A 57,671-nucleotide genomic window follows, 5' to 3' on the forward strand; every position below is an offset into this window, starting at 1 on the left:
CCTCCGGCGTCAGCTGAAGCGTGCGCGTGGTCCGCACGATGAGGCGGGTGCCGAGCCGGCCTTCGAGACGGGCGACGATCTTGCTGATGGCGGACGGGGATAGACCGAAACTTCGCGCGGCCGCGGCGAAACTACCGGTCTGTACCACGCGCATGAAGGCTCCCATCTCGCCGGCTCGGTTGTCCATGCTGGTGCCTCATTCTTGAATTCATGGAACGAGTGTCTATACCGCCGGCTGGCTTGTCGCAAGCGGACGTGCGTTTCATATTACTCGTCATCGCCGGCCGGACGCATCGCTCGCGAACATATTCACGATCGTCCGGATCGAATCGACATCGTCCATCATCCCGGAGCATTCCATGAGCATCCGTCAGTACCTCCCCCATGGTCCCCTCGGTTTCGGTACCGCGCCGCTGGGCAACATGTTCCGCGACATCCCCGAGGACGAGGCGCTCGCCACGGTCGAGGCCGCCTGGGACGCCGGCACGCGTTACTTCGACACGGCGCCGCTGTACGGCGCGGGTCTGTCCGAGATCCGCCTGGGCAAGGCGCTGGCGAAGCACAAGCGCGAAGACTACGTGCTGAGCACCAAGGTCGGTCGCGTGATCCTCGACGAGATCGATCCCGACCAGAAGCTGGGTCAGGCGGGTCAGCTCTTCGCCGCCGGCCTGCCGAACAAGGTCGTCAACGACTATTCCGAGAAGGGCACGATGCTGTCGATCGAAGGCAGCCTGAAGCGCCTCGGCGTCGACCACATCGACTTCGTGTGGGTGCACGACGTGGCACAGGACTTCTACCGCGACGAGTGGCTGGCCATGTTCGAGTCCGCCCGCAAGGGCGCGTTCGTGGCACTCGACCGGCTGCGCGACGAAGGCGTCATCAAGGGATGGGGCCTCGGGGTGAACAAGACCGAGCCGGTCGAGATCCTGCTTGGCCTCGACGCGCCACGCCCGGACGCCACGCCGCTCGCTGGCCGCTACACGCTGCTCGACCACGCGCACGCGCTCCAGCGCCTGATGCCCGCTGCCGCGGCACGCGGCGTCGACATCGTCGTCGGTGGTCCGTACAGCTCGGGCATCCTCGCCGGTGGCAAGCATTTCGAATACGCGGAGGCGTCGCCGGAGATCGTCGCACGTGTCGAGAAGATCAAGGCCACGGCCGCGCGCTTCGACGTGCCGATCAAGGCCGCGGCGCTGCAGTTCTCGTTGGCCAATCCGGCCGTCGCCGCGGTCATCCCGGGCGCCAGCAAGCCGGAACGCATCCGTGAGGACCATGCCGCGCTCAATACCGCCATCCCCGCCGATTTCTGGGTCCACATGCGCGAGCAGGGCCTGGTCTCGCCGGATGCCCCGCTGCCCATCGATCGATAGAAATCGCCAATCCCGCGCGTGCCGTCATGGGGAACCCTGTGTCGGCGCGTCGCGCTCCGCCTCCCTTCATCCAAGGAATCCCCATGGCGCATTCCGCGCTCTTTTCACCTATCCGCGTGCGTAACCTCGAACTGGCCAATCGCATCGTCATCGCGCCGATGTGCCAGTACTCGGCCGAGAACGGCCTGATGAACGACTGGCACCATATCCACCTGGGTCAGCTGGCGATGTCCGGCGCGGCCCTGCTCACGATCGAAGCGAGCGCGGTGCTGCCGGAAGGCCGCATCACGTGGGGCGACGTCGGCCTCTACGACGACGCGACCGAGGCCGCGATGGCGTCCACCCTCGAGAGCGTGCGCCGCTGGTCGGATGCCGGCATCGGCGTGCAGCTGTCCCACGCGGGCCGCAAGGCCTCGACCGAGCTGCCGTGGGCCGGCGGGCATCAGATCGCTCCCGACCACGAGCATGGCTGGCAGACGGTGGCGCCGTCGGCCATCCCGTTCACCCACGGCACGCACGCACCGGTCGCGCTCGACCGCGAGGGCATGATCCGTATCCGCGACGCTTTCGCCACCGCGGCGACGCGCGCGGCGCGCATCGGGCTCGATTTCGTGCAGATCCACGCCGCGCACGGATACCTGCTCCATCAGTTCCTCTCGCCGCTGTCGAACCAGCGCACCGATGAATACGGCGGCTCGCTCGAGAACCGCATGCGCTTTCCGCTCGAGGTGTTCGACGCGGTACGCGCGGCGTTTCCGGCCGATCGCAATGTGACGGTGCGCGTGTCGGCCACCGACTGGGTCGACGGCGGCTGGGATATCGAACAGACGGTGGCCTTCGCGAAGGCGCTGGAAGCCCGTGGCTGCGACGCCATCCACGTCTCCACCGGCGGCCTGCACGAAGCGCAGAAGATCGCCGTGGGCCCGAGCTACCAGGTTCCCCACGCGCGGGCGGTGAAGCAGGCGGTGTCCATTCCCGTCGTGGCGGTCGGCCTGATCACGAGCCCCGAGCAGGCCGAGGCCATCGTGGCCACGGGCGATGCGGACATGGTCGCCATCGCGCGCGCGGTGCTCTACAACCCGCGCTGGCCGTGGCACGCCGCGGCGGAACTCGGTGCGACGGTCCGTCCGCCCAAGCAGTACCTGCGCTCGCAGCCGTCGAAGCATCGCCACCTGTTCGGCGTGAACGGACCGGTGGGCGCGACCCCGACCTGGGTGCGCGACGAGGACGGTGCCTATCGTTGATTTTGTTCAATCCATCGGGACCGCCTGCGATTAGTGTGAAGCCTCCCATCAAGGAGGCTTCCGCTCATGGCCGCACCGTTCCCACCTTTCACGCACGAGACCGCCACGCAGAAAGTCCGCCTTGCCGAGGACGGCTGGAACAGCCGCGATCCCGCGAAGGTCTCGCTGGCGTATAGCCCCGACAGCAAATGGCGCAACCGCGCCGAGTTCGCCAACGGCCGCGAGGAGATCGTGGCGTTCCTCACCCGCAAGTGGGCGAAGGAACACGAATACCGTCTGATCAAGGAACTCTGGGCCTTCACCGGCGACCGGATCGCCGTGCGTTTCGCGTACGAATGGCACGACGACAGCGGCAACTGGTTCCGCTCCTACGGCAACGAGAACTGGGCGTTCGACGAGAAGGGCGAGATGCACCATCGCTACGCGTGCATCAACGACCTGCCGATCAAGGAAAGCGACCGCAAGTTCCATTGGCCGCTGGGTCGCCGCCCGGACGACCACCCGGGTCTTTCCGATCTCGGTCTCTGAGGGCGCGCATGCGACGGATGGCGCGCGCCGGCGGGACGCGGGATCATGCTCGGCTCGACCAACGGAAACGCCGGGCATGACGAAGGAACCGAAGCGCTGCGCGTGGGCGGGCAGCGATCCGCTGTACACCGCGTACCACGACACCGAGTGGGGTGTGCCGCTGCATGATTCGCGGATGCTCTGGGAGCAGCTGATGCTCGAGGGCTTCCAGGCCGGCCTGTCGTGGATCACGATCCTGCGCAAGCGCGAGAACTTCCGGAAGGCCTTCAAGGGATTCGATCCGGCGAAGGTCGCCCGCTTCGGCGAAAAGGACATCGTCCGCCTGCTGGACGATGCGGGCATCATCCGGTCGCGCGCGAAGATCGAGGCGACGATCGCCGGAGCGCGCATCTACGAAAGCATGCGCGAGCAGGGCGAATCGTTCGACGCGTATTGCTGGTCGTTCACCGACGGCAAGGTGTTGCGCGGCGACGGGCGCACCGTGCCGGCGCAGACGCCGCTCTCCGTCACGATCTCTAAAGACCTGAAAAAGCGCGGCTTCAAGTTCGTCGGCCCGACGATCACCTACGCCTGGATGCAGGCGGTAGGGATCGTCGACGACCACACGGCGGGATGCTTCCGCCGCTGACGCGCGTCACGCGGCCGCGCGGGCCAGCTTCGACGCCGCGGCCGGCGTGTTGCGGAAGGCGACGCCGAGGCGGTTGAACGCGCTCATGAGGGCGATGGCCACCGAGAGATCCGACAGCTCCTTTTCGTTGAACTCGGCGGACGCCGCGGCGTAGTCCTCGTCCGGCACGCCGGTCTGGGCGACGTTGGCGAGCGACTCGGCCCACGCCAGCGCGGCCTGTTCGCGCGCGGTGAACACGTCGCCGGCTTCGCGCCACGCGGGCGTGAGAATCAGCTTCTCGAAGGGCACGCCGTGCTTCACCAGATCCTGCGAGTGCATGTCGATGCAGTACGCGCAGTTGTTGATCTGGGAGACCCGCAGATAGACCAGGTCCACCAGATTCCCGTCCAGACCGCTCTGGGCGAGGTAGCCATGGACCGCGATAAGGCCCTTGACGCTGTCCGGCGCGGCTTTCATGTAGTTGATGCGCTTGCTCATGCTCGTGACTCCAGAGGGTGGGTGGGGAGGACAGGGGTTATCGTGCGCCCGGCTCGGGACACGGGAAAGAGCCAAGATCGGTCGCCGCGGATGTACCATCCCTCCATGGACGGGTCCTTCGGCATACAGCTCGATCGCGGCGGGCGACAGTCGTTGTCCGGACAGATCGCGGACGGCATCCGGGCCGCGATCCGCGACGGGCGTCTCGCACCGGGTGCGCGGTTGCCCTCGTGGAACGATCTGGCCGCGCAGTTGGGCGTCGCGCGCGGCACGGTGCGCGCGGCCTACGAGCGATTGGCCGATGGCCAGTTCGTGGTGCCTTCCGGTGCCGCGGGTACGCGCGTTGCGCGTCGACCGCCGGCGACCCGACCGGCCACCGAGCCCGTCCGGGGTCAGTCGTCGCTCGGCGCGTTTCCGGCCGGAGCGATCCGGCCGATGCCGTTCCAGGTGGGTGTACCTGCCGCCGATCTGTTTCCCGCGACGCTCTGGTCGCGCATGCTCGCCCACGCGGCGCGATCGATCGGTCCCCTCGGCTATCCCGACGCACGGGGCGAGCCGGAGCTGCGGGCCGAGATCGCCGGTTACCTGGCGGTGGCACGCGGTTTCGCCTGCCATCCCGCGCAGGTCTTCGTCACCCACGGCTATGCGGGAGCGTGCAGCATCGTGCTGCGTGCGCTGAAGCTGCACGGCGCGGCGGCGTGGGTGGAAGACCCGGGCTATCCCTTCGCGCGCACCGCGCTGGGCTGGGCGGGCGTCACGCCGGTGCCCGTGCCCGTCGACGAGGAGGGCCTGGTCGTGGCCGAGGGTATCCGCCGTGCCCCCGACGCCGCGGTCGCGCTCGTGACGGCGGGGCAACAGGCTCCGCTCGGCATGCCCCTGTCGCTCGAACGACGGCATGCGTTGCTCGACTGGGCGCACTCGGGCGACCGCTGGGTGATCGAAGACGATTACCTCGGCGAGCTCCAGCTCGCGCGCCATGCGGCGCCCGCGCTCGCATCGATGGACGCGCGCCGCGTGATCCACATCGGCAGCTTCAGCAAGACGATGGCGCCGGCGTTGCGTGTCGGTTACCTCGTGGTCCCGCACGACCTGATCGGCGCGATCGGCGAAGTCGTGGGCACCCTGGACCCGGCGCCGCCACCGATCCTGCAGCACGCGTTGACGGCGTTCATGCACGACGGCCACTACCTGCGGCACCTGCGCCGGATGAAGCGCGCGTATGCCGAGCGCCGGGCGGCGCTTTCGAACGCGCTGCAACGTCTCGGCGTGCCGCACGACGCGACGGGGTTGTCGGTGATCGCCCGATTGCCCGACGGTGTCGACGACCTCACGGTGGTGCAGGCGGCGCTGGAGGTCGACCTTTCGCCGGTACCGCTGTCGCCCTGGTACAGCGGCGACGTGTCGCGACACGGCCTGATCCTCGGCGTCACGAACGTGCCGGCGGAGCGGGCCGCGGGATACGTCGAACGTCTGTGGGACATCGTCCGCCGCCAGCTGCCGTAGAATCCGCGCTTCGCCCGACCGGACACGACCTTGCCGCCCGACCCGACGCCCTTCGTCCACGATCCCGTGTTCTCCGACGCCGATCGCGCGTGGATGGCGCGCGCGCTGGCGCTGGCCGCCCACGCGCGCGACGCCGAGGGCGAAGTGCCCGTGGGCGCGGTACTGGTGATGGACGGGCAGGTGGTCGGCGAAGGCTGGAACCGCAACATCACGCTCAACGATCCCACCGCGCACGCCGAGATCCAGGCCCTGCGCGCCGCGGGGCAGGCGGTGTCCAACTACCGGTTTCCCGGTGCGACGCTCTACGTGACGCTGGAGCCGTGCGCGATGTGCGCCATGGCGATGGTGCACGCGCGCGTGGGCCGCGTGGTGTTCGGCGCCACGGATCCGAAGACGGGTGCCGCCGGCAGCGTGTTCGACACGCTGATCTCGCCACGACACAACCATCGCGTGGACGTCGTCGGCGGTCTCGACGCCGAAGCGGCCGGCGACATGTTGCGGGCGTTCTTCCGCGCCAGGCGCTAGGCGTCGGCCCAGGGCGCGAGCGCGTCGGCGCAGGAGCGTTCGACCTTCAGCGAGATCAGCGCATCGGCACGCGTGACGCCGAAGTTCACCGAGGCGATCGGCAGTCCGCGCCGCGAGGCTTCGAGCACGAAGCGATACCCCGAGTACACCATCAGCGACGAGCCCACCACGAGCATCGCATCGGCGCGCGCGAGGTGGGCCCACGCGGTGTCGACACGTGCGCGCGGCACGTTCTCGCCGAAGAACACGACGTCGGGCTTGAGGATGCCGCCGCAGATCGTGCAGGGAGGAATATGGAAGGCGGAGAAGTCGACACCGTCGAGGTCGGCGTCGCCATCCGGCGCGATCGTCGCCTGCAGTGCGAGCCACGCCGGGTTGGCGTCCATCAGGCGGCGCTGCATCGCCTCGCGTGTGCTGATGTCGCCGCACTGCATGCAGCGCACCCGATCGAGCCGTCCGTGCAGGTCGACGACGTTGATGCTGCCCGCACGCTCGTGCAGGCCGTCGACGTTCTGCGTCAGCAGGAGCTCGATGCGGCCCGCGCGCTCCATCGCGGCGAGCGCACGGTGCGCGACGTTCGGCGCCACCGCGGCGAAGTGGCGCCAGCCGATCATGCCGCGCGCCCAGTAACGGGCCCGGGCCGGCGGGCCGCTCATGAACATCTGCAGGGTCATGGGTGGGCTGCGCTTCCACGCGCCCTGATCGTCGCGGTAGTCGGGAATGCCCGAATCGGTGCTGATGCCGGCACCCGTCAGCACGAACAGCCGCGGATGCGCGTCGACGAAGTCGCGCAGCGGATCGCCCGGGGTGTCGTGGTTGACGGTAACGGTGCTCACGAAGCGGGACTATAGCCTATCGGTGTGGCGTGCTCGCGAAGCGTTTCCAGCACGTGCGAGGCGTCGCGGGCGAAGCGGCGTATGGCGCGGTCCAGCTGGGCATCGCGACCACGTCGCAGGTCGCGCTCGAGCGCCAGGCCGATGCGTGCCAGTTCGCTGGCTTCGGCCATGCCGAGCGCGCCGGATACGCGATGAAGCCAGGCGCCCAGCGAGGACACGCCGGGTGCGTCCAGCAGGGCGTCGAGGCCGGCCAGGTCGCGACTCAGGGCCTCGTCGAGCGCGGCGATGACCTCGCGCAACGCGGCATCGCCGCCCAGGGTGTCGCGCAGCGACGCGACGTCGATGCGCGGCGCGGGGCGGGGCAGATCGAAGCCGACTTCGACGATGGCGCGGCTGCCGATGTCGCCACCGGACTCCACGTGGATCGTGCCGCCGAACGGGGCGATCGCGGCGGACGCGGCACGAAGGCGCTCGTCGCCGTCGCGCGTGTCCGCCGTGTTCTCGTCGGCGACGGTGAAGTGCACGATCTGCGAGCTCGCGTCGTCGCCCACGACGTCCACGTGCAGCGCGACGCGCCAGGTACGTCGCGTGAGCGAGCGGTCGAGCAGCAGGCGCAGCGCGTCGCCGAGCGGAACGATGGGGCCGGAGAGATCCGGCGCGAGGGCAGGATCGATGTCGAGTTCGAGCCGCATGCCGCGGGCCCGCGCTTCGTGCGCGTAGTGGCGGCCCAGCGTCGCGAGAAGCTGGGGAAGCGTTCCGCATTCGCGCAGGCGTGCGCGGAAGCCGATACCACGGCAAGCGGATAACAGCGATGCGATACGCCGGCGCAGTGGCGTCGCAAGGCGCGATGTGCTCAACTCTGCCCCCCGTCGACGGCGCGACAGACCCGCCCGCCACGGACTGGACAAGCAGGATAAGGATGGATCGAATGGTCTACCGCGTCATTCTGGCGGACGATCACCCCGTCGTATTGAAAGGGCTCAGCCTGGCCCTCGCCAGGGACGGCCTCGCGACGGTGGTCGGCGAAGCGCAGTCGCCCGAGGAGTTGCTGTCCGTGCTGGCCGACACGCCGTGTGACGCGCTCATCACCGATTTCAGCATGCCCGGTGCGGGCCTCGACGGCTTCGCGCTGCTGCGCGAGGTGCGGCAGACGTATCCCGACCTGCCGGTGATGGTGATCACCACGCTGGCCAACCCCGCGTTGTATCGCGAGATCATGGGGACGGGCGTGCGCGGCCTCATCGGCAAATCGGGCGACGCGCGGGAAATCCCCGAGGCGCTCGTGAAGATCGTGTCTGACCATGTTTACCTCGGAGCCTCCGTTCGCGAAGTGATCGGCGCGCCGCAGGGCGAGCCGATGGGTAAATCGGGGACACTGGCCGATCTGTCGCCGCGCGAACTCACCATTCTGCGCCTGTTCGCCGCGGGAAACAGCATCACCGACATCGCCAGGGTCACCGGCCGCGGCATGTCGACCGTCAGCCAGCAGAAGAAAAACGCGATGCGCAAGCTCGGCCTGGAAATGGAGGCCGAGATTTTCGAGTACATCGATCGCCTGCGTCTGTAGTCCCGAACGCTCGACACCGTCACGATAACCGTGCCGGACGCGTCCGGACATGGAAGAAATCGGAAAACGCATCGTATGCTTGGGACTTCCGGATCGCCGGGCGTGGCATGCACGCCCGCTTGACACCCGGGGCCGGACGCCCGGCCTACAATGCCGCGCCCGACGCGCGCGGCGCGACGACCAGTACGAGGAGTAAGCATCGGTGAGTGCCCATATCAGCCCGCTCGCGGGAAAACCGGCGACGGAAGGCAAGCTGGTCGACATCGACGCCCTCGTGGCCGCGTATACCGACCTTCGCCCCGACCCCTCCGTGCCCGAGCAGCGGGTCGCGTTCGGTACCTCGGGGCACCGCGGCGTCTCCTTCGACCGTTCGTTCAACGAATGGCACGTGCTGGCGGTGGTGCAGGCCATCTGCGAATACCGCCGCACGCAGGGCGTGGACGGCCCGGTCTACGTCGGCATCGATACCCATGCGTTGTCGCAGCCGGCGTTCCGCAGCACGCTGGAAGTGCTGGCGGCCAACGAGGTGCCCACGTTCGTGTCGGCGGACGGCGAATTCACCCCCACGCCGGCGGTGTCGCACGCGATCCTCATGCACAACCGCGGGCGCGAGCGCGGCGAAGCCGACGGCATCGTGATCACGCCGTCGCACAATCCGCCCGACAGTGGCGGCATCAAGTACAACCCGCCGCACGGCGGCCCGGCGGACACCGATGCCACCGGCTGGATCGCGAAGCGGGCCAACGAGCTGATCGAAGGCGGCCTGTGCGACGTGCGCCGCATGCCGTTCGATCGCGCGATCAAGGCGGGCACGACGAAGTCCTTCGACTTCCTGCAGCAATACGTCGGAGATCTGGACAACGTGCTGGACCTCGACGTGATCCGCGCCAGCGGCGTGCGCATGGGCGTCGATCCGCTCGGCGGCGCCGGCGTGCATTACTGGGCCGCCATCGGCGAGCGCTACGGCCTGAACCTCACGGTCGTCAGCGAAGTCGTCGACCCCACGTTCTCGTTCATGTCGCTCGACTGGGACGGCAAGGTCCGCATGGATCCCTCGTCCTCGTACGCCATGCAGCGCCTGATCGGCCTGAAGGACCGGTTCGACGTGGCGTTCGCGTGCGACACCGATCACGATCGCCACGGCGTCGTCGCGCCCAGCAAGGGGCTGATGCCGGCCAACCATTATCTCGCGGCCGCCGCGTGGTACCTGTTCCAGAATCGTCCGGGCTGGCGCGCGGATGCCGCCGTCGGCAAGACGGCCGTCAGCACCGGCCTGCTGGACCGCATCGCGCACGACCTCGGTCGTCCGCTGCGCGAGGTGCCGGTGGGCTTCAAGTACTTCGTTTCCGGGCTCTTCGACGGCAGCCTCGGCTTCGGCTGCGAGGAGAGCGCGGGCGCGTCGTTCCTGGCGAAGGACGCGTCGGCGTGGTCCACGGACAAGGATGGCCTCGCCGCCGCGTTGCTCGCCGGCGAGATGACCGCGCGGCTCGGCAGGGATCCGGGCGAGATCTACGCGGGCATCACCGCGAAGCTCGGCGATCCCGCCAATTCGCGCATCGACGCGCCGGCCAGCCACGCGCAGAAGGCGATGCTCTCGAAGCTCGAGCCGCGCCAGGTCACCTCGACGTCGCTCGCGGGCGACCCGATCGTCGGCGTGACGAACGAAGCCGGCGGCCAGCGCATCGGCGGCATCAAGGTGAGTTCGGCGCAGGGCTGGTTCGCGGCACGTCCTTCCGGCACCGAAGACATCTACAAGGTGTACGGCGAAAGCTTCCGCGGCGAGGAACACCTCCAGAAGGTGCTCGCCGAAGCGCAGGCCATGGTCGACGACGCGTTGTCGGGCTGATGTCGCACGATACCGCCCCGATCCGCGTGCTCGTCGGTTCGCGCAACCCGGTGAAGGTCGGCGCGGTGCGTAGCGCGCTCGCGCCCTTGTTCCCGGGCCGCCTCGTCGAGTGCGAAGGCATGCACGCCCCGTCGGGCGTTCCCGACCAGCCCATGACGTCGGCAGAGACTCGCGAGGGCGCGTTGAACCGCATGAACTTCTGCCGCCAGCATGGCGACGCGGACTTCTACGTCGCGCTCGAAGGCGGCGTCGACGTGACGCAGGATGGTCCCGGCACCTTCGGTTACGTGGCCATCGCCCACGGTGCCGACGTGTCGGTGGGCTGCAGCGCGTGGCTGCCCCTGCCGCCGGCCGTGTACGAAGCGCTGCTCGAGGGCGAGGAACTGGGCGACGTCATGGACCGCCTGTTCGGCACCGTGAACATCAAGCAGCAGGGCGGGGCCATCGGGCTGGTCACCAATGGCCACGCGACCCGCGAATCCGCCTACACGCAGGCGATGGTGCTGGCCATGGCGCCGTTCCTGCACCCCGATCTCTACGACCTCGACCCGGAACGCACCGCACGGGAATAACACTTGTGCGTACGGGTTAACGTTTTTTCCGCATTGCAACACTTGAATCGCGCCCGGTGCGCCGCATTGAGGGTCGGTACGGCGGACTACCGCCTCTTCAGCTACCGGACCCTCGCCATGAATGCCCCTTCGATCCCGCTCGAACCCGTCGACACCTTCGATTACGTCATCTTCGGCGCCACCGGCGACCTCACGATGCGCAAGCTGCTGCCGGCGCTCTATCGCCGTTTCGCCGAAGGACAGGTGCCCGCCGATTCGCGCATCGTCGGCACGGCGCGGTCGCCGCTCGACGACGCCTCGTATCGCGAGCGGGCACGCAAGGCGCTGGGCGAGCACGTGCGTGCCGACGAGCTGGTCGACGCGACCGTCGACCGGTTTCTGGCGATGGTCCATTACGTGAGCCTCAACGGCGCGGACCCGACGGGTAACTGGGAGGGCCTGAAGACGCTCCTGGCATCCGGTCCGGCGCCGGACGCGCGCGTCCGTGTGTTCTACCTCGCGACGGCGCCCGACCTCTACGGCGACATCGCGCGCAACGTGGACGAGAAGGGCCTGCGCACGGACACCTCGCGCATCGTGCTCGAAAAGCCGATCGGCACCGATCTGGAAACCGCCCGCAAGGTCAATGAGGGCGTCGGTCGCCATTTCCCCGAGAACAGCATTTTCCGTATCGACCATTACCTCGGCAAGGAAGCCGTGCAGAACATCATCGCGCTGCGTTTCGCCAACCCGATGCTCGAGCGGATGTGGGACCACGAGTCGATCGAGTACGTGCAGATCACCGCGGCGGAAACCGTCGGCCTCGAAGGCCGCGGCGGCTACTACGACGGCTCGGGCGCGCTGCGCGACATGATCCAGAACCACCTCCTGCAGGTGCTCACCGTGGTCGCGATGGAGCGTCCGGCGTCGCTGGAAGCCGATGCGCTGCGCGACGAGAAAGTGCGCGTGCTGACGTCGCTGAAGCCGCTGGATCGCACGAACCTGCGCGCCAACGTGTCGCGCGGCCAGTACGTGGCCGGCACGGCGGGTGGCAGGACCGTTCCCGCCTATCGCGAAGAACTTCCCGGCGAAACGCCGAGCAACACCGAGACCTTCGTCGCGCTCAAGGCGGAAATCGATACGCCGCGCTGGCGCGGCGTGCCGTTCTACCTGCGCTCGGGCAAGCGCATGCCCGAGAAGGTCACGGAGGTCGTGATCCAGTTCCGCGCCGGCGAGCCGGGGCTGTTCGGCGAAGCCCGCCCGGGCAGCCGCCTCGTGATCCGCGTGCAGCCGAACGAGAGCGTCACGCTGCCGCTCTTCGTCAAGCAGCCCGGCAACAGCTTCGGCCTCGACGAAGTCGACGCGCTGTCGCGCCTCGGCGAGCCGGACCGCATCCGCTACCGCGACTCGTACGAGGGCCTGATGCTCGACGCCGTGAAGGGCAGCCCGGCGCTGTTCGTGCGCAAGGACGAGACCGAAGCCGCGTGGCGCTGGGTGACGCCGATCCTGGAAGGCTGGCGCGACGACACCGTTGGTCCCGACACTTACGAGGCGGGCACCTGGGGGCCGGAATCGGCCCGCGAACTGCTTCGTCAGGCGGGTCATGCCTGGGTGGAAGACGACGCCGCCTGAGATCCGTCTCCATTGCATACAAGACGATCGCCCGCATTATGGGGAGAGTGCCGCACAGGGGTGTCGCACCCCCCATAAGGCGTTCGTCTCATGTCCCCTCAGGAGGCCATCATGTCCGAGTATCGCAAGACGCCCGAAGCCCTTTCGCGCCTCACGCCGGAGCAGTTCCGCGTGACGCAGGAGAGCGCGACGGAGCGCCCGTTCCACAACGCGTTCCACGATAGCCACGACGAAGGCATCTACGTGGACATCGTGTCGGGCGAGCCGCTGTTCTCGTCCCTCGACAAGTTCGACAGCGGGTGCGGTTGGCCAAGCTTCACCACCCCGCTGGAAAGCGAGCACGTGCTGGAAAAGACGGACACGACCCACGGCATGGTCCGCACTGAGGTGCGTTCGACGCACGCCGACAGTCACCTGGGCCACGTCTTCCCCGACGGCCCGCGCGACCGGGGCGGCCTGCGTTACTGCATCAATTCCGCGTCGCTGCGTTTCGTGCCTGTCGCCGACCTCGAAAAGGAAGGCTACGGCCAGTACGCCAGCCTGTTCGCCAACACGAAGGGAGGTGCCGCATGACTGGCAAGACCGAGAAAGCGATCCTCGCCGGTGGCTGCTTCTGGGGCATGCAGGACCTGATCCGCAAGCAGCCTGGCGTGATCTCCACGCGCGTGGGTTACACGGGCGGCGACGTGCCGAACGCCACCTACCGCAACCATGGCACGCATGCCGAAGGCATCGAGATCGAGTTCGATCCGGCGAAGCTCAGCTACCGCAAGGTGCTGGAGTTCTTCTTCCAGATCCACGATCCGACGACGAAGGACCGGCAGGGCAACGACATCGGCCTCAGCTACCGTTCGGCGATCTTCTACCTCGACGACGCGCAGAAAGCGGTCGCGGAAGACACGGTGGCCGACGTGAACGCGTCGGGCCTGTGGCCGGGCAGGGTCGTGACCTCGATCGAGCCGGCCGGCGCCTTCTGGGAAGCCGAACCCGAGCACCAGGATTACCTGGAGAAGTACCCCAACGGTTACACCTGCCACTTCATCCGCCCCGACTGGGTGCTGCCGAAGCGCGCCGCCTGACGTACACCCACCTCCCTGCCGGCTCTGGTATAAGGGCCGGCAGGGGATGTGCACCCGGTACGGGGCGCACCGGAACGAGGGGGCTCGTGTCGACATGGATAGCGCGTATTCCGCGGACCGGCGGCGGTCCTTCTGGCGTCGTCGCGGCGCGTTGCTGTGGCTCGTCCTGCTTGTCGCCATCGCCTTCCTGCGCGCGACCAATCGTTATCTGGTCGGTGTCGCCAACGACCACGTCACGCCGTACCTTCCCAAGCTCCTCGAGGAACTGACCGGCTCGTTGAGTTTCGGCGCGTTCCTGCCCCTCCTGTTCTCCGCGCTGCGTCGCGTCCGATGGACGTGGTACGCGCACGTGGGCATCTTCGCCGGCCTCTCGATCGCGCAGGCGAGCCTCATGATCGGGTTGCGCCAGATCGTCTTCCGGGTGGCGAACCTTCCCGATTACGCGTACGCGCCGGACGTGTGGCACTACCTGATGGAAGTGCCGACCCAGCTCTTCTTCTACGTGGTGATCGTCGCCGGTTTCTGGCTCTTCGCGCGGTATCGCGAGGGCAAGGCGCGCGAACTGCGCGCGGTGCAGCTGGAAGCCGCGCTGTCCGAAGCGCGTCTCGAGGCCCTGCGGCTGCAGCTCAATCCCCATTTCCTGTTCAACACGCTCAACGCGGTGTCGGAGCTGATGTACGAGCGTCCGAGGATCGCCGACGAGATGCTTTCGCGCATCGGCGAGCTGCTGCGCGCGACGCTGTCCGCGAAAGCCCAGGAACACTCGCTTTCCGAGGAATGGCGGCTCGTGTCCCTCTACACCGACATCCAGCGTGCGCGCTTCGGCGAGGGGCTGGACGTGGTGCTCGACGACGACCCGTCGCTCCATGAGCTGCGCGTTCCGTTCCTGCTGCTCCAGCCGCTCGTGGAGAACGCGATCGAGCACGGCGGCAGTGGCGACGACCGGAGCGTGCGTATCGATGCCACGCGCCAGGCCGGGCGTCTCACCGTTCGCGTGCGCGATGCCGGGGGTGTCGATACCGTGCGCGCCGGGCATGGCATCGGCCTCGGCAACGTGGGCGCGCGTCTGCGCCACCTCTATGGCGACGACGCCGGCGTCCGGCTCGAACCCGTGGCGGAGGGCGGCAGCGTCGTCACGGTCTGGCTGCCCGCGCGTCGATGGGAGGCCGCGTGAGCCTGCGCGCGATAGTCGTCGACGACGAAGCGCCCGCCCGCGCCAAGCTGCGCCGGCTGCTGGCCGAGAACGACGGCGTGCGCTGGGTCGGCGAGGCCGTCGACGGGCCCTCGGCGGTCGCCCTGATCCATCGCGAGCGGCCCGACGTGGTCTTCCTCGACATCACGATGCCCGGCATGGACGGCTTCGGACTGCTGCAGGTGCTCGGCGATCCGCTGCCCGCGGAGGTCGTGTTCGTCACGGCGCACGACGACGAGGCGGTGCGCGCGTTCGAAGTGCACGCGTTCGATTACCTGCTGAAGCCCGTCGGCCCGGAACGTTTCGCGCGGGCCATCGAGCGACTGTGCGCGAAGGTGAAGCCGGCGCTGGGTATCGAAGGGCGGCTCGACGGCCTCATCGACGGGGCGCCGCGAGCGGCGCATTACCTCGAACGCGTGTTGCTGCCGAGTGGCGACACCGCCGAACTCGTGCCCGTGGAGCGCATCGACCGGTTCGAATCCGACCGTAATTACCTCCACGCCTATGTCGACGGCACGCCGCGCCGTTTGCGCGGCACCCTCGATGCCATGCTGGCGCGCCTGCATCCCGGCCGCTTCGCGCGCGTGAATCGCTCGACGATCGTACGGCTCGACGCCATCCGGCAGGTGCAGCCGTGGCCCGATGGCGAGCGGCGGCTGCTGATGGTCGACGGCGCGCGCGTGACGTGGACGCGTCGTTACCTCGCGGCGCTGCCGGCGTCCATCGCGCTCTAGCGACCCGCGTTCGTCCCTGCGCGGCCGGCCTTCGTCCCCACGGACGATCCGGACGCTCAGGCGCGAAGGCATGCTTCCTCCCCACCACGGAGGATCACACATGACCCGTCATCGCACGCTCGTCGCCGTCGCCATCGCCGCGGTCTGCCTCGGAGGCGCCTGGATCGGCATCCGGACGGCCACCGACGCCCTGCGCGTCGCCGCCGGCGTGGCCGCGCACCACGTCTGCTCCATGACCTTCGTCGGTGGACAGGATCCGTCGCGCACGTACGACGAACTCGTGGTGCCGGTGATCGGTTCGTTCGCCGGAAGTCTGCTCACGCCCCAGGTGTCGCGCGAGGGGCGTCGCGTCGACGTCGATGGCCCCTTCCGCACGCTTGCCCGTGCCGATTTCACCCCGGGACACGGCTGTCGCCTCGCGTTGCCCGGCAACCGGCCGCTGACGCCAGCGACGGATCGGTGGCAGCCCGCCGCCGACGGTCTGGCGCCGGACCATCGCGTGGCCGCCAGCCAGCCCGGTCTCGCCGCCGCCATCGATCGCGTGTTCGCCGAAACGCCGGGCGCACCCGTCAAACGCGTGAAGGCCGTGGTGGTGGTCAGGGACGGACGCGTGATCGCCGAGCGCTACGCCGATGGCGTCGACGAACGCACGCCGTTGCTGAGCTTCTCCGTGGCGAAGTCGTTCACCAACGCGTTCCTCGGAATCCTGGCGGGGAGAGGGCAGGTGCGGGTGGATCGCCCGCTCGACGCTCCCGAGTGGCGCACGCCGGGCGACCCGCGTGCGTCGATCACCATCGAGGACCTGATGCGAATGCGCAGCGGTCTTGCCGCCGAGGAAGCGGAGTCCGCCTTCAGCCCGGTGGCACGCATGCAGTTCCTGCACGCCGACATGGCCGGTTTCGCGGCCGGGTTGCCGGCGAAGGAGCCGCCCGGAAAGACGTTCGAGTACACCTCGGCGGATACCTTGCTCCTCGACCGCCTGATCGCGGACAAGGTCGGCGGTGGCCCCGGTGGCCTGCGCGCCTTCGCTCGCCGCGAGCTGTTCGGTCCGCTCGGCATGGGCGACGTCGTCATGGAATCCGACGGGCAGGGCACGTTCGTCGGGTCGACGTTCGTGTACGCCAGCGCGCGCGACTATGCGCGTCTCGGCATGCTCTACCTGCGCGACGGCGTGGCGCCCGACGGCCATCGCATCCTGCCGGAGGGGTGGGTGGCGTGGTCGCGCCGGTCGACGCTGGGCACGCCATACGGCGCGGGCTTCTGGACGAACGACGGCCCCAGCGAATTCGCGGCGCGCCGCGTGGCGGCGGGCTTTCCCAAGGACGGTTTCTTCGCGAGCGGCACGATGGGCCAGCGGATCTACATCGTGCCGTCGCAGCGGCTCGTCGTGGTGCGGTTCGGCTACTCGGCACCGCCGGACTTCGGCATCGCCGACGACGTGGCCCTCATCGCGGCGGCTATCGCGGGCGCGTGATCCCGAGCAGGTCGGGCATGCGATCGATGAGTGCCACGGCCCCTGCGCTGGCGAGGTCGAGCTCCTTGCGGTAGCCATACGTGACCATGACCAGCGCGGTGCCCGCATCGTGCGCCGCGAGCATGTCGCTTTCCGAATCGCCCACCATCAGCGTATCGGCGACGGCGACGCCGGCCTGGTTCGCCAGCCAGGTCAACGGCACGCCACTGGGCTTGCGTTCGGGCATCGTGTTGCCGCCGACGATGCCGTCGACGTACGGCAGCATGCCGCGCACCTCCAGCAGCGGGCGCACGAATTCTTCGTTCTTGTTCGTGCACACGGCGACCTTCACACCCTGCGCGTGCAGCGCCGCGAGCGTGTCGACCACGCCGTCGTACGCGACCGCGTCGAGCGCGGTCTCCTTGTAATGCACGAGGAAGCCGGGCATCACGTCGTCGATGTCCGCGTCGCTGCCGGCGTCCCTGAAGGCATAGGTGATCAGCCGGCGGGAGCCTTCGCCGATCCAGCGCTCGATGGTGGCCTCGTCCCGCGTCGGCAGTTTCCAGTCGCGCAGCGTGCGGTTAACCGATTCGGCGATGTCCTTCACGCTGTCGACGAGCGTGCCGTCGAGATCGAAGATGACGAGGGAGTAGGGAAAGGCCAAGGGGATGCTCCGGCACAAAGCGGACATTCTACGCCCTGGGCGGTTGCAGGCCTTGCGACAGGAGCGCGACCGCGTGTCGCGCGATGACGCCCGCGTCGATGTGGCGCCGCGCCGGATCGTCGGCCCATTTCCGCAGCGCGGCCATGGGCAGGAACGTGAGGCTCGGTAGCGTCGTCATCAGCAGCGCGGGATCGAGGTCCGGATTGAGCCGGCCTTCCTCCTGCCAGCGGCGGATCGCGGCGAGCAGGGCGGAGAACCGTGTCGGGTCCGTCCGTTCGCGCATGTGCTGCTTGAACAGGTCATTGCCGCTGAGCAGTTCGGTGAAGAGCACCGGGCCGATCCACGGCTGTTCCACGGCCACGTCCACGAAACGCTCGGCCAGCCGCGTGAAGGCGGCGACGGGATCGTCGGCGTGCTCCTGGAAAATGGCGTCGACCCGGGCACGCATCGGCACGATGCGCTCGTCGAAGATGGTTTCGAACAGCTGCTCGCGCGTGCGGAAATAGTAGTGGACCGCGGCCGGCGTCATGCCCGCCTCGCGGGCGATCGCGGCGAGCGTCGTCTCGGCGTAGCCGTTGCGGGCGAACAGCGCGAGCGCGATGCCGATCAGTCGCTCGCGCTGGTCCGGCCCATCGGCCTGGAGCGGCGGCCGGCCCGGTGGTCTGCCCCGACGAGTGGAAGTCCTGGTCATGCGGTGTCCTGTTCGGCGCTGTGAAGGCCCGGCGGAGCCCCTCGATTGACGAAGGTAACGCCCGGGCCTATATTAATGCATCACTTAATTAATTGCAGGCCAGCCCGCGTGACGACCGAACTCGCTCCGCCGCCCGCCGTCGCGCGGGAGGCCATCGCCCCGGCGACCGTCGCGACGGACGCACCGCGGCCGCCGTCGCTGCGCCTGCTCTTCGCCACGCTGATGTTGGTGATGCTGCTGGCCGCTCTCGACCAGACGATCGTGTCGACGGCGCTGCCGACGATCGTCAACGAACTCGGCGGCTTCGATCGCCTTTCCTGGGTCGTGACCTCGTACCTGCTCAGTTCCACGGTGGTCGTGCCGCTGTACGGCAAGTTCGGCGACCTGTTCGGGCGCAAGATCGTGCTGCAGACGGCGATCGTCATCTTCCTCGTCGGTTCGGTGCTCTGCGGCCTGGCACAGGACATGACCCAGCTGATCCTCACCCGCGCGTTGCAGGGGCTCGGCGGTGGCGGTCTGCTCGTGGTCACCATGGCGTCGGTGGGCGACGTGATCCCGCCGGCGGATCGCGGCAAGTACCAGGGCCTGTTCGGCGGCGTGTACGGGCTGGCGACGGTCATCGGGCCGCTGATGGGCGGCTTCATGGTCGATCACCTGTCGTGGCGCTGGATCTTCTTCGTCAACATCCCGCTCGGCGCGCTGTGCGTGGCGGTGATCGCGGCGGTGTTCCACCCGCACGCCCGCCAGGTGCGCCACACCATCGACTACTGGGGCGCGGGCTGGCTCACGCTGGCGCTGACGTGCCTGATCCTGTTCACGACCGAAGGCGGCACGATGCTGCCGTGGGACGCGCCCGAGCTGTGGTTCATCCTGGCCTTCGCCGTGGTCGGCATCGTGGGCTTCGTCTACGAGGAGAGCGTCGCGGCGGAGCCGATCATTCCGTTGCATCTGTTCGGTCACCGAACGTTCCTGTTGTGCAGCCTCGTCGGCTTCTTCGTAGGTGCCGCATTGTTCGGCGCCACCACGTTCCTGCCGCTCTATCTGCAGGTGGTGAAGGGTGTATCGCCGACGGGCGCGGGGCTGCAGCTGCTGCCGCTGATGGGCGGTGTCGTGCTCAGTTCGATCGTCAGTGGCCGTCTGATCAGTCGTTTCGGTCGCTATCGCATGTTTCCGATCGCGGGTTGCTTCATCGCCACCGGTGCCCTGCTGCTGCTCGCCACGGTGGGCGATGGCGACCCGATCTTCCTGATCTATCTGTACGCCGGGTTCCTCGGCCTCGGTCTGGGCATGGTGATGCAGGTGCTGATCCTCGCGACGCAGAACAGCGTGGAGGCGAAGTACCTGGGTGTCGCGACGTCGGGCGTCACGCTGTTCCGTTCCATCGGCGGCTCGATCGGCGTGTCGGCCTTCGGCGCGATCTTCACCAACGGGCTGCGGTCGCGCATGCAGGACCTGTTCGCCGGTCAGGCCGCGACGCCGCGATCCTTCAGCCCCGACGCCGTGCGCGCGATGCCGCCGGCCATCCACGAACGCTACCTGCACGCGTTCGGTGCGTCGTTGCACACCGTGTACCAGGTGGCGGCGGTCGTGATGGCGATCGGTTTCGCGATCGCGTGGGGGTTGCGCGATATTCCGCTGAGGGCGGGGCAGGTGAAGCGCTGACGTTTTCCGGTCGGAGCCGGCCTGCGGGCGATGGGGGTGGTGGCGAGCACCCAAATCGCGGCCAAGGCCGCTCCCACAGGGGGGGGCGTCGCGGCCGAGGCCGCTTCCACCTACCGCTAGCCGAAGGTGAACGAGTACGCCTGCACGCCCGGATCGTCGAAGACGATCTCCACCGTGCGATCCTGGATCGCCTTCTGCTGGCGGACGAGCTGGTACATGCGCGGCACCGTCACGGTGCCGCGGCCGTCCGCATCCAGATCGACGCCGTGGTCGGCGCCGACCGGCTTGCCGTCGACGAGCACGTGGAAACGCACCGGCTTGCCCGCGGCGGAGGGGCCCATCACGAGGTTGACGTCGCGCGCGTGGAACCGGAACACGATGCGTGCGCCGGCGCCGTTCGCCAGCGCGGACTCGTTGCCGACCGTCCAGTCGCCCGCGAGACCCCAGTCGCCATTCGAGAGGTCTTTCGGGGCGGCGTAGGTGTGCTGGCGACCGCGGGACATGCCGCCGGGCGACACGAAACGCTGCGCGCGCGCCGCGCCGACGTAGGTTTCTTCGGTACGCAGGTCGTTCCAGTCGGCCTGCACCTCGACGCCGACCGTGCGCACCGAGGTGAGGGCGGGCGGCAGGTTGGTCTGCCCCGCCTCGGTGAGCAGCTGGCGGATGCTGGCTTCCGTCTCGGCGTATTCGCCCTCGCCGAACACCTTGTGGCGAATGCGGCCTTCGCCGTCGACGATGTAGAGCGCCGGCCAGTATTCGTTGTCGAACGCCTGCCAGACCGCGTGATCGCTGTCGACCGCGACGGGGAAGCCCGGGGCGATGTCAGTCACCGCGCGGCGGACGTTCTCGAGATTCTTCTCGAACGCGAACTCGGGCGAATGCACGCCGATGACCACCAGGCCGTGACCGGCGTAGTGCTGCGCCCAGGCACGCAGGAACGGCACCTGGCGTAGCGAATTGATGCAGGAGTAGGTCCAGAAGTCGACCAGCACCACCTTGCCCCGCAGCGACGCGGCGGTGAGTGCGGGAGAGCCGATCCACGTCGTCGCGCCGTCGAGCGTGGGCAACCGGCCTTCGACCGGCAGCGTGGATTTCGCCTCCACAGGCGGCGCGACCTGTGCGATGGCGGCGCCGGAGGCCATGCCCAGGCCGAGGAGAACAGGGAAGGTGAGCAGGCGTCGGACCATGGTCGGGCACATCGAGTGAAGGGGATGAGGCGCTCATCTGACTACGAAAGGCGCACCGAACGCTTGCACCGCCATGTGGCCCGCTCCGTTGCCAATCGCGGGTTGGAAACGACGGGACAATAAATGTCGTCGCATGAGATTGCGACGTACATCACAGACAGGTACAGTACGCGCCGTTCCGCGTCCGATTCGCGGCGAGCCGTCACGACGGCCGACAACCAAAGCCAGCGTCCGGAACAGGGGCCGGACGCAGATCGCCGCACACCGCGACGATCGATGAGCTTGCGCATGGCGCATCACACCTTGACCTCCCGTACCCGCTCTCGCGGCGTGCGGCGGGCCAGTGCGTGTCTGCCGCCGGCCGACTCACTCCCGCAGAAAGCTTTCCCCGGCGCGCATTTTCCGGAATGCGCGCCGCGGGTTCGTGTTGCCGAACGAAATGCCATGAGGGCACGTGACATGCAGTCCGTAACGTCGTCGATCCGTTCTCCGCGCCGTCGCTTCGCGCGCGCGCTCGCCGCCCTGATGGCGCTGGCGGGCGCCACCCCCGCGTTCGCCGCCGCCGATCTGGTGGTGAACAACAACCCGGTGACCGATCCGGTCGCCGCCGGCGCCATCGCCGAGTTCACCGTCCGCGTCGACAACAATGGAACCACGGGCGCGACGTCGGTGCAGATGATCGACACGATTCCGGCCGGCGCGACGTATGTCGGCTCGCGTGCGCCGACGCCCGGTACCGTGTCGTGCGGCGCCGCAGTGGGGAACAAGGTCACCTGCGCGATGGGCAACATCGCCTCCGGCGGTTCCGCGTCCATCGTCATCCAGATGCGTACGTCGGGCCCCGGCACCCTGACCAATGTGGCGAGCGCCACGTCCAACGAGGGACCGGCCGGTCCGGCCGGCACCGACGTGCCCAAGAACGTGAACGTGCTGCAGGGTGCGGACCTCGCGCTGACGGCGACGCAGACGACCGCGACGCCCCAGGCCGGCAGCACGCTGGGCTACACCTTCACGGCCACCAACAACGGCCCGAACGATGCCACCTCGGTGCGTGTCCAGGCATCGCTGCCGCAGAACTACGCCGTGGTGGCCGGATCGCTTCCGTCCGCCTGCTCGGTCGCCGCACAGACCCTGACCTGCAACGTCCCGGGTACGCTGGCGACCGGTGCATCCGTCAGCTACACGATCAACGGCATCGTCGGCGCGGCCAACGGTTCGACCCTGACCCTCACGGGCAGCGTCATCGTCACGTCCACGTCGGCGGCGCAGGATCCCGACAGCTCGAACAACGGGGTCACGCTCAACGCGAGCGTGCAGCCGGGCACGGACCTGAAGCTGGTGAAGACGGCGAGCCGCGCCTCGCCCCTCATCCAGGGCGATACGTTCAACTACGTGCTGGCCACGTCGTATTCCGGCGACGCGCCGGTCGCACTGAAGGTCACGGACACGGTGCCCGCCGAGTTCAGGGTGAACGGCACGCCCACCGGCACGGGCTGGAGCTGCTCGGCGGCCGGGCAGGTCGTGACGTGTTCGCGGACCGCCGCGACCGTCGCTGGCGCCAACGTGGCGCTTCCGAACATCACGGTGCCGGTGCTCGCGCAGACGGTCGCATCCGGCGTCGCCAACACGGCCACCGCGTCGAGCGACACGCCGGAAATCAATCCGGCCAACAACAGCGGCTCGGTGATCCTGACCACGCTCGCCCCGTCGTCGGACCTGCAGGCGTTCAAGACCGGCCCGAACCCGGCGCTGGCGACCGTGGGCTCCAGCTTCGACTGGGCGATCTCGCTGAAGAACAACGGACCGTCGAAGCTGACCGGCACCGCGCGCATGGTGGACACGCTCCCCGTCGGCATCACCGTCACGGCCTACGTGGGCAATGGGTGGACCTGCGCCCCGGCGCTGCCGTTCACCACGACGGCCGGCGATCGCACGATGACCTGCACGCGCGACTACACCGCGGCCGCGCCGCTGGCGGTGAACGGCACGAGCCAGGCCGTGACGTACACGGTCGCGTCCAACGTCAACGGGCCGCTGACCAACGGCATGTGCGTGTCCGCGGTGCCGTCGTCGACGGATACGCCGGCCCCCGATGCCAACGCCTCGAACGATTGCGTGTCGTCGGGCGTCGGCGTGTCGGACGGTGCGGACTCCGCCGATCTGCGCGTCGTCAAGACCGCCGACAAGGCGAGCCTGCCGGCCGGCGACGTGCTGACGTACACGATGGAGGTGATCAACGATGGCCAGAGCACGTCGAAGGCCGTCGTGCTCACGGACCTGCTCGACACGCTCATCAACGCGAACACCGCCGCGACGGGCGCGGGCTTCATCAGCGCCACCGTGACCAACCCCGGTGCGACCGCGGGCACATGCTCGGCGAGCGGCGTCACATCGACCAGCATCAACCTGTCGTGCAACGTCGGCGACGTGCTGAAGTGCACGGCCGGCGCGTGCCCGACCGTCACGGTGAAGGTCCGCCCGGGCGGCGATGGCGGCGCGCGCACGAACAGCGCGTTCGTCGTATCCAACATCACCGCCGATCCGGACTACGGCAATAACAACGGCGCGGTGACGACCACGACCGAGGCGCGCGCGGACATGACGGTCGCCGTGTCGGGCACGCCGACGCCGGCGACGGCGGGGCAGAACCTGACACTGGTCTATACGGTGAAGAACGGCGACTACAGCAAGGCGCTCGACGCCGCGCTAGCCGCCGTGCTTCCGGTCAATACCGTCTTCGTGTCCGCGACGCCGAGCGGCGGCGGAAGCTGCACCACCCAGCCAGGCGCCAACGCGCTCATCACCGGCGCCAACGCGAACCTCGGTTGCAGCTGGACGGCCGGCCTGGGGCGCAACGTCACGCAGACCGTCACGGTGATCGTGCGCCCGACCGATGCGAGCCGTAACACCACGCTGAACTCGACCGCCTCCGTCTCCACGAGCACCACCGAACTCGACGCCACGAACAACACGGGACAGGTCGCCGTGCCGGTGAGTGCGCCGATCGTCGACCTGTCCGCGGGTATTTCGGACAGCCCGGATCCCGTCGCGGTCGGCGACAACGTCACGCTGACGCTGACGCTCACGAACAACGGCCCGTCGTTCGCGGAGAACCCGCATCTCGTCGCGAATCTGCCCGCCTCGTTGCTCTCGTTCCAGTCGCTGACCTCGACGGGTGTGTGCACCTCGCCCGCGGTCGGCGCCGTGAACGGCACGATCGAGTGCGTCTGGCCGGGTGTCGCCAGCGGCAACAGCCTGACGGCGAGCGTGCTCCTGCAAGGCATCGCCAAGGGCAACGCGGTGCAGACGAAGCTGACGGTGAGCTCGGACGAGACGGCCTCGTTCGAGTCCAATACCGCGAACAACGTGCAGACCGAAGGCACGACGGTCCGCGCGAAGGCGGACCTCGCGGTGACGAGCAAGGTCGCCATGCCGACGACGGTCGCGTACCGCGACGCCTTCAGCTATGTCGTCACCGTGACGAACAACGGCCCCGGCGCCGCCGACGACGTGGTCGTCAACGACAACCTGCCGGCGGGCATGGTCCTTGCGGGCACGCCGTCGATCGCTCCGGGTCGCGCGTCCGATTTCCCCACGCTCGGCACCTGCACGGGCACGACCGGCGCGACGTCGTTCACCTGCGCGCTGGGTAACGACATGGCACTGAGCGCGACGGCGGCCATCACCGTGCCCGTGCGCGTCACCACGGCGCCGAACGCGAATCCGGCGACCTATACCAACACGGCGACTATCACCACGTCGTCGCGAGACCCGGTGCCGGCGAACGACAGCAACAGCGGTAGCGTGTCGATCACGACCTCGTCGCTCGCCGGTTCGGTGTACGCCGATGCGAACGCCAACGGCGTGCGCGACGGCGGCGAGAACGGTATCGCCGGTGTGACCGTGAAACTCACGGGCACGGCGACGGACGGCAGCACCGTGTCGTTCACGAAGGTGACCGATAACGCCGGTGCCTATCGCTTCGACTTCCTCCCCGCCGGCACCTACACCATCACCGAGACGCAGCCGGCCACCGGCTGGGTCGATGGCGTCGACGTCGCAGGGACCGCGGGCGGTTCGGCCGGCAACGACGTGGTCACCGCGATCCCGCTCCTCGCGAACAAGGCGGAGACCGGTTACGACTTCGGCGAACTGCCGCTCTCGGGCATCGATGGCACTGTCTATCGCGACCTGAACAACGACGGGTTGATCGCCGGTGCCGGCGAAACCGGCATCCCTGGCGTGTCCGTCACGCTCACGGGCACGGATGATCGCGGCCAGGCGGTGAACGTCACGACCGTGACGACCGCGGCAGGCAAGTACGCGTTCGACGGCCTGCGTCCCGGCACCTACACCGTGACCGAAACGCAGCCGGCCGGCTTCCTCGGCGGCAAGGCGACGCCGGGTACCGGCGCCACCACGGCAGGTACGGCCGACGCGAACGGCGACGTCGTCGCGGGCATCACGCTGGCGGTCGGTCAGCGCGGCACCGCGTACAACTTCGGCGAGCTGCCGCCCACCGGGCTGTCCGGTTCGGTCTTCATCGACGCGAATCGCAACGGTGTCCACGACGGGGCGGAGACCGCTGGCGTCGCCGGCGTCACGATCACGCTGACTGGCACGGACGACCTCGGCGCGGCGGTGTCGCTGACCACCACGACCGACGCGGCGGGCGGTTACCAGTTCGCGAACCTGCGACCGGGTACCTACGCGATCGTCGAAACCCAGCCCGCGCAGTGGACCGATGGCGCGGAAGCCGTCGGCAAGGTGGGCGGCGCGACGCGCGGCACCCTCGTCGGCAACGACCACATCGGCAGCATCGCGCTCGCCGCGGGCGAGAGTGGCGCCGGTTACGACTTCGGCGAGCTCGGCCAGGGCCTGATGGGCTTCGTGTACGTCGACGCCAACGAGAACGGCGTGCGCGACAGCGGCGAAGCCGGCATCGCGGGCGTCACGGTCACCGTGACCAACACCGCCGGCGGCGCGAGCGAGACGGCCGTGACGGACGCGTCGGGCGCCTATGCGTTCAGCAACCTCCCGGCCGGTACCTATCGCATCGCCGAGACGCAGCCCCCGCAGTACCTCGACGGCGCCGAGCAGGTCGGTTCGCTGGGCGGTACGCACGCCGCGAACGACGTGTTCGACGGCATCGTGCTCGGCGTGTCGCAGGTCGGCACCAACTACAACTTCGGCGAACTCACGGCGCGGCTCGCCGGCAGCGTGTTCGTCGATGCCGATAACGACGGCATCCGCGACGCGGGCGAACCCGGCCTCGCGGGCGTCACCGTGACGCTGACCGGCACAAATACGCTCGGACAGGCGGTGAACGTCACCGTGACCACCGACGCCAGCGGCAATTACGTGTTCACCGGCCTCCTGCCGTCGAACGCGGCGGGCTACACGATCACCGAGACGCAGCCCGGCGCGTACGCCGACGGCACCGAGCACATCGGCAGCCTCGGCGGCACGGCGGGCGCGGCGGGAACGAGCGTCATCAGCGGGATTCCGGTCGGCCCCGGCGCGAAGGGCGCGGCGTACGACTTCGGCGAACGCACCGGTGGCATCGCGGGTTCGGTCTATTTCGACGCGAACAACGACGGTACGCGCCAGGGTGGCGAGAAGGCCATCGGCGGCGTCACGGTGCATCTGACCGGGACGGACGTCGACGGCCGCGTCGTCGACGCGACGACGACCACGGCGGCGGACGGCACCTACCTGTTCGGCGGCCTGACCACCGCGGGACCGGGCGGCTACACCGTGACGGAAACGCAGCCGGCGACGTATCTCGACGGTCGCGCCGTCAACGGCAAACTCGACGGCGCCGCCTGCGCGGCGTGCGACGTCGCCACGCCGAACCGCATCGGCACGATTCCGTTCGACCCGGCACACACGTTCACCGAGTTCGACTTTCCGGAGATCACGCCGGGATCGATCGCGGGCACGGTGTACGACGATATCGACGGCAATCACCAGGCCGACAAGAACGAAGGGCTCGGCGGCGTCACGGTAACGCTGACCGGCATCGACGACCAGGGTACGTCGGTCACGAAGACGGCGACGACGGCGGCGGACGGCACGTACACCTTCGACGGCCTGCGTCCGGGTACCTACACGGTGACCGAAACGCAGCCGGCGGGCCTCGGCGACGTGTCGACGCATGCCGGCAACCTCGGCGGCACCATCGCGACCGACGCGGTGAGCAACATCGTGCTGACGCCCGGCACCGCCGCCACCGGTTACGACTTCGTGGACCACGGCAACGTGCTCTCGGGCGCCGTGTATTTCGACAAGAACGGTAACGGCAAGCACGAAGCGGGCGAGCCGGGCCTTGCCGGCATTCCCGTCGTGCTGAGCGGGAAGGGCGCGGATGGATCGACCATCGCGCGCACGACGACCACGGCAGCCGACGGCGGCTACCAGTTCGCCGGTCTCGTCGCGGGCACGTACACCGTGACCGAAACGCAGCCGCCGCTCTACAAGGATGGTGGCGTGCAGGTCGGTACCGCCGGCGGCACCGCGGGCAAGAACGCCGTGACCGCGATCGTGCTGTCGCCGGGTGCGAATGCCAATGGCTACGACTTCCCCGAACTCACGGGCGCCGACGGCACCATCGCCGGTACCGTGTGGCTGAACCAGCCGTCGGGCAACCCATCGAGCCAGGATCCGGGCGAGCCGGGCCTGCCGGGCTGGAGCGTCGAGCTCTACCGCGACGGCGCGCGCGTGCCGGGCGTCGCGGCGGCGGTGACCGACGCGGGCGGCCATTACCTGCTGACCGGCGTGCCGGCGCAGGGCGGCTACGAGATCCGCTTCCTCAGCCCGAACGGCGTCTACTACGGCTATCCCTTGTCGCAGGACCCGGACACGCAGTGGAACGGTACCGTCGATCACGGCGCGGCCGTCCCCGAGATCCGCGGCGCGACCGTGGGTTCCGGCATCGGCGTCGTGCAGCAGGATCTTCCGCTCGATCCGAGCGGCGTGATCTACGATTCCGTGACGCGTGCGCCGCTGGCCGGTGCGCGGGTGACGCTGCTCGATCCGAGCGGCATGCCGGTACCGTCGCAGTTCCTGGCGGGCGGTGCGTCCAACGTCACGCAGACCACGGGTCCGGACGGTTTCTACCAGTTCCTGCTGCTGCCGGGTTCGCCGACCGGCGCGTACACGTTGCGCGTTGAGCCACCGGTGGGCTACCTGCCGCCGCCGTCGGGCATCCATGCCCCGGCCGGCAAGTCGTTCACCGTGCCGGGCGGCACCACGACGTACCACCTGTCGAACCTCGCTTCGCCCCCGTCGTCGGGCGACCTGCCGCCGTACTACCTGTCGTTCGTCATCACGCCGAACTCGGTCGGCGTCGCGGGCAACCACATCCCGGTGGACCCGGTGCTGCAGGGGGCGCTTCGCGTGCGCAAGACGACGTCGAAGCTCAACGTCTCCAAGGGCGACCTGGTGCCGTACACGATCGAGGTGACCAACACGCTCGCCGTGACGGTGCCCGACGTCGCCGTGCGCGATCTCGTGCCGGCGGGCTTCAAGTACCGCAACGACAGCGCCCGTGTCGATGGCGTGGCGCGCGAGCCGGTGATGAACGGCCGCACGCTGACCTGGCCCGACCTGACCTTCGCGCCGAACCAGACGCGCGTGGTGCAGCTCGTGCTGGTGATCGGTAGCGGTGTGGGCGAGGGCGAATACACGAACAACGCGTGGGCGCTCAACCAGATCGCCGACCGTGTCGTGTCGAACACCGGCACGGCCGTGGTGCGCATCGTTCCCGACGCGACCTTCGACTGCGCCGACCTCATCGGCAAGGTGTTCGACGATCGCAACGGCAACGGCTACCAGGACCAGGGCGAACCCGGCGTGCCGGCGATCCGCCTCGCGACGCCGCGTGGCCTCGTGGTCACCACGGATGCCGAGGGCCGTTACCACGTGCCGTGCGCCGACGTGCCGGAGCACGACCGCGGCGCCAATTACGTCATGAAGCTCGACGAGCGCAGCCTGCCGACCGGCTATCGCCTGACGACCGAGAACCCGGGCGACGTGCGCCTGACCGCGGGCAAGATGGCGAAGCTCAACTTCGGCGTCGCGCTGCATCGCGTCGTTCGCCTCGACGTCTCGTCGGCCGCGTTCGCGGGCGACGGCAACGGTCTCGCGCGCACCTATGCCGACCAGCTTCCTTCGCTCTACGAGCGGATGAAGGGCCAGCCCGTGGTGCTGCGTCTCGCGTATCACCTCGCCGCCGGCGAGACGCGCGACGTGGCGAACAAGCGCCTGCGCGCGCTGGAGCATCGGATCGACGACGACTGGGAACGCTCCGGCGACCGGCCGCCCGTCGTGATCGAACAGGAAGTCATCGAGGTGCAGCCATGATCGCGCTCCGTCGCCATCCCCTCGCCGTGATCGTCGGCCTGGCGCTGTACGCCAGTACCGGCCATGCCTCGGCGGTCGATGCGGTGCGCGCACCGCAGCAGTCCCGCGACGACGGTCGCGTGGTGAACGACGGCGCTACCGTGCCGTCGGCCATGCCGCCATCCAGCGAGGTGGACCGCAAGGTCGCCGTCGACGGCGCCGCGGTGCGCAGTCAGATCGACGGGCCCGACGCCGTCGCCTGCGGCGGCGATCCCGCCGGTCAGCCGGTGCCCACGACGTCGCTGCCGTTCGTCGTCAGCGTCGACGGCGCACCCGCGAACGGCCAGATCGCGAACGACGCGGACCGTCAGCGTTGCGTGGACGTCGCGCTCGCGAACGACACGGTGCAGGTGCGCTACGACCCGATCGAAGTGAAGCCGCTGCTCAACGCGTGGACGTCGCCGAACGGTGTCGAGCGCGGCCGTCCGGTGGTCTTCCGCGGCTGGAGCAATTACGCGGCGTGGATCGATCATGCGGAAATCCGCGTGTTTCCGCGCGGCGCGAGTGTGCAGGAAACGCCGCTCGCCACGATCCCGATGACGCTGGGCCGCACCGGCGCGTGGGAGGTGCCGGCCGATACGCCCGCCGACCTGTTCTTCGTGCTGCGTGTCGTCGACCGCAAGGGCCGTTTCGACGAAACGCTGCCGAAGCAGCTCACGCTGGTCGACCGTCAGACGCGCCACGACGATCTGGAGAGCCCGGACCGCGAAGCGCTCGTCGGATTCGGCGAGGACAGCCGCGCCATCGCCAACATCCCCGTGCATGGCGGCACCGTGACCGTGAACGGTCGCGTGCCCGATCCGCGCACCGCCGTGCACGCGCTGAACGCCGATGTGCCGGTCGGGCGGGATGGCAAGTTCGCGATGCAGCAGATCATGCCGTCGGGCAATCACGTGGTGGACGTCGACGTCGCGGGCACGTCGTACCGCCGCACGATCACCATCCCGGGCAACGACTGGTTCTACGTCGGGGTGGCCGATATCACGGCCAGCCACGGTCACGCGTCGGCGAACGCGACGCTGGTCGATCCGTCGTTGCGCAACGACGTCAAGACGAGTCTCGTCGACGGACGCCTGGCGTTCTACACGAAGGGACAGTTCGATAACGGCGTGCGCCTCACCGCGTCGGCGGATACGCGCGAACAGCCGCTGTACGACCTTTTCAGCAACTTCGCCAGCAAGGATCCGCGATACCTCCTGCGCCGCATCGATCCCGATACCTACTATCCGGTGTACGGCGACAATTCGACCGCGATCGACGATGCGCCGACGCAGGGCAAGTTCTACGTCAAGGCCGCCAGGAACGATGGCGAGGTGATGTGGGGCAACTTCCTCACGTCGTGGACGGGCACCGAGCTGACGCAGTACTCGCGCGGCCTGTACGGCGCGAACCTCCTGTGGAAGGCGCAGGAGACGACATCGCTCGGCGAACGCCGGACCAGCATCAACGCCTTCGCGGCGGATCCGGGCACGGTGGCGTCGCGGGAGGAGTTCCGCGGTACCGGCGGGTCGCTGTATTACCTGCACCGTCAGGACGTGACGGTCGGTTCGGAGCGCGTGTTCGTGGAAATCCGCGACCGCGATTCGGGCCTCGTGCTCCAGCGCACGCTGCTCGTGCCGGGCTCGGATTACGACCTCAACTACCTGCAAGGCCGCGTGCTGCTGCAGAAGCCGCTCTCGTCCGTCGCAGATGGCGCGGGCATCGTCAACGTGGGCAGCCTCTCGGGCAATCCGGCGTATCTCGTCGTGAATTACGAGTACGTGCCGGGGGCCACGGAGATCGACCAGCTCGCCACGGGTGCGCGCGGCGAACACTGGTTCAACGATCACGTGCGGCTCGGCGCGACCAGCTACCGGCAGTCGGGCGACGGTACGGACCAGAAGCTCGGCGGCCTCGACGGCACGCTGCGCTACAAGCCGGGTACGTTCGTGCGCGCCGAAGTGGCGCGTTCGGAAGGTGGCGGCATGGGCGGTATCTCGTCCATCGACGGCGGCTTCGGCTTCCAGCAGCAGTCGGTGGGCGGCAACGCGAACGCGCAGCGCCTCGAGGGCGCGGTATCGCTGGCCGACCTCAGCGAGTCGATGAAGGGCAATCTCTCGGCGTACTGGCAGGATCGCGGCAACGGGTTCTCCGCCCCGGGCCAGCTCACGCTGGGCGGCGAGGCCACGCGGCAGGCCGGTGCGCGCGCCGACGTTCCCATCGGCGCGAACACCGACATCACGGCGAAGGCGGATCGTCGCAGCGCCGCGAGCCAGGATGTCGACGTCGAGGAGGCGGCGGTACGCCAGCAGCTGAATCCGCAGTGGGCGGCCAGCCTCGGCGTTCGCGCGGAAGATCGCGGCGTGGCCGACACGGCGATCATCCGGAGCGACATCCTCGCGGAGCACGGCGAGCGCACGGACGCCATTGCGCGCATCGATTACCAGTCCGCGGTGAACGAGAAGGACCGGAAGGCGCTGCCGACCGTGCTCGACTCGTGGAACGCCTACGGTTTCGTGCAGCAGACGGTCACGCGCAGCGGCGACCGCAGCGAGAACGACCGCAACGGTATCGGCGCGGGCTGGCAGGCGACGGACCGTATCCACGTCAACGGCGAAGTGTCGGAAGGCGATGGTGGGCCAGGTGGCAAGCTGGGCACGGATTACCGCATCGACGACCGCAGCAACGTCTACGCGCAGTACCTGATGGAAACGGAACGGCCCGACCTCGCGTACCGCGGTCGCTTCGGCACGATGCTGGCCGGTGCGCGCACGAAGCTCAACGACCGCGTCGGCATGTACGAGGAAACGCGGCAGACGACGGGAAGCGGGCAGGACAGCCTGATTCACGCGTTCGGCATCGACCTCGCGCCGAACGACCGCTGGACCACCGGCTTCAAGATGGAAGAGGGTACGGTGTCGGATCCGCTCGCGGGCGACGTCCGCCGACAGGCCAGCAGCATTTCCGTGGCCTACAAGGATGCGATGACCAAGTGGGCGTCGAGCGTCGAGTACCGGTACGAGAGCAGCGATCTTTCCGGTCGACGCACATCGTGGCTCACGCGGAACACCGTTGGCAGCCAGCTCACGCCCGCCTGGCGTCTGCTCGGCAAGGTGGACCTCGCGCGCAGCGGTTCGAGCCAGGGCGTGTTCTTCGACGGCAACTACACGGAAGCCGTCCTGGGCGGCGCGTTCCGTCCGGTGGACAACGATCGCTGGAACACGCTGATCAAGTTCACGTACATGTACGACCTTCCGTCGCCGGGGCAGCTGTCGCCGTCTTCCGGTCTTGGCGGCGCGGACAGCCTGCTCGGCGCGAACACGCAAGTGGCCGACTACAGCCAGAAGAGCAGGGTGGTGTCGGTCGATACGATCTGGGATGCCACGACGTGGCTGTCGCTGGGCGCGAAATACGGTTACCGCTGGGGCAGCCTGAAGCCCACGCGTACCGCCGGCGACTGGTTCGACAGCACGGCGCAGCTCTACGTGGTGCGCGCCGAGTGGAAGTTCGTGCGCCACTGGAGCGGACTGGTCGAACTGCGCCGTCTCGACGCGCGCGAAGCGAAGGACAGCAAGCAGGGCGTGCTGGTCGGCGTGTACCGCTACATCGCGAAGCACATGAAGGTCGGCGTCGGTTACAACTTCAGCAACTTCTCCGACGACCTCACCAACCTGTCGTATCACAACCGCGGCGTGTTCGTGAACGTGCTCTCCACCTTCTGATCGCGTTGCACGGTGAGAGCCAGCAGGCTGGCTCTCACCGGGTCTGTCAGAACCCCGGACGGGCCGACAACCGCAACCCATGCGCCCGGCACACGTCGACCCCGTCGAACGTCGACGACCGACCATCGTGGAACGTCACCCGAAAGCTACGCAGGCAGGCTCCCGCCGGCAGATGCACGGTCGCGGACGTGAGCCCGCCAGGCAGCGGCTCGCCCAGTGAGACATCGCGCCATGCCCCCGAGCCCGCATCGGCCACCTCGAGGGCGGTGACGCTGTCGAAGGCGGCGTTGACCACGGTGAACAGCGCCGACGACGCGAGCGGCTGGCGGTCGGCGGCGAAAGCGACGACGGGCAGGGCGGCGAGCAGGGTGGCCAGGACGATCCGTGCGACGTGCATGGCGGGGCTCCTCGTGGGTGACGGGGCCATGGAACGCTCGCCCGGGTCGTAGCCGAAAGTCATCCGGGACGAATCGTCGCGAGGACGTGACCAGTCGTAGCCAGCGGAGGTTTCGCTTGACGGGGCGCGGACGACGGCCAAGCATGCATGCCATGAAGCGGCCCGGAAGCATGCGATGAAGGTTCGGCTCGGCACGGCGGACATCGGTCTTGGGCGCTACCTCGCCCTCTGGACGGCCGTGGCGGTGCTGTTCGCATTCCAGCGGAACCTGCAGGCGAACCTTGGTGGCCCCGAGTTCGACACCATCGACTACCTCCGCTGGTCGATGATCCAGTGGTACACCTGGGCCGCGCTGGGTCCCCTCGTCTTCCGTCTCGCGGAACGCTATCCGATCCGTGGCGCGGTGCGGTTGCGCGGCCTCGGCATGCAACTGCCCGCGAGCATCGGCGTCACGATCCTGTCGCTGGTCATCGGCGCGTTCGTCTCCACGGCGTTCGAGCCGAGCTCGTTCGGCGAGCAGTTCCGGCAATTCATGGGGCAGCACTTCGCCACCGGGCTCCTTACGTACTGGGCGTTGTTCGCGATCCAGCAGGCCCTGGCATTCCACGCGGAAAAGACCCGCCGCGAGGTGGAAGCCAGCCAGCTGGCGGCCGAGCTCGCACAGTCGCGGCTGCGCGCGCTGAAATCGCAGTTGCAGCCGCACTTCCTCTTCAACACGTTGCACGCGATCTCGACCCTCCTGCGGGAAGACGCCGTCACGGCCGAAGACATGCTGTTGCGCCTGAGCGAGCTGCTGCGTGCCTTTCTCGAAGACTACGACGGACAGGAGATCTCGCTGCGCAAGGAACTCGTGCTGCTGGACCTTTACCTCGGCATCCAGCGCGTGCGGTTCAAGGACCGGCTGACGACACGGATCTACCTCGATCCGCGCACCATGGACTGCGCGGTGCCAAGCCTGATCCTGCAGCCCATCGTCGAGAACGCGATCCGCCACGGTATCGGCGAGCGGGTCGGCGCGGACCACATCGATATCGAGAGCCGCCGCGACGGCGACGATATCGTCATCGAGGTGCGCAACCGCAACAGCCGGCTGGAGGCGAACGCCTCGCCGGGCGGCCATGGCATCGGTCTGTCGAACACGGCGCTGCGCCTTCGCGAGCTGTACGGCGATGCCGCCTGGGTACGCCTCGACATGATCTGGCCCGAGGGCGTGGTGTGCCGGCTGCGGCTTCCGTATCGCGAGGCGGAAGACCTCGAAGACGCTCCCGAGATCGTCGGCGCATGAAGATCGCCACCCTGGTCGTGGACGACGAGCCGATCGCGCGGCACGCCGTCATCCGTCTGTTGCACGACGATCCCGATATCGAGCTGCTCGGGGAATGCGGCGATGGCCTTTCCGCGTCGCAGGCGATACGCGAGCGGTCGCCGGACCTCGTGTTTCTCGACATCCAGATGCCGGGCATCACCGGCATCGACGTCGTGGGTACCATCGGCGCGTCGCGCATGCCGGCTACGGTGTTCGTCACCGCGTACGAGCAGTACGCGGTGAGGGCCTTCGAAGCCAATGCGGTCGATTACCTCGTGAAACCTTTCAGCCGCGAACGATTCGCCGAGACGCTGCGGCGCGCGAAGGCGCGGCTCGGCACGCGCGTGTCCACGGGCGAAGGCGGCGCGGCCATCCAGCAGGTGCTCGACGCGCTGCGCCGGCGCGACGGTTACCTGGAACGCGTGCCGGTACGGATCGACGAGCAGGTGCAGTTCGTGGACGTGGGCGACATCGTGTGGATCAAGGCGAACCGCAACGTCGTCGAGCTGCATCTCGCCGATCGCGTGCACGAGCTCCGCGAGACGATGACGTCGCTCGCGGAACGGCTCGATCCGAAACAGTTCGCCCGCGTGCATCGTTCCGCCATCATCAACGTGCGACGCGTGCGGTCGATCCATCCGTGGTTCAACGGCCACCATGTCGTGACGATGGACACCGGGCAGAAACTCCGGATGAGTCGCTACCAGCAGGACGCCTTCATGAAGCTCGTCTCGACGAAACCCCTCAGGGACGCCGACTAGCGGCGGACGCCGAGCACGCCGTCCAGTGCGAGCTCCGCGCGGAAGCCTGCTTTTTCCAGGCGACGCGCGACTTCGCGCGGTACGTCGCGGCCACTCGTCAGCTTGTTCGGGCTGCCGGTGTAATGGAACAGGCGTCCGCCACGACGAAGCACGCGTGCGAGCTGGTCGTAGAACGCCTGGGAATACAGTTCGCCCGCGATGCCGAAGCGCGGTGGGTCGTGTAGCAGGGCATCGACGGAGGCATCGGCGACGCGTGCGATCGCCATGGACACGTCGTCGTGATCGAAAGCGAAACGGTCCGGGGTGACGGCCGGATCCGGCGACCAGGGGTTGAGCGTGCGAAGCCACATCACATCGGCGTTCTTCTCGAACGACTGGATATGGCCGACACCGGCGTCGAGGCAGCACGCGGCGAAGTAGCCGAGGCCGCCGCAGGTGTCGAGGACGCGCTTGCCGCGCGGCTCGACCAGCGCCACCTTGCGACGCGCGTCGTCGACGGGCGATTCCTTCGACGTCGGCAGCATCTTGATGCCGTCGATCTCGAAGGTGGGCGCACCCCACGGTGTCGGTACCAGCTTGATGAGCGAGCCCGAGAATCGCGAGACGGGCGCGAATTCATCGCCATCCCAGTAGTAGATCGTGCGGTCCTTGAGCTTGCCCGGGTACGGGTAATCGTGACCGCGCCACTGCCATGATTCCGGCGCCAGCATCGCCTCGCCGGTGGAACGGCCCAGGTCGAGCGAGCCCGTCCAACGTCCCGCGTCGCGAGCGGCCACGAGCGCGTCGGCGACGTCGCGCGTGAGCAGGGGGCCAGTGTAGTGCGTCACGGTGGACCTCGATACCGCGGGAAGGAGCGGCACAAAGGACCGTATGGTATCTCGGGCGGGAGCCAGCCTGCTGGCTGGCTCCCGCCAGGGGCGATCAGAACGTGTCGACGTCGATCACGGCCTTGGCGAACGCCTCCGGCGCTTCCTGCGGCAGGTTGTGGCCGATGCCGCCCGTGATGGTGCGGTGCTCGTACCTGCCCGAGAAGCGCTTGGCGTACTGCGACGGATCCGGATGCGGCGCGCCATTCTCGTCGCCCTCCAGCGTGATCGTGGGCACCGTGATCGTCGGGCCCGCGGCCAGCTTCGCCTCGAGCGCGTCGTATTTCGGCTCGCCCTTGGCAAGGTCCAGGCGCCAGCGATAGTTGTGGATGGTGATGGCGACGTGGTCCGGATTCTCGAACGCCTTTGCGGAACGATCGAACGTGGCGTCGTCGAACTGCCACTTCGGCGAAGCGAGCTGCCAGATCAGCTTCGCGAAATCGTGCGTGTTCTGGCGGTAACCCGCCTCGCCACGCGCGGTGGCGAAGTAGAACTGGTACCACCATTGGAGCTCGGCCTTCGGCGGCAGCGGCTTGACGTTGCCTGCCTGGCTACCGATGAGGTAGCCGCTGACGGAAACGAGGCCCTTGACCCGCTCGGGCCACAACGCCGCGAGGATGTCCGCCGTGCGTGCGCCCCAGTCGTAACCGGCGACGATGGCCTTGTCGATCTTCAGCGCGTCCATCATCGCCAGCGTGTCGGTGGCCAGCGCGGCCTGCTGGGCATTGCGTGGCGTATCCGCGGACAGGAAACGCGTGGCGCCGTAGCCGCGCAGGAACGGCACGATGACGCGGTAACCCTTCGCGGCCAGTATCGGGGCGACGTCGACGTAGCTGTAGATGTCGTACGGCCAGCCGTGCAGCAGGATCACCACCGGACCCTTCGCCGGACCGTCCTCGGCGTAGGCGATCTCCAGCACATCGGTCTTCACGGTCTTCATCCGCGTGAAGGACGTGCGGCCGGCGGGCGCCGCGGACGGCTTCGCCGCCTGGCCGGCGGCCTCGACCGGCGACGCGGTCGCGGCCATCCCGATGCCGAAGGATGCCAGCGCGAGCGCCATGGCACTGGTGCCGACGAACTGTCGCCGTTGGATGTCGAATGTGTCCGTCACGATGGTGTCTCCCGTTGGATTCATGCGCCAGCGGCGCCTCGGGTCCCACTGTAGGCGGGGCGCGTATCCGCTAATTGCACGGAATGCCGCGCGATTGAAACGCTCTGTATCACCCGAAGGCCCCGATACGTTCCGTTACATTTTCGTCCGGAAGGACGCTCCGGTGCCGATCGATCACGCGTGCGGCGGTGCGATGTCCTAGTATCGGGCCGATGAACACGACCGACCCACACGCGACCCCGCCCCGTGGCTACCTCTCCTGCGTGGGCATGGGCATGACGCTCGGCTCGCACCTGACGCCGTTGGCGCGCAGCCATATCCAGAAGGCCGACGTGGTTTTCGCCGCCGTGTCCGACGCGCTGGTGGAAGCATGGGTGCGCACCCTTCATCCGGACGTCCGCAGCCTGCAGCCCTATTACCGCGAGGGCCGCTCGCGCATGCACACCTACCGCGAATGGGTGGCGCTGCTGATGGGCGAGGTGCGTGCCGGCCGGCGGGTGTGCGGCGTCTTCTACGGCCATCCGGGCATCTTCGCCTGGTCGCCGCACAAGGCCATCGCCATGGCGCGGGCGGAGGGTTTCGATGCGCACATGGAGCCGGGCATCTCGGCCGAGGATTGCCTCTACGCCGACCTCGGCATCGATCCGGGCCGATTCGGCTGCCAGCACCTCGAAGCGAGCCAGCTCGTGTTTTTCGAACGGCGCATCGACACCGGCGGGTACCTCGTCCTGTGGCAGGCCGGGGCCGTTGGCGACCGTACGATGACGCGCTTCGAGACCGGTGCCGCCTATCGCCAGGTGCTGGTGGACGTGCTTCTGGAGGACTATCCGCCGGAACACGAGATCGTCGTGTACCGCGCGCCGACGCTGCCGGTGCAGTCGCCACGCATCCGGCGCGCGCTGCTCACCGATCTGGCCACGATGCCGCTCACGGCCGAGGAAACCGTCGTGTTGCCGCCGGCCAGCACGCTGAAGCCGAACGCCCGCGTGGCGGCGCGATTGACGGCGCTCGACGCCGCCGCCGGATTTCCGGGCGACGCCTGATTCACCAGGCGCAGCTGGTCAGTACCGTCCGCTCGTCGAGGCGCATCCAGGGGAGCACGAAGCGGCGACCGGCCCCGATGTCGCCGGCGAGCGTCGCGACCACCTCGGCTTCCAGGTGAGCGGCGCCCGGTGGCGCCTCCACGATGCGCAGGGCGTCGAAGTCGAAGAACCGACCGACCGTGGCCGCCGTCGCCTTGTAGAAGCTCTCCTTGGCCGAGAAGGCGACGGCCATCGCGACGGGCCAGCCGTGCAGCGCGGCGAACGGTGAGAGGCGGTCTTCCTCCGCGGCGTCGAGCACCAGCTCGCGAACGGATCCGAGCACGTCGTCCGCGATCTCGCGTTCGACATCGAGCCCGATCCCCGTGTAGCCCGCATCCGTGGGGAGCGCGGTAGCGACCGCGATGTCGTCGGTGTGCGACACGCTGCCGATGAACCCGGTGGGCCAGCGCGGCGCGCGATCCATGCCGATCGGAACATCGCTGGCATCGCTGCCGACGGCGTGCAGGGCGGCGAGGGCGGCACGGCGCCCGGCGAGATATTCCGCCTGGCGTTTCGGCACGCTGCGCCGGACGCCGTCGGGCGGGGCGATGCCGTGCAGCGCGAAATCGCCGGGATGGAACACGCCCGTATCGAACGGGAGGACGAACGCCTCCGGCACGACGGGACCTGCGTGGGAAAGAGCGACCCTGCGCATCGATACTGTGTGTTCCGGTCCGTGCATCCGACGCCCCTGCGCGAGGATGGACGGAAGGATACGCCTTCCGTCCGGCGCGCGTGGCGTCAGAGGTCGAACGACGCCGAGACGTAGAACGTGCGCGGATTGCCCTGGGTCAGGTACCCGCCGTTGGCGGAGGCCCAGTAGCCCTTGTTGGCGACGTTCTGCACCGTGAGGCGGAACGTGACCGGCACCCCCTCGAGGCGGGCGGTGGTGCGCGCGCCGACGTCGTAGGTGGTCCAGGCAGGCACCTTGAGATCGTTGGCGTTGTCGAGGTACTGCTTGCCCGTGCGAACGGCGCGGGCACTCAGCGTGATGTCCGGCGTATGCGGCACGTCCCATTCCACGCCTGCGTTCGCCTGGAAGCGCGGCACGCCGATCGCGTCCTTGCCATCGGTCAGCCCCGACTGCGTCTTCACCTGTTCGGGGCGTACGTAGTTCACGCCACCCAGCAGGCGAACGCCATCCACCGGCTGGCCGAACACGTTCCACTCGACGCCGCGGTTGCGCTGCTCGCCATCCACCACGTACGTGTTGGACGCGGCATCGACGTACGCGCTCGGCTGCTTGATCTGGAACAGGGCGAGCGTGCTGCCGACGGTGCCGGCATCCCACTTCACACCGACTTCGTTCTGCTTGCTCTTGTAGGGCGCGAACACCTGACCCGCGTTGGTCACCGGACGATTGTTGAACGTGAGCGGCGCCTGCCCACCCTGCGAGAGCGCTTCGATATGGTTGGCATAGACCGACCACTGATCGGCGAAGCGATAGTTCACACCGACGATCGGACTGGTGGCGTACTGCTCGTATTCCGAGTTCTTCGCACCGTCGATGCCGTTCACGGCATAGGCATAGCCGAGCGTGTGAAGCTTCTGTCGCCGCGCGCCCAGCGTCACTTCGAGCATGTCGCCCATGAACCCGATGGTGTCGGACACCGCGACGCTGCGCAGCTGCGTGCGTCCGGTGATGCCCGGATCGCTGATCGGGCCCACGTTATAGGCGAAGTCCGGCACCGGCACGTACGTGGGTGCGTAGATGTTCGTGGCGATCGGCGCGAGCGAGCCGGCGTAGGCGGCCTTCTTGCGAAAGGTGAGGGCGGAAAAGCCCACGTTGACGCGGTGGGTGACGTCGCCGGTCTCGAAGCGGGCGTTGAATCCGGCTTCGCCCGTGGCGGTGTCCGCGATGTACGGGACGGTGAAGCGCGTCTCGGTGGCGGCACCGTCGACATCGCGCAGCGTCGGGCTGACGTAGTCGCCGAATTCGTTGCCGTGATGCGCACCGGCGGCCACGTAGCCCGTGATCCACGGCGCGAAGTCGTACTCGGCACGCACCACGCCAAAGGTGTCTTCCAGCGACGACGTGGACCAAGGCTGCGCGTAGTTCGTCTTCGCGGACGGGGCACGTGGGATCGCCGTGAGACCGCTCGCATACACGACGGCACGTCCGCCCGTGATCACCTGCTTCTGGTAGCCGACGTCGGTCGTCACGCGCAGGTTCTCGCCACGGTAGTCGAATGCGACCGAGGCGGCCGTGACGCGGCGCTGCTCGCCGTCGACGGCGGTACCGCCGTCGCGGTGCACGGCGTTCACGCGGATACCGAAGGCCTTGTCCGCGCCGAAGCGGCGGCCCACATCGACACTGCCACCGACCTGGCTGTCGCTGCCCCAGTCGAGACCCACGCGCGTGACCGGATCGTTCTCGGCACGCTTGGGCGCGATGTTGATGTTGCCGCCGATCCCCGAGCCGCCGGGGCTGATGCCGTTGAGGAACGCGCTCGCACCCTTGAACACCTCGACGCGGCTGATCAGTTCGGGTGCGAGCAGCTGCCGGGGCAGCAGGCCGTACAAGCCGTCGAACGCGATGTCGTCGCTGTAGATCTGGAAGCCGCGGATCGTGAAGACCTGCGAGAAGTTTCCGAAGCCGTTGCCAACGCGCACGGCGGGATCGTTGCTCACGACGTCGCCGAGGCTGCGGGCCTGCTGGTTGCGGATCAGCGTATCGGTGTAGCTGGTGATCGCGAACGGTACGTTCATGGCGTCCTGGTTGCCGAGCACGCCGAAGCGGCCGCCACGTGCCACCTGGCCGCCCGCGTAGGCCGCTGTGGGAGCGGCGACGCTCGCGTCCACCTGCACGCCGGACAGTGTCGTCGTGTTCTCGCGCAGCTTCTGCGGATCCGTGGTTTCCGCGTCCGTGGCGTGCGTGGCGGAGGCGAAGACCATGGCGACGATGGCGGCGCGGACGGAGACGGGAAGGGTGCGGTGACGACGGTTTGCGGCGGGCATGGGACCTTTTCCTCCGGATGGGTAACCCGGAATGCGAATGTAAATGAGAACCGGTCGCAAGTATGACGCAATCTTAACGTGCTGCCTAGCAGCGCACGGTTGCCATACGGGCCCTTGGCGCGACGGCTCTCGCGTATTGCCTGGGGCTTCCGCTCTCTCAGCGCCGCGAGAACCAGGTCGTCCACAGGGCGACCAACACCGCGGCGAGGCTGAGCATGCCTGCCCAGTAGACGGCGCCCATCGCGGCACCGTCGCGGGCGATCGCCAGGGCGAACGACGACGCCAGCGCGGTCCAGCCGAAGGCCTTGCACAGTGCGCTCCGCATGGGGGACAGCACCCGGCCCAGCACGTCGCGCTGATGCCTCGACATGCCGAGGCAAAGGCCCATGAAGCCGACGATGGCGATCGGAAGGCAGAGGACCATCACGCGACCGCTTCCTTCCCGCGGCGGGTGGCGTGGCGCGTGGCGGCCGGCCGACGGTGGACGGTCCATGCCGCCCATCCGAACGCGGCCGCCGTGACCAGCATGCACGCGTCGAAGGCGACGAATACGAGGTCGCCGGCCAGCAGGCTGCGCAACATGCCGCGATCGGTCGTGGCGGCGTCGACCAGCGGCACGGCGAGAAAGGCGGTGGCGGCGATAGCCAGCGCCTCGACCCATGCCCGGCGCGGTGGGCGTAGGAACACGTAGAGCATCACGCCCCCCCAGCCGATGAAGAGCCAGTGGGCCTCCCACGCCACGCGGGCCGGTATCCCCGTGGGCAGGAGGCGGTTGGCGATGAAGTACACCGCGATACCGCAGGGCAGTCCGGAGATCGTGGCGATGTTCAGTTTCTCGACAAGACGGAAACCGACATGGGGACGCAAGGGATCGGGAAGTTGTTGCCGACGCTTCGCGGTCCAGAGCACGAGTCCCGTCGCCACCATCGCGGAACCCATGACGCCGCTGAAGAAGTACAACCAGCGCAGCGCGAGTGGCGCGAAGCGGCCCGCATGCAGGCCGACCATCACGCTTTCGGTCTGTGAAGCGCCGCCCTTGACGGGGGGCAGCCGACGCATGGCGCCCGTCGCCGCGTCGAACGAGAGCGTCTCGCCGCGCGTGCCCATCGCCGCGCCGGTATCCTGCGTGATCTTCACCACGGCGTGGGCGTCGCCGGGCAGGGCGATGGCGATGAATCCCGGCTCGGCACCCTGCCAGTGTTCGCGGGCCTGACGGATCATGTCGGAAAGCGACGCCATCGGCGCCTCGATGCCCGAACGCTTCGGCGGTTCGCCGGCGCCCAGATGATCGCGGTAGTAGTCGGCCGGGTGCTCGTACGCGGCGGGGATCCCCCACGGCATGTACTGCGACATCAGCGTCACGAGACCCGTGTACGTGATCATGAAATGGAACGGGAGCGCGAGCACGGCGGTGAGGTTGTGCGCGTCGAGCCACGAACGCTGGCCCTTGCCGAAGCGCATCGTGAAGAAATCGGCGAAGATCTTCTTGTGCGTGATCACGCCGCTGACGATCGCCACCAGCATGAACATCGCGGCGAGACCGACGGCCCATCGTCCCCAGAGCACCGGCACGTAATGCAGATCGAAATGCAGGCGATAGAGCAACCAGCCGCCCGTGGTGTCGCGCGCATCCACCTTCCTGCCCTGGCCGTCGACCATGAAGGCGTGGTCGCGCCACTGGCGAAACGTCTCGCCTTTTTCCTTCCAGTAACCCATGGCCGCGACCGAACGCTCGTTGGGCAGCTGGATCGTCCACGACTCCGCACCCTGCGCATGGGTCTTCATGTAGGCGAGCGCGCCCTCGGCGGACGCGTCGAGGTTTCGCTCGCCCGCGATCTCCGGCTGCATCCAGCGGGTGATCTCGTCCTGGAAATACGCCGTGGTGCCGGTCACGAACACGGCGAACAGCAACCAGCCGAAGAGCAGGCCCACCCACGTATGCAGCCACGCCATCGACTGGCGAAGTCCTTCCTTCACGCGCCCACTCCGTGTATCGACAGGTACAGGGCGATGGCAGGCGGCACGCAGATCACCGCCAGCCACATCCAGGCGCGCTTCGCGGTGCCCACGGCGAACGCCATGATCGCGACGCACGCGTAGATCGCGAACGACGAGAGCATGCCGGTCATCACGGCTTCCACGCGGGCGATCGGCAGCCATCGTGCCATCGCGGCGGTATACAGCGCCGCGGAGAGATAGCCGCCGATCAGCGCGACCAGCGCGCGCGACGTGATGGCGAAGCTGGCGGAGCGCAGCGTCGGCTTCGGCGGTTGGGAGCGGTCGCGGAACATGGATGGAGCCCCTGGGCGGTGCAGGACAGGCGTAGCGCCGGCTGGAGAAAGGACGACGTGGCTTGCGAGGGGCTGGCTGGTCGAAGGCGGGAATTCTACAGCAGTCGGACGCGTGGTGTACGCTGCGCGGCCAGGAACAGACGCGAAGCAACCACGCATGGCTCTCAAATCCACGGTGTTCAAGGTCGAGCTGCAGATCAGCGACATGGATCGGCACTACTACCAGACCCACGCACTCACCATCGCGCGGCATCCGTCGGAAACCGATGAGCGGATGATGGCGCGCGTGCTCGCGTTCGCGCTGAACGCCGACGACGCGCTGGCCTTCGGCAAAGGTCTTAGCGCGGACGACGAGCCCGATCTCTGGCGCAAGGAACTCACCGGCGAGGTGGACCTCTGGATCGAACTGGGTCAGCCGGACGAGCCGGCCATCCGCCGCGCGGCCGGGCGCGCGCGACGCGTCGTCATCTACACCTATAGCGGACGGAGCGCCGACGTATGGTGGAAGAAGACGGCCCCGGCGGTGGCACGCACGAAGAACGTCACGGTGGTCGACATCGATCAGGGCACGGTCGAGGCGCTGGCGGCACTCACCGAGCGGACGATGCAGATGCAGTTCATCGTGCAGGACGGCCATGCGCAGGCCATCGTCGGTGACACGATCGTGCCGATCGAACTCCACTTTCTTGCCGCCTGACCGGATTTCGCCAAGACGGGACGCACGAGTCCTGCAAGACGCTGAAGCTCATCCCTCCTGATACTCCACGGCGAGCACGGTCCGGTCAGGGATGGGCGGATGCCACGCAGCATGGATCTCATTCGCCGATCGGGGCCCGCCCAGGCGGCGCAGGCCCGTGGAGGGTTACGCCCATGTCTTCAGCTTTCGCGTCATCGATCCGCTGGCAGGTCATCTCCGCATCGATCCTCGTCGGTGCCGTCGCGCTCGTCGCGGCGCCCTCCATCGACGCGACTTCCCCGGCCGCCGACGCCCGCCCGGCCACGGCCGACGATACGTCGATCCGGCCGTTCCCGGCATTCCACGCCACCGACGAGCAGCTTGCCGACCTGAAACGTCGCATCGCCGCCACGCGGTGGCCCACGAAGGAACTCGTGAACGACACGACGCAGGGCGTGCAGCTCGCGACCATGAAGAAGCTCGCCGAGTACTGGCAGTCGGGTTACGACTGGCGCAAGGTCGAGGCGCGACTGAACGCGCTGCCGCAGTTCGTGACGACGATCGACGGGGTGGACATCCACTTCATCCACGTCCGGTCGAAGAACAAGAACGCACTGCCGATCATCATCACGCACGGGTGGCCCGGTTCGGTCATCGAGCAGATGAAGATCGTCGATGGCCTGGCGAATCCGACCGCGCACGGCGGCAAGGCGTCCGACGCCTTCGATGTGGTGATCCCGTCGCTTCCCGGCTACGGCCTCTCGGGCAAGCCCGAAGCGACGGGCTGGGACCCGCAGCACATCGCACGCGCGTGGACCACGTTGATGGGACGCCTCGGTTACAAGAAGTTCGTCGCGGCCGGCGGCGACTGGGGCGATGCCGTGACCGAGCAGATGGCCGTGCAGGCACCGCCCGGACTGCTGGCGATCAACAGCAACATGTCGGCGACCATTCCCGACGACATCGCGAAGCTGCTCGCGGCCGGCGCGCCGGCGCCCGCCGGACTCGGGCCCGAGGAACAGCTGGCTTATTCGCAGCTCGACGACTTCTACAAGCATGGTCTGGGCTATGCGCAGGAAATGACCAACCGGCCGCAGACGCTGTATGCGCTGGAGGATTCGCCGATCGGCCTCGCGGCATGGATGCTCGATCACGACATCCGCAGCTACAAGATGATCGTGCGCATCTTCGACGGCGGCAAGGAAGGCCTGTCGCGCGACGACATCCTCGACAACGTGACGTTCTACTGGTTGACGGAAACCGCGGTGTCGTCGGCACGCCTGTACTGGGAGAACAAGCTCAACTTCTTCGAGCCGAAGCACATCAGGATACCCGTCGCGGTCAGCGTGTTCCCCGACGAAATCTACGCGGCGCCGGAAAGCTGGGCGAAGAAGGCGTTCCCCAACCTGATCCACTACAACCGCTTGCCCAAGGGCGGTCACTTCGCCGCTTGGGAACAGCCGGCGTTCTACGTGACCGAGATGCGCGATTCGTTCCGCACCCTGCGCAAGTGACGGAAAAGGCGGGATGGCCGTCGGTGACGGCTATCCCGCGAACCCGCCCGCGTCGAGGAACGCCTGCTCCCCGGGGGTCGTGGCGCGCCCGAGTTCGCGATTGCGATGCGGAAAGCGACCGAACCGGGCGATGACGTCGCGGTGGGTGCGCGCGTAGGAAAGGAACGCGCCGCCGAGGGATTCGAACAGCCGCAGCGACTCGTCCTGATCCGCCATGTCTTCCGAATGCTCGAACGGCAGATAGCAGAACGCGCGAAGGTCGTGCTCGAGCTCCCGATCGAATCCGCGTTCGAGCATATGACGCGCGACGAAGCGCGACAGCGGATCCGTGGCGTACATGTGCGCGGTGCCGCGAAACGCGTTGCGCGGAAACTGGTCGAGCAGGATCAGGAGTGCGAGGCAGCCGTTGGCGCTGTCGAGCCAGGCATCGAGTTCGCGTCGGGCGGCCGCCATGTGCGCGCCGAGGAAATGCACATGGAACACGGCATCGAAGGCGGGATCGCTGCTGAACCAACGTTCGTAACCCGCATCGCGCCAGAACGACACGACACGCTCGGGCGTCTCGGGCATGGGGAGCGTCGATGCGGTCGTGGACATGCGGCTTTCCTCGGCGGATGTCTGTGGATCATACCTTTCGGACGGCTATGGGAGCGGATGCTCGTCGAGCCACGACATCGCGAACGCGTCGAGCGGCACCTTCGCGGGCACGGCCAATCCGTGCACCTCGACGAACCGCCGCGCCGCGAGCACGAACGCCTGCTTCGCACGCGCCGCCGCGATGCGCGCCGAAGCCTGGCGCTGCCGGAGTTGCACGATGTGCGGCGACGGCTGCCCGGGCTTCGCGAACTTCTGGTAGCGACGTAACTCGTCCGCCACCATCGCGGTGTCGCGTGCGGCCAGGTCGACGGCGTCGCGTGCGGTGCGGAGGTGGGCCAGCGCGTCGTCCGTCATGGAGCATGCCTGCGAGAGAGGGTGCCCATGGTAGCGGGACGATCAGCGCGCGTCGTCCTTCTTGCCCTGCAGGCGATCCGTCCAGTCCTCGACGGTGCGCGATTCGAGACGACGGCGGGCATGACGTCGCCAGGCATCGGCGAGGGTCGGCAGTCCCGCCATGGCCGCGAGCGCCTCGTAGTCCAGTCGGTCGATGTAGAACACGCGCCAGAGCCGGCCGATCGTCCATTCCGGTGTTTCCCGGTGCACCAGCCGCAACGCGTCGTCCGGTGCGACCTCGCCTTCCTCGAGCACGCGGTAGTACCAGCCAGTGCGCCCCGATTGCTGCACGCGCGACGCCATGTCCTTCACGCCGAACCGGGCATTGAGCTTCCAGCACGGTTGCCGCCCCTGGCTCACCTGCACCAGCGCGGAGCCGAGTCGGAACACGTCGCCGACCGCGACGTCACTCTCCAGGAGTCCCGACGTCGACAGGTTCTCGCCGAACGCGCCCGGGCTGGCCAGCAGCGCGATGTCGCCCAGCTCGGAACCCCAGCTCGCGTAGTGGTCGCGCGGGTAGTGATGGATCGCCTTCTCGGGGCCGCCGTGGTGCTTCAGGTCGCCCTGCGCGTCGCCGCTCAGGCCCGTGAACGTGACGCGCAGCACCGCGTCGACCGGTCGCTTGTCGATACCGCTGAGCGCACCCGCGTCGCCCAGGGGCGCCACGGCCCCGGTCATGGCCCTGCCGATGGGATAGGAAAGATTCATGCGTGGATCATCGCTCCCGGTGTGCCTCCTCGTCCACGGCGTCGTTGGCCGGGCGACGCGCGTTCGCATCGCCGGGTCGATGCTCCGCGAACGCAAGCCGGCCGGCCTCATGAGCGCCGTGAGCGCAATGATCAGAGCGTCTTCAGCGGTCCGTACGTGCCCTCGTAGCTGCGCGGCGTGATGAACGGCATCAGCAGCGTGCGCAGAGCGTGGGGCAGGCGGGCCGCTTTCGAGAGGCGATCGGTCATCGCCTGAACGTGGGCGACGCGCGCCTGGCGCAGCTGCTCGAAGCGCGGGCCGATGCGCGTGTCGTCGTCGGCTTCCGCGACGACCTGCGCCAGCGCGATGGCGTCTTCCATCGCGAGCGCGGCGCCTTCGGCCCAGACCGGCGCGGTCGCGTGCGCCGCGTCGCCGACGAGGACGACGCGACCCTCGCTCCACGAGGCCATGCGGATTTCTTCGATCGGCGAGTGATAGATCCCTTCGGGATGCGCGAGCGCCCACGAAAGCGCCTTGCGCACGCGTTCCGGAAAATCGCGGAACGCCGCATCGAGGCGCTCGACATGGGAGCCGGAGGTATCGGGCGCGCTGAGCGACACCCATCCATAGACGGTCGTCTCGTCCACGGGAAGCAGCAGGATCATGCCCGCCTTGCCGGTCCAGACGGTCCACCCGTCGACGCCCGGATTCGGCGCCATGAACCGCCAGCTCTCGGACGCGAGGCGCGCGGCGACCGCGTGCGATGGGCCCATGACGGCGGCGCGCACCGTCGAGCGCACGCCGTCGGCGCCGACGAGCAGCCTGCCCGAGCGCTGCGATCCGTCGGCGAGCGTGACCTCCACGGCGGCGGCGTCCTGACGAACCGCTGTGATGGCCTGCGGCACGAGATCGCAGCTGCTTTCGAGTCCCGCGCCCAGCATGGCGACGAGATCCGCACGACGGATCGCACGCGGGCGCATCGCCTCGCCCCAGAACGCGTCTTCGTCGATCGCAGCGAGAAGACGATCGCCCGACGTGCGGTACTCGCGCTTGCGCACCGGATAGCCGAAACGGTCGATTCCGTTCGCGAGGCCGAGACGGTCGAGCGCCGCGATGGCGTTACCGGGGAGGTTGATGGCGAGGCCACCGTCTGCCGCGGCTGGCGAACGCTCGACGACCGTGGCGGCGATGCCTCGTCGATTCAGGGCCCGGGCGGTGGCGAGGCCGGCGATACCGCCGCCAGCGATGATGACGCGCTGCGAAGTCGTGGATGTCATGCGGGGAGGGGAGATGCGGGGGACTCCCGAGCATGCCCCAGCATGCGGTGCCGTGTATGCCTCGATTGGGGGTGGACTTGCGGTTATGCGAACGGGTCGTCAGCTCGCCGCGGGCGGGCGGAGTTGCGACACCGGGGACGCGCGCTTGCTCTCCTTGCTGCGGTAGAGCCTGCGATCGGCGGCCTCGATGAGGGAGGTGGCGTCGGAGCCGTCGTCGGGCGCCGCGGCCACGCCGATCGTGATGGCGGGGTGTGCCGATTCGCGGAGCGAGGCGTCGCCCACCACGCGGGCCATGCGCTGTGCGATGTTCGTCGCCTGCTCGAGCGACGTACCGGGCAGGACGACGAGGAATTCGTCGCCGCCGTACCGTCCCAGGCGATCGTGCTCGCGAAGCATCTGGCGCATGCGCTCAGAGACCCAGACGAGGGCGCGGTCGCCGGCACCATGGCCGAAGTGATCGTTGATCGCCTTGAAGTGGTCCAGATCGATGAGGAACAACGCGACCGGACCCTGCTCGCGGTGGTGCGCCGCGAGCGCGGACTCCAGCGCCGTCAGCACCCCGCGGCGGTTCAGTGTGCCGGTGAGCGCATCCTTCGATGCCTCGTTCAGCATGCTGCTGCGCGAGGCCTCCCAGTACGCGGCCATTTCATTGAATCGCTCGGCCAGCGCGGTCAGTTCGTCGTCGCCATGCACGGGGACGCGCACGCCCGACTCACCCTCGCCGAGTTTTCGCGCCGCGGCGCCGAGCTCGCGGACGGGATGGAGCAGTGACCGCAGGAACACGAAGAGCAGGGCGATCGAGACCAGCAGCGTGCCGGCCCACGCGGCGACGAGCCAGCGCAGCTGCCGATGCCGTTCTTCCACCGCACGGTGATAGCGGGCCTTCACGGCACCCGCCAGCTGCACCCGGGCCTTCGTGATGTCGGCGATGGCGAGTTCGAGTTCGCTGCGCGCCATCGCGGTGCCGGCATCGTTCGTGCGGCCGAGGCTGCGTACCTGTTCGACCAGCCGCTGCACCGACGGCCGTGCCGTGGTCCACGCCTGCTGGGCCTCGGTGACCGGCTGCAGCGTGAGATCGGTGCCGGCGGCACCGAGCTCCACCGCGGCGAACGATTTGTCGATGCTGTCCGTCAGCGCGGCGAAGTTGGGCACCGACTCGTGCGATTCCGCCTGCATCTCGTCGACGAGCGCACGCTGGAGGTAGTGCTCCAGCGTCGTCAGCGGCAGCAACGTGGAGATGGATTCCTCGACCGATTCGCGGAACTGCGTCTCCTGGTCGTTCAGCACGAGCGTGCTGACGATGCTGAGCGCGCCGAGCGGCAGCAGCAGCAACGCGAGCAACCATCCCATCCGCTGGCCGACCGACATCCTGCGCAAGCGGTGTTCCCACGACATCGTCCACCCCCGAGAACCCGCGTGCCGCGCGGTCGACCCGATAGTAATGGCGCGCCGTCGACGCCGCGTGCTCAGTCAGGGGCGAATCGTGCGAATTGCCGAAAACGCCTAGCTGGCCGCGGTCATCGTCTCGGCGAGGTATTTCGTGGGGGACTTTCCCAGCGCCTTGCGGAACATGGTGATGAACGCGCTGACCGACTCGTAGCCGAGATCGTCGGCGATGTCCTGCACCCGGCGGCCTTCGTACAGCGCTTTCAGCGCCACCATGATCTGCAGTTGCTGACGCCAGCGTCCGAACGACATGCCTGTCTCCCGCAGCACCATGCGCGTGAGCGTGCGTTCGCTGAGGGCGACCGAGGCGGCCCAGTCCGCCGCCGTGCGGCGGTCGGCGGGATGGGCCGCGAGCTGGTCCGCGATGCGTCGCAGGCGCGGATCCTCCGACAGCGGAAACCAGAGGCGCTCGACCTTCATGTGGGCGAGTTCCTCCAGCATCACACCGACGAGTCGTGCCGTGGCGTCGGCCTGGCCGTAGTCCTGCGGCAGCGTGGACAGACGCAGGATGAGCTCGCGAACGAGCGGGCTGAGCGACAGCGTGCAGCACTCGTCCGGCAGCGCCGCCGCCGCCGGCTCGACGCAGAGCAGGCACAGGTCGGTTCCCGCACTGGCACGCATGCGGTGCGGACGGCCGCCGGGCATCCAGACGCCCGAGCGCGGCGGCACGATCCACAGCCCGGAGGGCACCTCGCACATCACGTTGCCACGCAGCGCGAACACGAGCTGGCCCTTGCGATGGCTGTGCATCTCCACGTCTCGATCGTCGGCCGGCACCGCCGTGCGCAGGGCGATGGCCATCTGCGGCATGGCATCCAGATCGTTGTTGGCGCGCATCTGGGCGAGAACGGACATGACGTGACCGGATTTGACGATATGTTGGCAGAGTATCCAGATTCTCCCGGGCCGACCATCCGTACGCTGGCAGGTGTCCCAGCCTCGACGGATTCCTCCATTGAAAGCCCTCGCTCACGCATCGCATCGTCGCTGGCTCTTCGCCGGCATCCTGCTCATCGCCATGAACCTGCGCGCGCCGTTCACGAGCGTCGCGCCCCTCATCGACACCCTGAAGACGGTCTTCCGGCTGACCGCCGGCGAAGCCGGACTGCTCATCACCCTGCCGCTGTTGTCGTTCGCCGCGATTTCGCCGTTCGCCGCGGCCATCGCCCGCCGATGGGGCATCGAACGCGCGCTCTTCGGTGCCTTGCTGGTCATCGCGTCGGGCATCGCCCTGCGGTCGGCAGGCAGCGTGAGCACGCTCTATCTCGGCACCGTCGTGATCGGCTGCGGCATCGCCGTGGGAAACGTGCTGCTGCCGGGACTGCTTAAACGCGAGTATCCCGACAAGGTGGCGCCGCTCACCTCGGTCTATGTGCTGGCCATGGGGATCGCCGCGGCGACCGTCTCCGCCGTGGCCGTGCCGCTGTTCGCCGCGACGGGTGGCAGCTGGCGTCTCGTGACGGTGTCGGCGCTCTGGCTGCCCGTCCTCGCGGCCATCGTCTGGCTGCCGCGTCTGCGCACGCCTACCAAGGACACGCAGGCCGCGGGCCACGCCGGCCATGGCGGCGTCTGGCGTTCGGCGCTCGGGTGGCACGTCACCCTGTTCCTCGGGCTGGATTGCTTCCTGTATTACGTGGGGGTCGGCTGGCTGCCGGGCATCCTGCACGGCGCGGGATTCACCGAGGAGCAGGCCGGTTCGTTGCACGGCGTGCTGCTGCTCGCCACCGCGTTGCCGGGGCTACTGCTGATTCCGGTCGTGCCGCGCATGAAAGACCAACGAGCACTCGCGGCCGGCCTCGCCATGGCCATCGCGACGGGGCTTTTGGGCCTGCTGCTCGCCGCGAAGCTGGCGGTCGTCTGGATCCTCTGCTTCGGTTTCGGCGCAGGCGGCGGACTGATCCTCGCGTTGTCGTTCATCAGCCTGCGCACGCTGCACGCGCGTGACGCCGCGAGCCTCTCCGGCATGGCGCAGTGCCTGGGCTACCTGCTTGCCGCGGCGGGGCCGCCGCTGGTGGGCGCCATGCACGATCGCAGCGGGGCGTGGCAGGCGCCGCTGGGCCTGTGCGTGGCCCTGGCGGTAGGCATGGCGCTGGTAGGCACGCTGGCGGGCAGGGCGCGACGCATCGGGGAAGTCCCGGCGCCGGGTGCGGCGATCACGCGGCGTAACGCGGCATCATGAGAACGTGACGTGACCATCGGGAGAACCGCGCATGACGTTACCGCCGCTCTATGGCGTGGGGCATTCCAACCGCAGCATCGGCCAGTTCATCGAGGTGCTCGGCAGCGCAGGCATCGAGTGCCTCGTCGACATCCGTGCGTTTTCACGGTCGCGCACCAACCCGCAGTTCAATGGCGACGTGCTTCCGGCATCGCTGGACCGGGCCGGCATCGGATACGAGCACTTGCCGGGGCTGGGCGGGCGTCGGCGCAAATCCAGGGACGTGGATCCCGCCGTCAACGGTCACTGGCGCGTGGCAGGCTTCCATAACTACGCCGACTACGCGCTGTCCCCCGCGTTCAGGGAATCGTTCGAGGCGCTGCTGCGCATCAGTGTCGGGCGCCGGGCGGCGATGATGTGCTCCGAGATGCTCTGGTGGCGCTGCCACCGGCGCATCGTCGCCGACTACGCGCTGGCCGCGGGGCGCGCCGTGCACCATATCTTCGATGTCGGGCATGTGGAGTCCGCGGGATTCAACGACGGTGCCGTGGTGCACGACGACGGCAGCGTGACCTATCCGGCGCAAGGGTGAGGGGCGCACGAGCCGGCGATGTCGTCACACGTAAGCGAGCATCCGTCCGCAGCCGATCACGGCGAACCAGAGAGCGATCGACAGCGCGGCCTGCCATCGGGCGACGGCAGGAGCGCGGCGACCGGTGTTCCAGTCGACGACCGACCGGAAGACACCGACGTGGAACAGCAGCGCGTTGAAGCCCGCCGCCACGATGAGCATGAGCTTGAGCAGGAAGACGGGGTTGTGGAGGAACACCAGCGGCTGCGTGGAGAACATCAGCAATCCCGCCGGTACCACAAGGGCCACGCTGCCCAGCGACCACGGGAGCAGGTGCCGCGCGAGGACGGAGACCGGTAACGCCCGGCCCCAGCCGAGCACGCGAAGGTCGAACATCGTCACCGCCCCGACCAGGATGCAGAACCCGGCGATGTGCACCGTTTCGACGATCGGGTAGAGCCACGGGCTGTCGCGCATGGCCTGGGCGACCGGCGTGGACGCCAGCCAGGCGGCCACGCCGTCCATCAGCGAAGTTCCGTGGTCTTGTCCCCGATGGTGATGCGCTCGGCGCGCAGTTCACCGGCGTTCGTGCGGTGCGGATAGCCGTAGACCGTCGCGCGCTGGCCGGCCGCCAGCATGGCCTTCCCGAGACCGCGGCTTTCCATGCGCGAAGGCGGCGCGAGCACGACATCCCAGCTGCCGTCGGCGGTCTTGAGGTGGATCTGGCCGTGTGGCTGGGTGTAGGTCGACGACTCGATGGTGCCCGTGAGAGTCAGCGGACGGTTGGCATCGTAGTCGCTCCAGCCGTGGTGGGCGAGGGCGGAGGTGGCCGTCAGGGCGGCCAGGAGCAAGAAAGAGCGTTTCATGACGATCTCCCGCGGTGCTCGTGTCGGTGACGCGAACCATCCTGCCACAAGTGGCTAGTGCCGGCGCGCCTCGACCATCCGCGTGACGGCCTCGCTCAGGGCGGCGAGCGTGAACGGCTTCGCAATCATCTCCATGCCTTCGCCCAGGAATGCCGCCTGATTGGTGGCGTTGTTGGCGTAGCCGGTCATGAACAGCACCGGCAGGGCGGGACGATCCTGCCGCACCACGTCGGCCAGCTGCCGGCCGTTGAGACCCGGCAGGCCGACATCGGAAAGCAGAAGATCCACGCGTTCGAGCGACGCGAGCGTTTCCAGCGCGGCCTCGGCCGAGTCCGCGGTCACCACGTCGTAGGACAACTCGTGCAGCAATTCGGTGACCAGGGCGCGCACCTGGACGTCGTCGTCCACGACGAGGATGCGCTGACCGTTGCCGCCCGTGACGAGGCCTTCGACCGATGTGTGGTGCTGGCCGGCCATCGCGGGGGCGAGCGGCAGGTAAAGACGCACGGTGGTGCCGGTCCCGACGGCCGAGTCGATCCGGACGTGACCGTCCGACTGGTTGATGAAGCCATAGATCATCGACATGCCGAGCCCGGTGCCCTGACCGATCGGCTTGGTCGTGAAAAAGGGTTCGAAGACTCTTGCCAGCGTCGCGTCGTCCATGCCGACGCCGGAATCGCTCACGGTCATGACGACATAAGGCGACGGGTTCGCGGACGCCTCGTCCGGCAGGCAGTCGACCCCGGTTTCGACGAGAAGGCGACCGCCCTCCGGCATCGCGTCGCGCGCATTGATCGCCAGGTTCAGCAGCGCGCTTTCCAGCTGGTTCGCATCGACCATCGCCATGGGCAGGTCGGCGGCCGCGGCGATTGCCAGGCGTACGCGTTCACCGAGCGTGCGGGACAGCAGGTCTTCCATCGACCGGGCGAGCGACGAGACGTCGACCGGCTTCGGATCCAGCGACTGCCGCCGCGAGAAGGCCAGCAGTCGCTGGGTCAGGCCCGCGGCGCGCTGCGCCGACGTCGACGCGATATCGATCAGGCGCGGCAGGTGATCGGTCCGCCCCTCGTCGAGTCTCGTCCGCAGCAGCTCCATCGCCGCGAGGATGCCCGTGAGCATGTTGTTGAAGTCGTGCGCGATGCCGCCCGTCAGCTGGCCCACCGCTTCCATCTTGTGCGACTGGCGCAGCGCCGCCTCGCTCGCCTGGCGTGCGGCCATCTCGGCCTCCAGGGCGGCGGTGCGTTCGGCCACCCGGCGTTCCAGCAGCGCGGCCTGCTGTTGCGTGGTCTCGAGGGCGACCTTCCGCTCCGTGATGTCCGCGGCGAACACGTGGAATCCGTCCACGGCACCGCTGGCGTCGAAGCGCGGGATGTAGCGCACCTCGGCGTCGCGTCGTCCGCCGTCGCGCATCGGCCAGCGGACTTCGGTGCGGACGAACGTGCCGGTGAGCACACTTGCGATGTCGTGCCGGCGCGCGGCCCACATCTCGGGCCCCACGACGTCCTCCACGCGCCTTCCCACGACCTGAGCCACCGGCACGCCGAGCCACTCCTCGTAGGCGAGGTTCGCGAAGCGGTAGACGAGGCCGGCGTCGACGAAGGCGATCAGCACCGGCAGCGCATCGGCGATGAGGCGCAGCTCGGTTTCGCTCTCGCGCAACGCCGCTTCGCTTCGTTCGAGGCGGATCATCTGGTCGCGGATCACGAACTGCCGGAAACGGGTGCGCAGCGCGCTGTCGATGGCGCTCAGGAGCGACGCGGATGCGAGCGGACGCTCGATCTCCACCACGCTGGCGATCTCCGGCGGTAAAGGCGCCCGCAACACGCGCGCACGCGACGTCGGCGCGCGCAGCAGCACGAACGGAATATCCGACCATGCCGGTTGCGCGGCCAGCGCGCCGCAAAGGGACGACAGATCGCCTGCGAGGGCCTCGTCCGTGAGCACCACGGCACCGACGTCTTCGCCGATCGCACCCGCGAGCTGATCGATGGTCTCGTAGATCGCCGGGCGCAGGCCGTGCGCCGAGATCACCGAGGCGATGCTCGGCGCATCCTGCCCGAACGGTGCGACGATGCAGACGGCTCTGCTATTCGGCACCACGCTCTTCCAGCAGCGGTTCCTCGGAACCATCGAACTCGGGAATGCCGGTCAGGACACCGCGGAATTGCTCCAGCGGCATGCTGAGGCGCATGCCCTTGTTGTCGATGCGCAGCTCGCGAATGGTGTCTTCGTGGCCGCCGCCGCGATTCTTGATGATGCTGATGGCCTTGCGTATGCGGCCCCGTGCTTCGAAGAAGCGGAAGAGCACGATGGTGTCGGCCATGTAGGAGACTTCGAGCGACCCGGTGGTCATCGAGCCGACGAGCCCGTGCTGCGGATTGACGAGGAACGTGGTCACGCCTTTCTGGTTGAGGTACGACAGCAGTTCGTGCAGCTGCAGCAGCAGCTGCTTCTCCTGCGGCATCGAGGCGATGTAACCGTTGAGACTGTCGAGGACGAGGATCCGGCAATCGCGCTCTTCCACTGCGTGGCGCACGGCCCAGGCGAACTGGCCGGGCGAGATGTCGGCTGGGTCGACCTGCGTCAGTTCCAGCAAGCCGGAGTCGATGTAGGGCTGCAGGTCGTTGCCGAGGGCGCGGGCGCGGGTAAGCAGCGTGCCGATGCGTTCGTCGAACTCGAAGAAGCAGCAGCGCTCACCGCGGCGCAGCGCGGCGAGCACGTACTGGATCGTGACATTGGTCTTGCCCGTGCCGGCCGGCCCCGTCAGCAGCGTGCTCGTGCCGCGCAGCGGTCCGCCGTAAAGCAGGCCATCGAGTTCCTCGACACCGCTGGTCACCGGTTCGCCCGCGAACGGGGTGTGGTGGTCCGAGGCGATGAGTCGTGGATAGACCTCCAGCCCGCCCGTGACCAGCGCGATGTCGTGGAAGCCCGCGATGAAGTCGACGCCGCGCAGCTTCTGTACCTGCATGCGCCGTTTCGCGGCGCCGAAGTCGAGCGTGAACCGTTCCAGCGAAATCACGCCGTGACACAGGCTGTGCAGGTGTGCGTCGCGCTGCCCGCCTTCGTCGGTGAGGTCGTCGACGAGAATGACCGTCACATTGCGCGGCGCGAAGAACTGCTTCAGCGCGAGCACCTGTCGACGGTAGCGCAACGGATCCTGCGCGAGGAGGCGCAGCTCCGAGAGCGAGTCGAACACGACGCGGGCCGGGCGGCATCGCTCGACCTCGGCCTGGATCAAGCG

At 68.3% G+C, this 57,671-nt stretch carries 49 protein-coding genes and 1 pseudogene (2 of these 50 only partly in view); 25 read left to right on the forward strand and 25 right to left on the reverse strand.

What is annotated here, in order from left to right:
* Positions 1-187 carry the beginning of a LysR family transcriptional regulator gene (locus tag BMX32_RS14590; RefSeq protein WP_089979816.1) on the reverse strand. The gene continues 752 nt to the left of window position 1, outside the view, so 187 of the gene's 939 nt are visible here — the first part of the coding sequence; its start codon is at positions 185-187; the stop codon falls past the left edge of the window.
* A gap of 172 nt (positions 188-359) precedes the next feature.
* Here BMX32_RS14590 and BMX32_RS14595 point away from each other — a divergent pair, with 172 nt between their 5' ends.
* The 4 genes and pseudogenes from BMX32_RS14595 (at position 360) to BMX32_RS14610 (ending at position 3,770) form a co-directional block, all read left to right on the forward strand.
* On the forward strand, positions 360-1,370 hold the full coding sequence (locus BMX32_RS14595; protein WP_089979817.1) for an aldo/keto reductase: 1,011 nt from the start codon (positions 360-362) through the stop codon (positions 1,368-1,370).
* 83 nt (positions 1,371-1,453) lie between these two features.
* Positions 1,454-2,527: pseudogene (locus BMX32_RS14600) on the forward strand (NADH:flavin oxidoreductase/NADH oxidase); the annotation flags it as partial.
* A 153-nt stretch (positions 2,528-2,680) separates the two neighbouring features.
* Positions 2,681-3,142, forward strand: coding sequence for a nuclear transport factor 2 family protein (locus BMX32_RS14605; protein ID WP_089979820.1), 462 nt, complete (start codon positions 2,681-2,683; stop codon positions 3,140-3,142).
* Between the two features lie 76 nt (positions 3,143-3,218).
* Positions 3,219-3,770: a DNA-3-methyladenine glycosylase I gene (locus BMX32_RS14610; protein ID WP_089979822.1), complete on the forward strand. Its 552-nt coding sequence runs from the start codon at positions 3,219-3,221 to the stop codon at positions 3,768-3,770.
* Between the two features lie 6 nt (positions 3,771-3,776).
* Here BMX32_RS14610 and BMX32_RS14615 read toward each other — a convergent pair whose 3' ends face one another.
* Positions 3,777-4,247 (reverse strand): carboxymuconolactone decarboxylase family protein, encoded by a 471-nt coding sequence (locus tag BMX32_RS14615; protein ID WP_089979823.1) that lies wholly within the window; start codon positions 4,245-4,247, stop codon positions 3,777-3,779.
* 105 nt (positions 4,248-4,352) lie between these two features.
* Between BMX32_RS14615 and BMX32_RS14620 the strand changes: the two genes are divergently transcribed.
* Positions 4,353-5,750, forward strand: coding sequence for a MocR-like pyridoxine biosynthesis transcription factor PdxR (locus tag BMX32_RS14620; protein WP_170843672.1), 1,398 nt, complete (start codon positions 4,353-4,355; stop codon positions 5,748-5,750).
* A 30-nt stretch (positions 5,751-5,780) separates the two neighbouring features.
* The gene (tadA, locus tag BMX32_RS14625; protein ID WP_343123858.1) at positions 5,781-6,275 is read left to right on the forward strand and encodes a tRNA adenosine(34) deaminase TadA; all 495 of its coding nucleotides are present in this window, start codon (positions 5,781-5,783) and stop codon (positions 6,273-6,275) included.
* On the opposite strand, the gene BMX32_RS14630 is transcribed toward tadA, so the two are convergent.
* Positions 6,272-7,111, reverse strand: a complete 840-nt coding sequence (locus BMX32_RS14630) for an NAD-dependent protein deacetylase (protein WP_089979826.1) — start codon at positions 7,109-7,111, stop codon at positions 6,272-6,274. The genes tadA and BMX32_RS14630 overlap by 4 nt on opposite strands.
* Positions 7,108-7,803 carry a hypothetical protein gene (locus BMX32_RS14635; protein WP_089979828.1) on the reverse strand — a complete coding sequence of 232 codons (696 nt, stop codon included), beginning with the start codon at positions 7,801-7,803 and terminating at the stop codon, positions 7,108-7,110. The genes BMX32_RS14630 and BMX32_RS14635 overlap by 4 nt, the downstream gene beginning before the upstream one ends.
* A gap of 119 nt (positions 7,804-7,922) precedes the next feature.
* Between BMX32_RS14635 and BMX32_RS14640 the strand changes: the two genes are divergently transcribed.
* The 9 genes from BMX32_RS14640 to BMX32_RS14680 all read left to right on the forward strand — a co-directional run bounded on the left by BMX32_RS14640 (position 7,923) and on the right by BMX32_RS14680 (position 17,186).
* Positions 7,923-8,678, forward strand: coding sequence for a response regulator (locus BMX32_RS14640; protein ID WP_089979830.1), 756 nt, complete (start codon positions 7,923-7,925; stop codon positions 8,676-8,678).
* A 202-nt stretch (positions 8,679-8,880) separates the two neighbouring features.
* The gene (gene pgm / locus BMX32_RS14645) at positions 8,881-10,524 is read left to right on the forward strand and encodes a phosphoglucomutase (alpha-D-glucose-1,6-bisphosphate-dependent) (RefSeq protein WP_089979831.1); all 1,644 of its coding nucleotides are present in this window, start codon (positions 8,881-8,883) and stop codon (positions 10,522-10,524) included.
* The gene (gene yjjX / locus BMX32_RS14650) at positions 10,524-11,096 is read left to right on the forward strand and encodes an inosine/xanthosine triphosphatase (protein ID WP_089979833.1); all 573 of its coding nucleotides are present in this window, start codon (positions 10,524-10,526) and stop codon (positions 11,094-11,096) included. The genes pgm and yjjX overlap by 1 nt, the downstream gene beginning before the upstream one ends.
* Positions 11,097-11,213: 117 nt before the next feature.
* Positions 11,214-12,707 carry a glucose-6-phosphate dehydrogenase gene (gene zwf, locus BMX32_RS14655; protein WP_089979835.1) on the forward strand — a complete coding sequence of 498 codons (1,494 nt, stop codon included), beginning with the start codon at positions 11,214-11,216 and terminating at the stop codon, positions 12,705-12,707.
* A 111-nt stretch (positions 12,708-12,818) separates the two neighbouring features.
* A complete protein-coding gene (gene msrB / locus BMX32_RS14660; protein WP_089979837.1) occupies positions 12,819-13,280 on the forward strand; it encodes a peptide-methionine (R)-S-oxide reductase MsrB in 462 nt (153 codons plus the stop codon).
* Positions 13,277-13,786 (forward strand): peptide-methionine (S)-S-oxide reductase MsrA, encoded by a 510-nt coding sequence (gene msrA / locus BMX32_RS14665; protein WP_089979839.1) that lies wholly within the window; start codon positions 13,277-13,279, stop codon positions 13,784-13,786. The genes msrB and msrA overlap by 4 nt, the downstream gene beginning before the upstream one ends.
* Positions 13,787-13,880: 94 nt before the next feature.
* On the forward strand, positions 13,881-14,960 hold the full coding sequence (locus tag BMX32_RS14670) for a sensor histidine kinase (RefSeq protein WP_170843673.1): 1,080 nt from the start codon (positions 13,881-13,883) through the stop codon (positions 14,958-14,960).
* On the forward strand, positions 14,957-15,712 hold the full coding sequence (locus tag BMX32_RS14675) for a LytR/AlgR family response regulator transcription factor (RefSeq protein ID WP_211664230.1): 756 nt from the start codon (positions 14,957-14,959) through the stop codon (positions 15,710-15,712). The genes BMX32_RS14670 and BMX32_RS14675 overlap by 4 nt, the downstream gene beginning before the upstream one ends.
* 100 nt (positions 15,713-15,812) lie before the next feature.
* A complete protein-coding gene (locus BMX32_RS14680; protein WP_170843674.1) occupies positions 15,813-17,186 on the forward strand; it encodes a serine hydrolase domain-containing protein in 1,374 nt (457 codons plus the stop codon).
* Here the strand turns inward: BMX32_RS14680 and BMX32_RS14685 are convergent.
* A complete protein-coding gene (locus BMX32_RS14685; protein WP_089979845.1) occupies positions 17,170-17,829 on the reverse strand; it encodes an HAD-IA family hydrolase in 660 nt (219 codons plus the stop codon). The two genes, BMX32_RS14680 and BMX32_RS14685, sit on opposite strands and share 17 nt — an antisense overlap.
* Before the next feature lie 28 nt (positions 17,830-17,857).
* On the reverse strand, positions 17,858-18,520 hold the full coding sequence (locus BMX32_RS14690) for a TetR/AcrR family transcriptional regulator (protein WP_089979848.1): 663 nt from the start codon (positions 18,518-18,520) through the stop codon (positions 17,858-17,860).
* A 108-nt stretch (positions 18,521-18,628) separates the two neighbouring features.
* Between BMX32_RS14690 and BMX32_RS14695 the strand changes: the two genes are divergently transcribed.
* Positions 18,629-20,182, forward strand: coding sequence for an MDR family MFS transporter (locus BMX32_RS14695; protein ID WP_211664231.1), 1,554 nt, complete (start codon positions 18,629-18,631; stop codon positions 20,180-20,182).
* 116 nt (positions 20,183-20,298) lie between these two features.
* Here the strand turns inward: BMX32_RS14695 and BMX32_RS14700 are convergent, their stop codons facing one another.
* Entirely contained in the window at positions 20,299-21,369 is a 1,071-nt protein-coding gene (locus BMX32_RS14700; protein WP_170843675.1) for a redoxin domain-containing protein, read from the reverse strand.
* 444 nt (positions 21,370-21,813) lie between these two features.
* Here BMX32_RS14700 and BMX32_RS14705 point away from each other — a divergent pair, with 444 nt between their 5' ends.
* Both BMX32_RS14705 and BMX32_RS14710 read left to right on the forward strand, forming a co-directional pair.
* The gene (locus BMX32_RS14705) at positions 21,814-29,733 is read left to right on the forward strand and encodes an SdrD B-like domain-containing protein (RefSeq protein ID WP_170843676.1); all 7,920 of its coding nucleotides are present in this window, start codon (positions 21,814-21,816) and stop codon (positions 29,731-29,733) included.
* Positions 29,730-33,473 carry a hypothetical protein gene (locus BMX32_RS14710; RefSeq protein WP_089979854.1) on the forward strand — a complete coding sequence of 1,248 codons (3,744 nt, stop codon included), beginning with the start codon at positions 29,730-29,732 and terminating at the stop codon, positions 33,471-33,473. The genes BMX32_RS14705 and BMX32_RS14710 overlap by 4 nt, the downstream gene beginning before the upstream one ends.
* Positions 33,474-33,519: 46 nt before the next feature.
* Here BMX32_RS14710 and BMX32_RS14715 read toward each other — a convergent pair whose 3' ends face one another.
* Positions 33,520-33,870: a hypothetical protein gene (locus tag BMX32_RS14715; RefSeq protein ID WP_089979856.1), complete on the reverse strand. Its 351-nt coding sequence runs from the start codon at positions 33,868-33,870 to the stop codon at positions 33,520-33,522.
* A 175-nt stretch (positions 33,871-34,045) separates the two neighbouring features.
* Between BMX32_RS14715 and BMX32_RS14720 the strand changes: the two genes are divergently transcribed.
* Together BMX32_RS14720 and BMX32_RS14725 are read left to right on the forward strand one after the other, a co-directional pair.
* Positions 34,046-35,155, forward strand: coding sequence for a sensor histidine kinase (locus tag BMX32_RS14720; RefSeq protein WP_089979857.1), 1,110 nt, complete (start codon positions 34,046-34,048; stop codon positions 35,153-35,155).
* Positions 35,152-35,937: a LytR/AlgR family response regulator transcription factor gene (locus BMX32_RS14725; protein WP_089979858.1), complete on the forward strand. Its 786-nt coding sequence runs from the start codon at positions 35,152-35,154 to the stop codon at positions 35,935-35,937. The genes BMX32_RS14720 and BMX32_RS14725 overlap by 4 nt, the downstream gene beginning before the upstream one ends.
* Here the strand turns inward: BMX32_RS14725 and BMX32_RS14730 are convergent.
* Positions 35,934-36,764 carry a class I SAM-dependent methyltransferase gene (locus BMX32_RS14730; RefSeq protein WP_089979860.1) on the reverse strand — a complete coding sequence of 277 codons (831 nt, stop codon included), beginning with the start codon at positions 36,762-36,764 and terminating at the stop codon, positions 35,934-35,936. The two genes, BMX32_RS14725 and BMX32_RS14730, sit on opposite strands and share 4 nt — an antisense overlap.
* A gap of 94 nt (positions 36,765-36,858) precedes the next feature.
* A complete protein-coding gene (locus BMX32_RS14735) occupies positions 36,859-37,938 on the reverse strand; it encodes an alpha/beta fold hydrolase (protein ID WP_244511538.1) in 1,080 nt (359 codons plus the stop codon).
* Positions 37,939-38,126: 188 nt separating this feature from the next.
* Between BMX32_RS14735 and BMX32_RS14740 the strand changes: the two genes are divergently transcribed.
* Positions 38,127-38,957 carry an SAM-dependent methyltransferase gene (locus tag BMX32_RS14740; RefSeq protein ID WP_170843677.1) on the forward strand — a complete coding sequence of 277 codons (831 nt, stop codon included), beginning with the start codon at positions 38,127-38,129 and terminating at the stop codon, positions 38,955-38,957.
* 1 nt (position 38,958) lies between these two features.
* Here BMX32_RS14740 and BMX32_RS14745 read toward each other — a convergent pair whose 3' ends face one another.
* The 5 genes from BMX32_RS14745 to BMX32_RS14765 form a co-directional block, all read right to left on the reverse strand.
* Positions 38,959-39,651: a 4'-phosphopantetheinyl transferase family protein gene (locus BMX32_RS14745; protein ID WP_244511539.1), complete on the reverse strand. Its 693-nt coding sequence runs from the start codon at positions 39,649-39,651 to the stop codon at positions 38,959-38,961.
* A gap of 86 nt (positions 39,652-39,737) precedes the next feature.
* On the reverse strand, positions 39,738-41,954 hold the full coding sequence (locus tag BMX32_RS14750; protein ID WP_089979864.1) for a TonB-dependent receptor: 2,217 nt from the start codon (positions 41,952-41,954) through the stop codon (positions 39,738-39,740).
* Positions 41,955-42,111: 157 nt separating this feature from the next.
* Positions 42,112-42,378 carry a DUF3325 domain-containing protein gene (locus BMX32_RS18705; protein WP_244511568.1) on the reverse strand — a complete coding sequence of 89 codons (267 nt, stop codon included), beginning with the start codon at positions 42,376-42,378 and terminating at the stop codon, positions 42,112-42,114.
* Positions 42,378-43,931: a PepSY-associated TM helix domain-containing protein gene (locus BMX32_RS14760; protein WP_089979867.1), complete on the reverse strand. Its 1,554-nt coding sequence runs from the start codon at positions 43,929-43,931 to the stop codon at positions 42,378-42,380. The genes BMX32_RS18705 and BMX32_RS14760 overlap by 1 nt, the downstream gene beginning before the upstream one ends.
* Positions 43,928-44,245, reverse strand: coding sequence for a hypothetical protein (locus tag BMX32_RS14765; protein WP_089979869.1), 318 nt, complete (start codon positions 44,243-44,245; stop codon positions 43,928-43,930). The genes BMX32_RS14760 and BMX32_RS14765 overlap by 4 nt, the downstream gene beginning before the upstream one ends.
* A gap of 157 nt (positions 44,246-44,402) precedes the next feature.
* Between BMX32_RS14765 and BMX32_RS14770 the strand changes: the two genes are divergently transcribed.
* Complete coding sequence (locus BMX32_RS14770; protein WP_089979871.1) at positions 44,403-44,942, forward strand: YaeQ family protein; 540 nt, start codon at positions 44,403-44,405, stop codon at positions 44,940-44,942.
* A gap of 173 nt (positions 44,943-45,115) precedes the next feature.
* The gene (locus BMX32_RS14775; protein WP_089979873.1) at positions 45,116-46,435 is read left to right on the forward strand and encodes an epoxide hydrolase family protein; all 1,320 of its coding nucleotides are present in this window, start codon (positions 45,116-45,118) and stop codon (positions 46,433-46,435) included.
* Positions 46,436-46,465: 30 nt separating this feature from the next.
* Here BMX32_RS14775 and BMX32_RS14780 read toward each other — a convergent pair whose 3' ends face one another.
* From BMX32_RS14780 to BMX32_RS14805, 6 genes are all read right to left on the reverse strand, one after another.
* Positions 46,466-47,005 carry a DUF924 family protein gene (locus BMX32_RS14780; protein WP_089980370.1) on the reverse strand — a complete coding sequence of 180 codons (540 nt, stop codon included), beginning with the start codon at positions 47,003-47,005 and terminating at the stop codon, positions 46,466-46,468.
* Between the two features lie 72 nt (positions 47,006-47,077).
* The gene (locus BMX32_RS14785; protein ID WP_089979874.1) at positions 47,078-47,386 is read right to left on the reverse strand and encodes a hypothetical protein; all 309 of its coding nucleotides are present in this window, start codon (positions 47,384-47,386) and stop codon (positions 47,078-47,080) included.
* A 42-nt stretch (positions 47,387-47,428) separates the two neighbouring features.
* Complete coding sequence (locus BMX32_RS14790; protein ID WP_211664232.1) at positions 47,429-48,133, reverse strand: MOSC domain-containing protein; 705 nt, start codon at positions 48,131-48,133, stop codon at positions 47,429-47,431.
* A gap of 131 nt (positions 48,134-48,264) precedes the next feature.
* On the reverse strand, positions 48,265-49,389 hold the full coding sequence (locus BMX32_RS14795; protein WP_089979876.1) for an FAD-dependent monooxygenase: 1,125 nt from the start codon (positions 49,387-49,389) through the stop codon (positions 48,265-48,267).
* Positions 49,390-49,488: 99 nt separating this feature from the next.
* Positions 49,489-50,757, reverse strand: coding sequence for a GGDEF domain-containing protein (locus BMX32_RS14800; protein ID WP_244511569.1), 1,269 nt, complete (start codon positions 50,755-50,757; stop codon positions 49,489-49,491).
* Between the two features lie 135 nt (positions 50,758-50,892).
* Positions 50,893-51,690: an AraC family transcriptional regulator gene (locus BMX32_RS14805; RefSeq protein ID WP_089979879.1), complete on the reverse strand. Its 798-nt coding sequence runs from the start codon at positions 51,688-51,690 to the stop codon at positions 50,893-50,895.
* Between the two features lie 100 nt (positions 51,691-51,790).
* Between BMX32_RS14805 and BMX32_RS14810 the strand changes: the two genes are divergently transcribed.
* Positions 51,791-53,014, forward strand: a complete 1,224-nt coding sequence (locus BMX32_RS14810; RefSeq protein ID WP_244511540.1) for an MFS transporter — start codon at positions 51,791-51,793, stop codon at positions 53,012-53,014.
* A gap of 31 nt (positions 53,015-53,045) precedes the next feature.
* Positions 53,046-53,585 (forward strand): DUF488 domain-containing protein, encoded by a 540-nt coding sequence (locus BMX32_RS14815; RefSeq protein WP_089979881.1) that lies wholly within the window; start codon positions 53,046-53,048, stop codon positions 53,583-53,585.
* 24 nt (positions 53,586-53,609) lie between these two features.
* Here the strand turns inward: BMX32_RS14815 and BMX32_RS14820 are convergent, their stop codons facing one another.
* The 4 genes in view from BMX32_RS14820 to BMX32_RS14835 are tightly spaced (at most 54 nt apart) and all read right to left on the reverse strand, a layout consistent with a single transcriptional unit that may run on beyond the window.
* Positions 53,610-54,089 carry a hypothetical protein gene (locus BMX32_RS14820; protein ID WP_089979883.1) on the reverse strand — a complete coding sequence of 160 codons (480 nt, stop codon included), beginning with the start codon at positions 54,087-54,089 and terminating at the stop codon, positions 53,610-53,612.
* Positions 54,089-54,430, reverse strand: a complete 342-nt coding sequence (locus BMX32_RS14825; protein ID WP_089979884.1) for a DUF6152 family protein — start codon at positions 54,428-54,430, stop codon at positions 54,089-54,091. The genes BMX32_RS14820 and BMX32_RS14825 overlap by 1 nt, the downstream gene beginning before the upstream one ends.
* A 54-nt stretch (positions 54,431-54,484) precedes the next feature.
* Positions 54,485-56,527 carry a hybrid sensor histidine kinase/response regulator gene (locus BMX32_RS14830; RefSeq protein ID WP_244511541.1) on the reverse strand — a complete coding sequence of 681 codons (2,043 nt, stop codon included), beginning with the start codon at positions 56,525-56,527 and terminating at the stop codon, positions 54,485-54,487.
* Positions 56,517-57,671: the 3' portion of an ATPase domain-containing protein gene (locus BMX32_RS14835; RefSeq protein ID WP_089979887.1), read on the reverse strand. 342 nt of this gene lie beyond the right edge of the window; 1,155 of the gene's 1,497 nt are visible here — the last part of the coding sequence; its start codon lies beyond the right edge, outside the window; its stop codon occupies positions 56,517-56,519. The genes BMX32_RS14830 and BMX32_RS14835 overlap by 11 nt, the downstream gene beginning before the upstream one ends.

Source organism: Luteibacter sp. UNCMF331Sha3.1, assembly GCF_900109915.1.
GTDB lineage: Bacteria > Pseudomonadota > Gammaproteobacteria > Xanthomonadales > Rhodanobacteraceae > Luteibacter.

Excerpts from the sequence above, each read along its gene's own strand:
- BMX32_RS14595 (WP_089979817.1), top strand. The coding sequence starts at position 360 with ATGAGCATCCGTCAGTACCTCCCCCATGGTCCCCTCGGTTTCGGTACC.
- BMX32_RS14605 (WP_089979820.1), top strand. The coding sequence starts at position 2,681 with ATGGCCGCACCGTTCCCACCTTTCACGCACGAGACCGCCACGCAGAAA.
- BMX32_RS14610 (WP_089979822.1), top strand. The coding sequence starts at position 3,219 with ATGACGAAGGAACCGAAGCGCTGCGCGTGGGCGGGCAGCGATCCGCTG.
- BMX32_RS14615 (WP_089979823.1), bottom strand. The coding sequence starts at position 4,247 with ATGAGCAAGCGCATCAACTACATGAAAGCCGCGCCGGACAGCGTCAAG.
- BMX32_RS14620 (WP_170843672.1), top strand. The coding sequence starts at position 4,353 with ATGGACGGGTCCTTCGGCATACAGCTCGATCGCGGCGGGCGACAGTCG.
- BMX32_RS14635 (WP_089979828.1), bottom strand. The coding sequence starts at position 7,803 with ATGCGGCTCGAACTCGACATCGATCCTGCCCTCGCGCCGGATCTCTCC.
- BMX32_RS14640 (WP_089979830.1), top strand. The coding sequence starts at position 7,923 with ATGCGATACGCCGGCGCAGTGGCGTCGCAAGGCGCGATGTGCTCAACT.
- yjjX (WP_089979833.1), top strand. The coding sequence starts at position 10,524 with ATGTCGCACGATACCGCCCCGATCCGCGTGCTCGTCGGTTCGCGCAAC.
- zwf (WP_089979835.1), top strand. The coding sequence starts at position 11,214 with ATGAATGCCCCTTCGATCCCGCTCGAACCCGTCGACACCTTCGATTAC.
- msrB (WP_089979837.1), top strand. The coding sequence starts at position 12,819 with ATGTCCGAGTATCGCAAGACGCCCGAAGCCCTTTCGCGCCTCACGCCG.
- msrA (WP_089979839.1), top strand. The coding sequence starts at position 13,277 with ATGACTGGCAAGACCGAGAAAGCGATCCTCGCCGGTGGCTGCTTCTGG.
- BMX32_RS14670 (WP_170843673.1), top strand. The coding sequence starts at position 13,881 with ATGGATAGCGCGTATTCCGCGGACCGGCGGCGGTCCTTCTGGCGTCGT.
- BMX32_RS14680 (WP_170843674.1), top strand. The coding sequence starts at position 15,813 with ATGACCCGTCATCGCACGCTCGTCGCCGTCGCCATCGCCGCGGTCTGC.
- BMX32_RS14690 (WP_089979848.1), bottom strand. The coding sequence starts at position 18,520 with ATGACCAGGACTTCCACTCGTCGGGGCAGACCACCGGGCCGGCCGCCG.
- BMX32_RS14700 (WP_170843675.1), bottom strand. The coding sequence starts at position 21,369 with ATGGTCCGACGCCTGCTCACCTTCCCTGTTCTCCTCGGCCTGGGCATG.
- BMX32_RS14705 (WP_170843676.1), top strand. The coding sequence starts at position 21,814 with ATGAGGGCACGTGACATGCAGTCCGTAACGTCGTCGATCCGTTCTCCG.
- BMX32_RS14710 (WP_089979854.1), top strand. The coding sequence starts at position 29,730 with ATGATCGCGCTCCGTCGCCATCCCCTCGCCGTGATCGTCGGCCTGGCG.
- BMX32_RS14715 (WP_089979856.1), bottom strand. The coding sequence starts at position 33,870 with ATGCACGTCGCACGGATCGTCCTGGCCACCCTGCTCGCCGCCCTGCCC.
- BMX32_RS14720 (WP_089979857.1), top strand. The coding sequence starts at position 34,046 with ATGAAGGTTCGGCTCGGCACGGCGGACATCGGTCTTGGGCGCTACCTC.
- BMX32_RS14725 (WP_089979858.1), top strand. The coding sequence starts at position 35,152 with ATGAAGATCGCCACCCTGGTCGTGGACGACGAGCCGATCGCGCGGCAC.
- BMX32_RS14735 (WP_244511538.1), bottom strand. The coding sequence starts at position 37,938 with ATGAATCCAACGGGAGACACCATCGTGACGGACACATTCGACATCCAA.
- BMX32_RS14740 (WP_170843677.1), top strand. The coding sequence starts at position 38,127 with ATGAACACGACCGACCCACACGCGACCCCGCCCCGTGGCTACCTCTCC.
- BMX32_RS14745 (WP_244511539.1), bottom strand. The coding sequence starts at position 39,651 with ATGCGCAGGGTCGCTCTTTCCCACGCAGGTCCCGTCGTGCCGGAGGCG.
- BMX32_RS14750 (WP_089979864.1), bottom strand. The coding sequence starts at position 41,954 with ATGCCCGCCGCAAACCGTCGTCACCGCACCCTTCCCGTCTCCGTCCGC.
- BMX32_RS18705 (WP_244511568.1), bottom strand. The coding sequence starts at position 42,378 with ATGGTCCTCTGCCTTCCGATCGCCATCGTCGGCTTCATGGGCCTTTGC.
- BMX32_RS14765 (WP_089979869.1), bottom strand. The coding sequence starts at position 44,245 with ATGTTCCGCGACCGCTCCCAACCGCCGAAGCCGACGCTGCGCTCCGCC.
- BMX32_RS14770 (WP_089979871.1), top strand. The coding sequence starts at position 44,403 with ATGGCTCTCAAATCCACGGTGTTCAAGGTCGAGCTGCAGATCAGCGAC.
- BMX32_RS14775 (WP_089979873.1), top strand. The coding sequence starts at position 45,116 with ATGTCTTCAGCTTTCGCGTCATCGATCCGCTGGCAGGTCATCTCCGCA.
- BMX32_RS14780 (WP_089980370.1), bottom strand. The coding sequence starts at position 47,005 with ATGCCCGAGACGCCCGAGCGTGTCGTGTCGTTCTGGCGCGATGCGGGT.
- BMX32_RS14785 (WP_089979874.1), bottom strand. The coding sequence starts at position 47,386 with ATGACGGACGACGCGCTGGCCCACCTCCGCACCGCACGCGACGCCGTC.
- BMX32_RS14790 (WP_211664232.1), bottom strand. The coding sequence starts at position 48,133 with ATGAATCTTTCCTATCCCATCGGCAGGGCCATGACCGGGGCCGTGGCG.
- BMX32_RS14795 (WP_089979876.1), bottom strand. The coding sequence starts at position 49,389 with ATGACATCCACGACTTCGCAGCGCGTCATCATCGCTGGCGGCGGTATC.
- BMX32_RS14800 (WP_244511569.1), bottom strand. The coding sequence starts at position 50,757 with ATGTCGGTCGGCCAGCGGATGGGATGGTTGCTCGCGTTGCTGCTGCTG.
- BMX32_RS14805 (WP_089979879.1), bottom strand. The coding sequence starts at position 51,690 with ATGTCCGTTCTCGCCCAGATGCGCGCCAACAACGATCTGGATGCCATG.
- BMX32_RS14815 (WP_089979881.1), top strand. The coding sequence starts at position 53,046 with ATGACGTTACCGCCGCTCTATGGCGTGGGGCATTCCAACCGCAGCATC.
- BMX32_RS14820 (WP_089979883.1), bottom strand. The coding sequence starts at position 54,089 with ATGGACGGCGTGGCCGCCTGGCTGGCGTCCACGCCGGTCGCCCAGGCC.
- BMX32_RS14825 (WP_089979884.1), bottom strand. The coding sequence starts at position 54,430 with ATGAAACGCTCTTTCTTGCTCCTGGCCGCCCTGACGGCCACCTCCGCC.